Origin of the sequence: Pseudoalteromonas sp. XMcav2-N (genome assembly GCF_024124545.1) — a bacterium.
Classification (GTDB): domain Bacteria; phylum Pseudomonadota; class Gammaproteobacteria; order Enterobacterales; family Alteromonadaceae; genus Pseudoalteromonas.
On sequence record NZ_JAMXSF010000002.1, the window covers coordinates 346030 to 403700 of the forward strand.

Annotated in this window: 54 protein-coding genes (2 of these 54 only partly in view); 29 read left to right on the forward strand and 25 right to left on the reverse strand. The window is 45.7% G+C overall.

The features are described 5' to 3' along the window. From NH568_RS04290 to NH568_RS04325, 8 genes are all read right to left on the reverse strand, one after another. Positions 1–963, reverse strand: partial view of an anhydro-N-acetylmuramic acid kinase gene (locus tag NH568_RS04290; RefSeq protein ID WP_253044771.1) — the 5' portion only. Its footprint begins 204 nt before the window's first position; the window shows 963 of its 1167 coding nt (coding positions 1–963); its start codon is at positions 961–963; the stop codon falls past the left edge of the window. A gap of 3 nt (positions 964–966) precedes the next feature. Beyond that, positions 967–1389: a hypothetical protein gene (locus NH568_RS04295; RefSeq protein WP_253044775.1), complete on the reverse strand. Its 423-nt coding sequence runs from the start codon at positions 1387–1389 to the stop codon at positions 967–969. A gap of 37 nt (positions 1390–1426) precedes the next feature. Continuing rightward, on the reverse strand, positions 1427–2188 hold the full coding sequence (locus tag NH568_RS04300) for a transporter substrate-binding domain-containing protein (RefSeq protein WP_366040745.1): 762 nt from the start codon (positions 2186–2188) through the stop codon (positions 1427–1429). Positions 2189–2332: 144 nt separating this feature from the next. Further along, entirely contained in the window at positions 2333–4798 is a 2466-nt protein-coding gene (locus NH568_RS04305) for a glycosyl hydrolase family 18 protein (protein WP_253044777.1), read from the reverse strand. Between the two features lie 81 nt (positions 4799–4879). Further along, entirely contained in the window at positions 4880–6316 is a 1437-nt protein-coding gene (locus NH568_RS04310; RefSeq protein ID WP_253044783.1) for a lytic polysaccharide monooxygenase, read from the reverse strand. A gap of 52 nt (positions 6317–6368) precedes the next feature. Further along, positions 6369–9494, reverse strand: coding sequence for a glycosyl hydrolase family 18 protein (locus NH568_RS04315; protein WP_253044787.1), 3126 nt, complete (start codon positions 9492–9494; stop codon positions 6369–6371). Between the two features lie 503 nt (positions 9495–9997). After that, positions 9998–10966 (reverse strand): ATP-binding protein, encoded by a 969-nt coding sequence (locus tag NH568_RS04320; protein ID WP_253044791.1) that lies wholly within the window; start codon positions 10964–10966, stop codon positions 9998–10000. Between the two features lie 98 nt (positions 10967–11064). Continuing rightward, a complete protein-coding gene (locus NH568_RS04325) occupies positions 11065–11607 on the reverse strand; it encodes a heme NO-binding domain-containing protein (protein ID WP_253044795.1) in 543 nt (180 codons plus the stop codon). A 109-nt stretch (positions 11608–11716) separates the two neighbouring features. Here NH568_RS04325 and NH568_RS04330 point away from each other — a divergent pair, with 109 nt between their 5' ends. Further along, a complete protein-coding gene (locus NH568_RS04330) occupies positions 11717–13051 on the forward strand; it encodes an HD domain-containing phosphohydrolase (protein WP_253044797.1) in 1335 nt (444 codons plus the stop codon). Here NH568_RS04330 and NH568_RS04335 read toward each other — a convergent pair. Beyond that, entirely contained in the window at positions 13048–14598 is a 1551-nt protein-coding gene (locus tag NH568_RS04335; RefSeq protein WP_253044799.1) for a PAS domain-containing methyl-accepting chemotaxis protein, read from the reverse strand. The genes NH568_RS04330 and NH568_RS04335 overlap by 4 nt on opposite strands. A 218-nt stretch (positions 14599–14816) precedes the next feature. Here NH568_RS04335 and hemH point away from each other — a divergent pair, with 218 nt between their 5' ends. Then, positions 14817–15839, forward strand: coding sequence for a ferrochelatase (gene hemH, locus NH568_RS04340; protein WP_253044802.1), 1023 nt, complete (start codon positions 14817–14819; stop codon positions 15837–15839). Between the two features lie 31 nt (positions 15840–15870). Here hemH and NH568_RS04345 read toward each other — a convergent pair whose 3' ends face one another. Together NH568_RS04345 and NH568_RS04350 are read right to left on the reverse strand one after the other, a co-directional pair. Next, positions 15871–18441, reverse strand: a complete 2571-nt coding sequence (locus NH568_RS04345; RefSeq protein ID WP_253044805.1) for a GGDEF domain-containing phosphodiesterase — start codon at positions 18439–18441, stop codon at positions 15871–15873. A gap of 271 nt (positions 18442–18712) precedes the next feature. Beyond that, positions 18713–20317 carry a sensor domain-containing diguanylate cyclase gene (locus NH568_RS04350; protein WP_253044809.1) on the reverse strand — a complete coding sequence of 535 codons (1605 nt, stop codon included), beginning with the start codon at positions 20315–20317 and terminating at the stop codon, positions 18713–18715. 306 nt (positions 20318–20623) lie between these two features. Between NH568_RS04350 and NH568_RS04355 the strand changes: the two genes are divergently transcribed. Continuing rightward, a complete protein-coding gene (locus NH568_RS04355; RefSeq protein ID WP_171045226.1) occupies positions 20624–20821 on the forward strand; it encodes a hypothetical protein in 198 nt (65 codons plus the stop codon). An 80-nt stretch (positions 20822–20901) separates the two neighbouring features. Then, a complete protein-coding gene (locus NH568_RS04360) occupies positions 20902–21357 on the forward strand; it encodes a nuclear transport factor 2 family protein (protein WP_253044811.1) in 456 nt (151 codons plus the stop codon). Here NH568_RS04360 and NH568_RS04365 read toward each other — a convergent pair whose 3' ends face one another. Continuing rightward, positions 21358–21939 carry a MarR family transcriptional regulator gene (locus tag NH568_RS04365; protein WP_253044814.1) on the reverse strand — a complete coding sequence of 194 codons (582 nt, stop codon included), beginning with the start codon at positions 21937–21939 and terminating at the stop codon, positions 21358–21360. Positions 21940–22019: 80 nt separating this feature from the next. On the opposite strand from NH568_RS04365, the gene NH568_RS04370 reads away from it, so the two are divergent. The 4 genes from NH568_RS04370 (at position 22020) to NH568_RS04385 (ending at position 25781) form a co-directional block, all read left to right on the forward strand. Further along, positions 22020–22610, forward strand: a complete 591-nt coding sequence (locus NH568_RS04370) for a carboxymuconolactone decarboxylase family protein (protein ID WP_253044817.1) — start codon at positions 22020–22022, stop codon at positions 22608–22610. A 167-nt stretch (positions 22611–22777) separates the two neighbouring features. After that, positions 22778–23323 carry a GbsR/MarR family transcriptional regulator gene (locus NH568_RS04375; protein ID WP_046005214.1) on the forward strand — a complete coding sequence of 182 codons (546 nt, stop codon included), beginning with the start codon at positions 22778–22780 and terminating at the stop codon, positions 23321–23323. 123 nt (positions 23324–23446) lie between these two features. Next, complete coding sequence (locus tag NH568_RS04380) at positions 23447–24790, forward strand: cytochrome ubiquinol oxidase subunit I (protein WP_253044819.1); 1344 nt, start codon at positions 23447–23449, stop codon at positions 24788–24790. Then, a complete protein-coding gene (locus tag NH568_RS04385) occupies positions 24783–25781 on the forward strand; it encodes a cytochrome d ubiquinol oxidase subunit II (RefSeq protein WP_253044821.1) in 999 nt (332 codons plus the stop codon). Before NH568_RS04380 ends, NH568_RS04385 begins: the two co-directional genes overlap by 8 nt. Before the next feature lie 75 nt (positions 25782–25856). Here NH568_RS04385 and NH568_RS04390 read toward each other — a convergent pair whose 3' ends face one another. Both NH568_RS04390 and NH568_RS04395 read right to left on the reverse strand, forming a co-directional pair. Next, a complete protein-coding gene (locus NH568_RS04390; protein ID WP_253044824.1) occupies positions 25857–26876 on the reverse strand; it encodes a lytic murein transglycosylase in 1020 nt (339 codons plus the stop codon). Continuing rightward, complete coding sequence (locus NH568_RS04395) at positions 26869–27150, reverse strand: YcgL domain-containing protein (RefSeq protein ID WP_054016620.1); 282 nt, start codon at positions 27148–27150, stop codon at positions 26869–26871. Before NH568_RS04395 ends, NH568_RS04390 begins: the two co-directional genes overlap by 8 nt. A 143-nt stretch (positions 27151–27293) precedes the next feature. Between NH568_RS04395 and minC the strand changes: the two genes are divergently transcribed. From minC to minE, 3 genes are read left to right on the forward strand one after another with little or no spacing between them, the layout of a single operon-like run. Further along, on the forward strand, positions 27294–27995 hold the full coding sequence (gene minC, locus NH568_RS04400) for a septum site-determining protein MinC (protein WP_253044826.1): 702 nt from the start codon (positions 27294–27296) through the stop codon (positions 27993–27995). Between the two features lie 5 nt (positions 27996–28000). Next, a complete protein-coding gene (gene minD, locus NH568_RS04405) occupies positions 28001–28810 on the forward strand; it encodes a septum site-determining protein MinD (protein ID WP_253044828.1) in 810 nt (269 codons plus the stop codon). 1 nt (position 28811) lies between these two features. Continuing rightward, complete coding sequence (minE, locus tag NH568_RS04410; protein WP_010381216.1) at positions 28812–29075, forward strand: cell division topological specificity factor MinE; 264 nt, start codon at positions 28812–28814, stop codon at positions 29073–29075. Positions 29076–29126: 51 nt separating this feature from the next. On the opposite strand, the gene rnd is transcribed toward minE, so the two are convergent. From rnd to NH568_RS04425, 3 genes are all read right to left on the reverse strand, one after another. Beyond that, positions 29127–30257 (reverse strand): ribonuclease D, encoded by a 1131-nt coding sequence (rnd, locus tag NH568_RS04415; RefSeq protein WP_253044831.1) that lies wholly within the window; start codon positions 30255–30257, stop codon positions 29127–29129. Between the two features lie 40 nt (positions 30258–30297). Next, positions 30298–31947, reverse strand: a complete 1650-nt coding sequence (gene fadD / locus NH568_RS04420; protein ID WP_253044834.1) for a long-chain-fatty-acid--CoA ligase FadD — start codon at positions 31945–31947, stop codon at positions 30298–30300. 122 nt (positions 31948–32069) lie between these two features. Further along, on the reverse strand, positions 32070–32954 hold the full coding sequence (locus NH568_RS04425; protein ID WP_253044838.1) for an alpha/beta hydrolase: 885 nt from the start codon (positions 32952–32954) through the stop codon (positions 32070–32072). A 136-nt stretch (positions 32955–33090) separates the two neighbouring features. Here NH568_RS04425 and NH568_RS04430 point away from each other — a divergent pair, with 136 nt between their 5' ends. After that, the gene (locus tag NH568_RS04430) at positions 33091–34392 is read left to right on the forward strand and encodes an alkaline phosphatase (protein WP_253044841.1); all 1302 of its coding nucleotides are present in this window, start codon (positions 33091–33093) and stop codon (positions 34390–34392) included. Positions 34393–34432: 40 nt separating this feature from the next. Here NH568_RS04430 and NH568_RS04435 read toward each other — a convergent pair whose 3' ends face one another. The 6 genes from NH568_RS04435 to NH568_RS04460 all read right to left on the reverse strand — a co-directional run bounded on the left by NH568_RS04435 (position 34433) and on the right by NH568_RS04460 (position 40493). Further along, positions 34433–36475 (reverse strand): EAL domain-containing protein, encoded by a 2043-nt coding sequence (locus NH568_RS04435; protein WP_253044845.1) that lies wholly within the window; start codon positions 36473–36475, stop codon positions 34433–34435. Positions 36476–36639: 164 nt separating this feature from the next. Then, positions 36640–36927, reverse strand: a complete 288-nt coding sequence (locus NH568_RS04440; protein ID WP_253044848.1) for a hypothetical protein — start codon at positions 36925–36927, stop codon at positions 36640–36642. A gap of 48 nt (positions 36928–36975) precedes the next feature. Beyond that, positions 36976–37662: a tRNA (adenosine(37)-N6)-threonylcarbamoyltransferase complex dimerization subunit type 1 TsaB gene (gene tsaB, locus NH568_RS04445; protein WP_253044850.1), complete on the reverse strand. Its 687-nt coding sequence runs from the start codon at positions 37660–37662 to the stop codon at positions 36976–36978. Then, complete coding sequence (locus NH568_RS04450) at positions 37652–39580, reverse strand: ATP-dependent DNA helicase (RefSeq protein WP_253044945.1); 1929 nt, start codon at positions 39578–39580, stop codon at positions 37652–37654. The genes tsaB and NH568_RS04450 overlap by 11 nt, the downstream gene beginning before the upstream one ends. A 345-nt stretch (positions 39581–39925) precedes the next feature. Beyond that, positions 39926–40219, reverse strand: coding sequence for a hypothetical protein (locus NH568_RS04455; RefSeq protein WP_253044853.1), 294 nt, complete (start codon positions 40217–40219; stop codon positions 39926–39928). Between the two features lie 70 nt (positions 40220–40289). Further along, positions 40290–40493, reverse strand: a complete 204-nt coding sequence (locus NH568_RS04460) for a DUF1289 domain-containing protein (RefSeq protein ID WP_253044855.1) — start codon at positions 40491–40493, stop codon at positions 40290–40292. Positions 40494–40706: 213 nt separating this feature from the next. Here NH568_RS04460 and NH568_RS23940 point away from each other — a divergent pair, with 213 nt between their 5' ends. Beyond that, complete coding sequence (locus NH568_RS23940) at positions 40707–40832, forward strand: hypothetical protein (protein ID WP_290444113.1); 126 nt, start codon at positions 40707–40709, stop codon at positions 40830–40832. After that, the gene (locus tag NH568_RS04465; protein ID WP_349287979.1) at positions 40819–41217 is read left to right on the forward strand and encodes a 2OG-Fe(II) oxygenase; all 399 of its coding nucleotides are present in this window, start codon (positions 40819–40821) and stop codon (positions 41215–41217) included. Before NH568_RS23940 ends, NH568_RS04465 begins: the two co-directional genes overlap by 14 nt. A 47-nt stretch (positions 41218–41264) precedes the next feature. Here the strand turns inward: NH568_RS04465 and NH568_RS04470 are convergent, their stop codons facing one another. Continuing rightward, the gene (locus NH568_RS04470) at positions 41265–41492 is read right to left on the reverse strand and encodes a hypothetical protein (protein ID WP_253044857.1); all 228 of its coding nucleotides are present in this window, start codon (positions 41490–41492) and stop codon (positions 41265–41267) included. Positions 41493–41840: 348 nt separating this feature from the next. Between NH568_RS04470 and hisG the strand changes: the two genes are divergently transcribed. From hisG to NH568_RS04520, 10 genes are all read left to right on the forward strand, one after another. After that, positions 41841–42740 carry an ATP phosphoribosyltransferase gene (hisG, locus tag NH568_RS04475; protein WP_253044860.1) on the forward strand — a complete coding sequence of 300 codons (900 nt, stop codon included), beginning with the start codon at positions 41841–41843 and terminating at the stop codon, positions 42738–42740. A 6-nt stretch (positions 42741–42746) separates the two neighbouring features. After that, positions 42747–44039: a histidinol dehydrogenase gene (gene hisD / locus NH568_RS04480; protein WP_253044862.1), complete on the forward strand. Its 1293-nt coding sequence runs from the start codon at positions 42747–42749 to the stop codon at positions 44037–44039. Continuing rightward, positions 44036–45100 (forward strand): histidinol-phosphate transaminase, encoded by a 1065-nt coding sequence (hisC, locus tag NH568_RS04485; RefSeq protein WP_253044865.1) that lies wholly within the window; start codon positions 44036–44038, stop codon positions 45098–45100. The genes hisD and hisC overlap by 4 nt, the downstream gene beginning before the upstream one ends. Continuing rightward, positions 45097–46158: a bifunctional histidinol-phosphatase/imidazoleglycerol-phosphate dehydratase HisB gene (hisB, locus tag NH568_RS04490; protein ID WP_253044868.1), complete on the forward strand. Its 1062-nt coding sequence runs from the start codon at positions 45097–45099 to the stop codon at positions 46156–46158. The genes hisC and hisB overlap by 4 nt, the downstream gene beginning before the upstream one ends. Continuing rightward, positions 46155–46745, forward strand: coding sequence for an imidazole glycerol phosphate synthase subunit HisH (gene hisH / locus NH568_RS04495; RefSeq protein WP_253044871.1), 591 nt, complete (start codon positions 46155–46157; stop codon positions 46743–46745). The genes hisB and hisH overlap by 4 nt, the downstream gene beginning before the upstream one ends. A gap of 10 nt (positions 46746–46755) precedes the next feature. Next, positions 46756–47490 (forward strand): 1-(5-phosphoribosyl)-5-[(5-phosphoribosylamino)methylideneamino]imidazole-4-carboxamide isomerase, encoded by a 735-nt coding sequence (gene hisA / locus NH568_RS04500; RefSeq protein WP_253044949.1) that lies wholly within the window; start codon positions 46756–46758, stop codon positions 47488–47490. Continuing rightward, positions 47472–48245, forward strand: coding sequence for an imidazole glycerol phosphate synthase subunit HisF (hisF, locus tag NH568_RS04505; RefSeq protein WP_253044874.1), 774 nt, complete (start codon positions 47472–47474; stop codon positions 48243–48245). Before hisA ends, hisF begins: the two co-directional genes overlap by 19 nt. Continuing rightward, positions 48242–48853 (forward strand): bifunctional phosphoribosyl-AMP cyclohydrolase/phosphoribosyl-ATP diphosphatase HisIE, encoded by a 612-nt coding sequence (gene hisIE, locus NH568_RS04510; RefSeq protein WP_253044878.1) that lies wholly within the window; start codon positions 48242–48244, stop codon positions 48851–48853. The genes hisF and hisIE overlap by 4 nt, the downstream gene beginning before the upstream one ends. A gap of 101 nt (positions 48854–48954) precedes the next feature. Continuing rightward, on the forward strand, positions 48955–49443 hold the full coding sequence (locus NH568_RS04515; protein ID WP_253044880.1) for a hypothetical protein: 489 nt from the start codon (positions 48955–48957) through the stop codon (positions 49441–49443). Positions 49444–49657: 214 nt separating this feature from the next. Further along, entirely contained in the window at positions 49658–50209 is a 552-nt protein-coding gene (locus NH568_RS04520) for a YkvA family protein (RefSeq protein WP_054016644.1), read from the forward strand. A 51-nt stretch (positions 50210–50260) separates the two neighbouring features. On the opposite strand, the gene NH568_RS04525 is transcribed toward NH568_RS04520, so the two are convergent. Then, positions 50261–52048 (reverse strand): M61 family peptidase, encoded by a 1788-nt coding sequence (locus tag NH568_RS04525; protein ID WP_253044882.1) that lies wholly within the window; start codon positions 52046–52048, stop codon positions 50261–50263. A gap of 181 nt (positions 52049–52229) precedes the next feature. Between NH568_RS04525 and NH568_RS04530 the strand changes: the two genes are divergently transcribed. The 5 genes from NH568_RS04530 to NH568_RS04550 all read left to right on the forward strand — a co-directional run. Then, positions 52230–53762, forward strand: coding sequence for a GGDEF domain-containing protein (locus NH568_RS04530; RefSeq protein ID WP_253044885.1), 1533 nt, complete (start codon positions 52230–52232; stop codon positions 53760–53762). Positions 53763–53776: 14 nt separating this feature from the next. Continuing rightward, positions 53777–55120 (forward strand): nucleotide 5'-monophosphate nucleosidase PpnN, encoded by a 1344-nt coding sequence (ppnN, locus tag NH568_RS04535; protein WP_253044889.1) that lies wholly within the window; start codon positions 53777–53779, stop codon positions 55118–55120. 64 nt (positions 55121–55184) lie between these two features. Beyond that, positions 55185–55964, forward strand: a complete 780-nt coding sequence (gene xni / locus NH568_RS04540; protein WP_253044893.1) for a flap endonuclease Xni — start codon at positions 55185–55187, stop codon at positions 55962–55964. 57 nt (positions 55965–56021) lie between these two features. Then, on the forward strand, positions 56022–56405 hold the full coding sequence (locus NH568_RS04545; RefSeq protein WP_138543332.1) for a DUF3192 domain-containing protein: 384 nt from the start codon (positions 56022–56024) through the stop codon (positions 56403–56405). After that, on the forward strand, positions 56405–57671 hold the 5' portion of the coding sequence (locus NH568_RS04550; protein WP_253044898.1) for a hypothetical protein. It continues 419 nt past the right edge of the window; 1267 of the gene's 1686 nt are visible here — the first part of the coding sequence; it begins with the start codon at positions 56405–56407; the stop codon falls past the right edge of the window. The genes NH568_RS04545 and NH568_RS04550 overlap by 1 nt, the downstream gene beginning before the upstream one ends.

Consider the following 57671-nt stretch of genomic DNA (forward strand, 5'->3'; position numbering starts at 1 on the left):
TAACTCAGTAGGGCCACTTAACCCTAGACGGTTAATCTGCTCGAGAACACACCAGGCCGTTAACTCATTCAGCGTTGCCAATACATCGTAATGAGACAAAACTGAACCAAGACACATTAACTTGTCTTCCAGCATCGCCAAACTGAACACTTCTGGCCCAGTTGTTTTCGGTGTAGCGTAGTGAAAAAATGGAACAGACTTGAGTGAGTCTAAGAGATCGTTCGATACTTTTCCGCGTGCTGCCAGTGTCCCGGCTTCGTCATAAGGTACATTAAAATACCGCTGGCAGTATGCATCCATCAGGGTGTTGCCGGGGCCAATGTCAGTGCATTGAACATCATCTACTTTTCCGCCTGCCGGAAGCACAGTAAAATTTGCTATACCGCCTAAATTAAGCAAAATACGGTGTAAGTTTGATTTTTGATATAACAAATAGTCACCATATTGTGCAAGAGGAGCGCCCTCCCCCCCCTTAGCAATGTGCTTCTGCCTGAAATCGGAGATTGTTATGATCTGGGTCCGCACTGCGACGTGATCGCCGTCCCCAAGTTGTAAAGTGCCGTTTCCAAACCCAGTATGTGAATGCTGATGCTGCGGGCAATGGTAAACGGTTTGCCCATGGCTCGCTATCAGGTCTATATCTTGTGGTTTAAGCTGCCAATGCGTCAGCGTTTGATTGATAATTTTCGCATGGTATAGACCGCTCCAAGGATTCAGTAGCGTTAAATATTCAAAGTCCACATTGTCTTGAGCAAAGACCTTACGCACTTTTTCTTTGAACTCATTATCGTAAGGCGCGGTTGTGAACTTAAGTAACTTACAACGCGTCTTTGTGCCTGAACCACTCACCTTGCACAAGGCCAGATCGAGTCCGTCTAACGAGGTGCCACTCATCAAGCCCAGAATAATACGAGAGGGCTTGTTCGCAATGGAACTCAGCTGATTTATTTGCTTAAGACCCATTGCCTAGTACCCGGAATTATTAGCTGTTACAACCGCCACAACGGGATAGTCATTCGCGCCGAGCTCTAGTGTGAAGTTACGCTTTTCATAACCTTCCAACATTACCTTGTGTGGCAAAGCACTGACTTGTTGCGCAGTACCGTCGGCATAAATGACCATGAGTTGCTCAGGCTCCAAAATTCGTCGCCCCGACGACAGGTTTTCAAGGTTTAATAGCACCGCCCTATAACCATCGTCGTTCGACATTGCCACACTGCGATTAACTTTAAAGTCGCTTTTAGCGGGTCTTATTCTATCGTTACGGTCGAATAAAAGAGTATCCAGCGTCATCTGCATGGTGTCAAAACGATATGGCTTTTGTTCTTTTGCTGCGACACATGCAGAAACGACCATCAGGGTAGCTATCGCCAACCTTACTTTTCGCATTATTTGTACTCCGTAAAAAACCGCAAGGCCAAAGGTTTTAGCCTCTGCCGGTTTCTATTCCATATTGGCTAACCAACTCTGCTATCTCTTCTCGCAACGAGTCAATCGCTGAGTTAATTTCTTCTATTTCTTGTTTATTAAAAGACTTACGACTTAACATGAAATGAATGGCATTATCATTCACTATATAAGGGTGAATTTTCATCTCGCTAAACCCGAGCTTCTCTATGTAATGATAACCGGAGAATTCATCTTCAATTAAAAAGTCGACTCGCCCACGATTCACCAGCTGCATGCGTTGACTAATACTGGGCACTTCAAGTAAGCGCTCTCTGTACCAGGCAATCTTAAGAATTTGTTCCAGCTCTCTGCCATAATAGGCACCCGGGTTAGCAACAAATGTGCTCTCCGCTGCAAATAGCTCTGTCAGGCTTCTTACATCGTTAAGATCTTTACTTCTTGTAAATAAGCGCATTCTTTCCCGCCGATAAGCCTGGCTAAAAAAGGCAAGCTCAGCTCTTTGAGTGTTAAAACTAGCAGAAGGAAGAATGTCTATAAATCCTTTGGACAGCTCTGTAATACCTCTTGCCGAAGAAGGTAACTGAACAAAATCTATACATAGCTTTGCCTTGCTGAAAACCCTTCGGGTTATGTCAATATCAAGACCATAGGGAACCGTCTCTCGGTACATCACATAAGGGGGCCAGCTCGTGCCCACGCCAACTTTGTAGCGTGTATCACATTGGGTGTTCGCAAACACCGTAACAGGAAGGAGAATTAACAGAAATAGTAAATGCACAACGTCTAGCAATCATTGATATTAGCTAGATTATGAAGTATATCGGCAAGAAAACAAAGGCGCGCTAGCACCTTTGTTCGTTATTGTTGGCCAGTCCCTTGGTCAATCAGAAGCAAAAACTTCCGCTTCTGACATCAACATACCTTAAAGAGCCTTCCACACCATCGCTTTTCCGGGCTCTTCACCGCGAGTCCACCACTTAGCTTCGTATAACTTGCCTTGATAGCTAACGCGATCACCACCGACATACACTTTACTGCGGTCCCAAGGATCAGCACCAACTGTAGAATCCGTGACATTAACATCGAATGAGACTGTCGTAGTTGCAACACCGTCGGACACGGCAACGGTCACCTGATAAGTGGTGTTCTGAGCAACTTCTGGCGCAGTAATCGTCGCACTGGCACCCTGGCCGCTTACACTCAAACCGTTGCTTGCTGTCCAGCTATAAGTTAACGCATCGCCGTTAGGGTCTGTAGCATTAACCTGTACCGATGTGCTGGTATTCTCGGCAAGCGTAACTGCGGAGATAGGCGTTACTACAGGGGCATCGTTACCAGTCGACGGTGCTTTAACCAGCACTTTAACATTGCGTGTTGTTGTGGCTTCACCATCCGACACTGCGATAGTTAAAGTGTACTCAGTGTCTTGTGTTACTACTGGCGCGGCAACACCCACTGTCGCACTGGTTGTATTCGTCAGGGTTAGCGCACTTGACGCACTCCAGGCGAACGTCAACGGTTGATTATCAGGATCAGACGCTGTTGCTGTTATATTGACTGAACCACCTGACTGAACGGTAACATTACTTTCAACAGATACAACAGGCGGCTTATTAACTGGTACACCACCAGTCAAACCATCATACATAGCGTTCAGAATATCGCCATTATCAGCATCGATTTCCCAGGCAAATAATCCACCTAGGTCGTACAGGTTTACATAACGTCCTTTTGCTTCAACAGAGCGAGCACTATCGAAAGTCAGTAATTTTCCGTTGCTGCGGTTCCAGACGTAAGCAGCTTCTGCCTGCTCGTCGTAGCCAACCTCAAACCCGTTCAGACCTGTGCCATTCGGTCCAACTAAATTAGCAGCAATGGCTTTGTAATCCATAATACCCGGCTCCCATACTCCTTCGGAAGTAGAGCCTGAATATTTACCATTACCAGGCGCTGTCATTGGATTGCCTGGAATTGTAGTGCTCTGATCCATCACACCTTCCCAGCCACGTCCATACATAGCTGCGCCCATGACGATTTTCTTCGAGTTTACGCCTTGCTGTAACAACAGTTGTACCGCGTTATGTGCCGTGTAAGCTGGACCTTTACGTGGTTCACCATTATCATCAACACCGGTACCATTGCACTCATCCTGACTCAGGTGTGAGCCACAGTACAAACCTGTCTGGTGGCCTGTTACATTGTTCCAGCCACCATAAAAGTCATAGGTCATCGCGAAGATGTAGTCCATATATTGCTGTGCAGCCTGATAATCTACGTCTTCAATTTTATCGTAGCCAGAACCAATGGCTGAAGTCAGCTCATATGTGCGGCCCGTTTCGGCTTCAAGCTCATCCAGCATCGCACGTAGCTCCGCCATCAGTGCAATATAAGCCGGACCATCATTGACCGGGTCACCCAAGTCAGGGTTTGGACCGTCACCACCCGGGAATTCCCAGTCGATGTCTACCCCGTCGTAGAACTTCCAGGTTTTTAAGAACTTTTTCATCGATGCGACAAATACATCACGATTTGCTTTGTTGGTGAATCCATGAAATGGGTCCGAGAGCGTCCAGCCACCAACTGATGGTAAGATTTTCAGATCCGGGTAGCGCTGTTTGAGCGCCATTAGCTGGGCATATGTACCACGAATTGGGTCATTTTGACTTACGCCTGGCAATGTTTTTTGAATTGCGGCCCATGGATCGTGAATCACCACTTCATAGTCAGGTGTTCCTGCACACGCCTTTTGCAATGCACGCCAGCTGTTGCCATTTTCAATTTCTTTCAGTGATTCATTGGCACCACAAATTGGAATAAAGCCGTATAGCAGGTGGCTTAGGTTCTGTGCCGGGATGTTAGTCACGTCAAAGTCGCGGCCATAAATGCCCCATTCTACAAAATAAGCACCTGTTACCTTGCCCGGGATGGTGCCGTTATTGCGGTTGTTAGGGTTAACATCCATAGGCAAAGGTTCTAAGTGACCACCGTCTGTGTCTGCTATCACGATCTCTTTGCCTGCACTTCTCGCACAGCCGGTACTATCGCACAGTTCAACATACAAAGTATGGCGACCGGACTGAGTGTAAGGGAAGGTGATTGTGCCGCTTTTTGTTCCAGCGTCCAATACTCCTTCATTGACTAGCTGATTATCGAAATACACTTTATAGCTGTCACCACCTGTGCCACTCCATGCATTCCATTTAATCTGAATGTCTACTTTGTCTTTAGCGGTTACCAGGTCTTTGTATGACCCATTGCCATCAAGTAAAACATCTACAAAAGAATAGACCTGAGGTTCCCAGCTCAAGCTAGGTGTTGAAGGGGCAGCCAGAACTGATCCGCTCATTAGTGCAAGGCCTATTGCCGTGCTGATCTGTTTAATCTTCATTACTTTCTCAACCTTATTTACATGTTATATCCAAACCCCGGAGGGTGATTTATTGGTACTGCTTAAAACTGACTCGTCTGGCTAAAGTGCTTTCCAGACCTGGGCTTTGCCGGGCTCTTCGCCACGGGTCCACCACTTGGCTTCATAATTTTTGCCCTTGTGCGAGACTTTATCCCCACCTACATAGGTGTCAGAGGCTTGCCACTTTGGATGAGTAGACACCGGAATATCTTTAACCGTCACGCTTAGGTCTCTGGATGTGGTTAGCTCACCATCAGAAACTGCAATTGAAACCGTATACTGAGCGTCTGCCGATACCTCTGCGCTTTGCAGTGTGACGGTTGCACCACCGCCGGTCATCGTAAGTCCGGATGGGACTGACCAGGTGTATGTCAGCTCAGTTTGCTCATCATCAAAGGCATGTACATGAACCTGAACTTGGCCATTTTCATCCATTACAATCGGATCGGGCTGATGAACCGTTGGCGGTGTATTCGGTGCTTTTGGCACGATTGTCAGGTTATAGGTAAAGGCAGTATCTGTTACGAACACTTCGTTACCCAGTAAGTTGGCTTCATCAAACACCACGTCACCGTTTGTTTGTTTCACACCAACCCGGACATCACTGGCATACGTAGTATTAAGCTGACCTGCCAAAACACTTGCCCAACTTGACTGATTTTGCTCTGTCACAGCTAAAGAATGTTTCACTATTTCCTGACCATTTTGGTCAAATACCCTTGCCCAGATCAGGTCTCCAACATTGGCTGACTGGCCTCTGGTGACAAAATAGCCAGCTGAGATCCAGTCATTTGGTTGTGTATCTGTCACGATATTTATGTCGCTACAGTTATAGAAACCCTCACCCACGACATCGTTTCTCTGCCAGCGAGTATAAAGAATCGCATTTCCGCTTCGGCCCTGAGGGATCTGAATGGTCATCTCATATATGCGTTTTCCGTCCGGGTCTTTAACAAAATCGACGTTGCCTACTTCAGTGATCAGATCCAGGCTGCCCCAGGTCATCACGTCTGTCGCAGGATTAAATCCCGGCTTGGTTAGATAAAATTTCCAGAAACTCGGATTATGTGGGGTTGTGGCATGAAATCGTATGGCCAGCTCCCCCGCAGCGTTTGGTCTGACTTGAGTCGTCTGCCAGTCCGCAGAAGGTAAGTTCATGCCGCGTTTTTCGTGCGAACCAGCTGCGCACAAGGTGCCATCAGGAATATTTTTTTCTACCGCCTGTTGGTTATTGTAATCGGGCGTATTGACTGCGAACTCATGCTCCTGAATAAACTGAACATAACCAGATTCCAGGTAAGCCGCTCGACAAGCCGCATTGGGAATATTGGAACCATCTTCTGGCCACCAATAGCCCCCCTGGTCTTCACAGATAGCCTGTCTTGCCATAGGAAAATCCATATAGCCATGACTGGCAGCCAGTTCGCTGTAACTCAAAGCGCTCAACACTAGTGCACCAATTGCAGTCTGTTTCGAAAAAGATGTATATGTCTTCATAACTTGCCTCTTTCATAGGGGCCGAAGCCCCTGATCCTAGTTAGCTAATTGGTTACAAACTGCAAACCTTGGTGTAATCAGAGCTTACTGATGGTTGCTTATTGCTCCACCACTTCGCTTTGTATACACCGTTGCCGTCGATGATGAGGTCTCCCTGGGCAGCATGGGTTCCCTTGGGAAACTCAGGGTAAACACTGATCTGTGAGATAGGCACGCCTTCACAACTGGTGATAGGTCCGCCGTTACCATCACCCGGTTTCGCGTCCGGCAGTTTCGGATACTCGAACTTAAATGCGTAACGCTTGCCATCTTTTTCAGCGACGAAATTAACCGGACCTGTAATTGGCATGTAGTACATCACTTGTGCATTTACGGTTTCACCTGGTGCGAATGACTTAGGAATATTTCCCCACTCATCTACCAGTGTGATTGAAAAGCGGTGGAATTCATTTTCAAATCCGCCGATATTGTTACCGGCTGCGTTTGAACGATTGACCTCAACCGCCATACCAAGTTTTTCCTGAGCATTCCAGTTAGACTTGAAGATTGCAGATGTTGCAACCGGCACATCAAAGGTGATCTTCGCGCCGGACAGGTCAATGGCTGAGTTATTGGTAAATGAGAACGTTGGCGCGATTGGATAGTTATCATCACCCAGCGGGAAGTCTTTTGCTGTAAAGCTGACGTCAACTGATTCCGCAGGTACCTGGAAGCTTACATCACCTGGGTGGATATCGTATGGCGCACCCGACTGATTAAACTTGTTATAGGCTAACGTTGTCAGGCTTGAACCCATAAAGTACTCACCCTTTGCCGCGTCGTAATCGAAATCCCCGGCCAGCTCCCAGAACATGATGCCGCCAAGCCCATTGTTGATGACATAATCGACCTTGGTCCCCATAGACTCTTCATCTTCAATCGACAAGAATACTTTCTTCTCGGCATTCCACAGCCAGGGGGCAACTGCCACAGAGTCATAATGACGGGCATAGGTACCAGTCAAGCGGTCTGCAGGATCTGTGTCCGGCGTCAGGCCATAATCGGCCAGATAGCTGGCAACAATACCTGATTGCAGGTTCTTAACATGCCACAATGGGTTAGAACCCGCTGGTACTTCAAGGCCTACGTCATTTTTGTCATGCCAAAGATTGTCAATACCTACGGCACCGTTACCACATTTATTCTTTTCACCTTTTCCGGTACCTGGTGGACAGTTCGCCTGGTCCGGGAATGCCGCCTGACCCCAAAGCCCGTTTGTACCACCTTGGACATTCTGGAAACCTCGGGTGTAGTAAGGAATACCGATATTGATACGACCACCGGACAAAGCGCCACGGAAATATTTAACAGCCCAGTCTGTATTCAGGTAACCAATACCTTCAAATTCAGCGGTACCATAGACATTCCATGCTTTGAGTTCAGAATCTTCACCTGTGTCAAACAAAGAAGCATTGTGGCCTACATGCTGGTTCCACGCCCCATGTAAGTCGTAAGACATGATGTTGACGTAATCCAGATATTTAGTGACCTGGAATGTCTCCATACCACGTAGCAAGTAGCCAGAAGAAGGTGACGCAATTGTTAGCATGTAGTGCTTACCATCTTGTTGGCCTGCTATATCAAGCTCTTCACGCAAGCGCTTCATCAGCACCTGATATGAGGCATTCAATCCTGCGCGTAATGCGTTTGAGATTGGGAAGTCATCCGGGTGGCCTGCATCGTTCATTGAAGTTGGGTATTCATAATCAATATCGACACCGTCAAAACCGTAAGTACGGATAAACTCCACAGCACTTGCCGCAAATGCGTCAATGCCGGCCTGATTCACACTGCCATCGGCATTAGTGGTCATGGTGTAAAAACCACCACTGTTGACACGCTTACCATCGCTGCCGAAATAGCCACCAGTTTCAGCCCAGCCGCCAACCGAGATCAGTGTTTTTACGTCAGGATATTGTTTTTTGTACTTGTTCAGCAGGTTAAAGTGACCTTTATATGGCAGTGCAGGATCCATTTCTGCGCCAGCCTCTCCAGGCCACTCCATATTCGTTGCCGGATTACCAGCAGCCGCCGGGTCGCCAATTGATACCTTGTTGTTTGCATCAACGTGCGCAAAGGCGTAGTTAATATGCGTTATTTTGTCCCATGGAATGTCATTAACCAGGTAGGATGGTTGGCCATTTGCGCCATTTCTCCAACTGGTAAAGTAGCCGATCACGCGACGAGGGTGGTCATTGCCCATTTTTTCTCGTCCGTTTACGTCGTAGATAGTACAGTAAGGCGTGTTCACGCCAGGAGTCTGGAACAAGCCCTCTGGTTTACAGTCATCACGCCCCCCCTGCCCCTGCTCAACAACTGTCAGTGTCTGAGACACACTTGACGTTGCCCCTTTGTCATCTGTAACCGCTAGGGTAAAGCTCACGGGACCAAGTTGCTGAGCGGTCCATGTGTGATCGGTCGCGGTGCCATTTGTAGTAACAACGTCCACACCATCTGCCGTAAACGTCAACTTAGTCACCTGACCGTCGACATCGCTTCCAGACAAGCCGAAGACAACCTGAGAGCCAACAACGAGTTCAGCTGGCTGGCTCTTTATTACTAACTGTGCTTCCGGAGCCTTATTGCCTGTATCAGCTGGCTTAACAAGGATTTGGCTAGTCAATACATTAGATGCAGCCCCCTTATCATCATACGCCGTTGCACTGATGCTGTGGCTACCAACACTGGCACTCCACAGCGCATCAAACATATCCGCAGTTCCGCTTACGTCAGTGGCAACCAAAGCACCATCGACAAAGAACTCAACCTTGTTTATGGTGCCATCGGAGTCGACTGCTTTCACTCTTATGGCAACGCTGTCATTTTCAGCGAACTCAGAACCAGCAACAGGCTGTAAGTTACTGGCGACAGGCGGCTTATTTTCGACAACGCTGTCACACTGGCCCAGCCAAGTCCATTCTTGCCAGTCGCCTGAATTGGTTGCGGGCTCAGAACGTGTCCACCAGTTAGCTTCATAAGCATTGTTATTCTGCTCGACTTGCTGACCGCCCGTGTATGCTTTACCTGATTCCCATGGGTTAAGCCCGGTACAATCATATGCGTTAGCCTGTGTTGAGCCGATCGCAATGGCGATTGCGCTGAGCTGCATTGCCATCTTGAATTTGTTTCTCGTTTTCATACTTTCTTCAACCTTTACCGTTTTATTGATTAACATTTTTAAAGTAAAGCTAACATAGAATTTGAGTACGTCAACGTAAGCATGGCTACTTTTTAATCTCACAAACGAAAAAAACAACCCTTTTTCATTACCAATTATTCAAATGAATGGACTTTTTCTCACATGGCCCTGCTCTTTGTTAAGTGAGTTAAATTCATATATGACAGTTCGTATACTCCCCTCTATTGCTATAAGAACAACCAGTTAAGTCAAAAAAAGAGACATGAAAAAGAAAAACTTATGGTTTCGGATAAGTTATATTAATCCGAATTGTATCCATAAAAAAATTTGACAACGGAATATCTTATACGTATTAGTTATATGCAAATCAGACAAGATCAGCATGTATACATCTAGTTAACGTAAAGGTTAACAGGTGGGTGGGTGATACAAATATACTCTTTTTAGGGACAAACTAACGTTAAAACAAAGGTGGCGTATAGGTTACGGGAACGAGGGCCTGTTTATTTGACATGGTTTACGGGGATAGCAACGGTCACTGTAGTACCCTCACCCTTTGTGCTTTCAACATTAATAGTGCCACTGTGTTCAGAAACGATGCCATATGCAACAGCCAATCCCATGCCCGTCCCCTGACCCACAGGTTTGGTCGTAAAGAATGGTTCGAAAATGTGCGCTATAGCGTCCTGAGCTATACCGGTACCGTTGTCTATCACTTCTATAATAATTTGGCTACCAACCTTTTTGACATGAAGCTCAATCGCAGGAGAAGCACACACGCCATCTGATTTAGCTTGCTCACAAGCATATTTAGCATTCATTAATAGATTAATGACGACTTGATTAAGCGCAGCCAGATTGCAATAGCTCATTGGAATGTCGGATTTCTTTACACTTAACTCTATATGTTTGAGCTGATTTGCAAGCAAGCCCAGAGCACTGTCGATGGCCTCAGTCATATCCGCCATGACAAATTCGTTGTTTTTAGGTCTGGCAAAATCAAGCAAGCTGGCAACTATAGTTGCAATGCGCTGGCAACCATCCTGACAATCATCGATTAAATCCTGGGCATCTTCGGCGAAAAAACACAGCTGATACTGAGACTCTAATTGCGCAAATGTTTCTTTGAACTGGTCTTCATCTAACGCATTCTTTGCAAACGACTGACTGACCTTGATTAAGTCAGAGACACCTTTTGCCACTTGTCCAAGGGTACCTATATTACCGTTTATATATGCAAGCGGATTATTGATCTCATGGGCGACGCCGGCAGACATTACACCCAGGGTGGCCATTTTCTCGCTCTGCAGTATCGCAGCGTGCTGCCGCTTTAATTGCGTCAGATTTGCTTCCAGCTCCTGATTTGCAAGGTACAAAGAGCGAGTTTTATCTTCCAGCAGGGTCTCTAGTTCGTCCCGAGCCTGCTTCTCTCTATGATATGCTTTATAGTACTCGTTGCTTTCGTTCGACATACTTACCCTCCGGATCACTGATAGAGCTATATACACATATCAGGCTCTCAGTCGCTTCTACTATATCAAACTCCCTGAGCCTTACTATTATCGTCTTATTAAGACAATATATTGACCACAAAACGACAGTGATCATCCCCTTCGTGCATGCAATTGGTGTGAGATATTTCAATTTGTTTGTTGTAATGATCCGCAGCCCCGTAAATGAGCCCCTCAGCACAAAAGCATAGTTTTCGGGGTGAACGATAATCAACGAGAATTTTACCTTCATCGATGACCTTAGCATCTATTTTGGGCAGGTTAGGTTCATCGTAGAGCTTTGCCACCTCTACGTGGATCACACTGTCTATGGCAAGAATTAACTTCTCAAAAGTATTCAACGGTTCAAGCACGGTGTGATGCTTAGCTGCCAATGAACCAAATAAAAACCGTCCAAATACGCCTAGCACATCTGCTAATGGTAAAGCCATTTTTTCCGCGACGCCATTTGCCAACGCAAACAGCTCTTCATCGGGATAGGATACAGCTGAGACATAACTGCGGTGTGCCGGACTATGCTCGTCTAATAACGCATTCCATTCAGCCATACCCAGATTTTCTACAACCAACTCCTCTAAACTACGAAATATTATGCCTTTCATTTTTTAATCCTTAGCTAACGTAATTTAACAGCAAACTCGCTGCAGCAATTGTTATAAAACAAAGTTTAGACTAATTTTTATATTATCTATTGCTTTAACTTAATGATATATGGCTGAACACGATCCCGAGCAAGTAACGATTGACCCACCCGAAGGCCCTATTCGGGTATTGTGCCTGGATGATGAGCCTAGCGTTCTAAAGGTGCTCAGAAGAACACTGGGTTATGCGGGCATGGAGGTCTCTTTGTTTGAGTGTGGCGAACAAGCGTTACAGGCACTTGCTGAGCATGACTTTGAGGTTATTATTTCAGACATGCGTATGCCTGAGATGGATGGCGTGGAGTTTCTGACAAAAGCCAGGCAAGCTTCTCCGCAATCACAACGCATATTATTGTCCGGCTATGCTGATATGGACTCTACTATCGCAGCCATTAATGAAGGCGGAATACACAATTTTCTTCAGAAACCCTGGCAAAATGAGGCGCTCATCCATGTTATTAAAGATGCAGCAGAAAAGTATCGTCTCAAACATTACAATACCGCGCTTCAAACTGCGATAAGCAATCAAAATGAACAGTTAAAAGCATTAAACGGAAACCTTGAAGAATTAGTCGAAAAGCGAACCGCTCAGATCCGCACCGTGCTTCGCCAATTAGAAACAGCCAACAAACGCGAGCAGGATGAACACAAGGCAACTGTAGAACTACTCTACAATTTCATCAATGCAAATCCCTACATTGATGCGGATATGGCTAAACAGATTGCCAATCTTAGTGGCTTAATCGCACAAAAGCTGGGTCTGGGCGATAACGTGGTACAACTGACAAAAATGGCCGGCTATCTTGCCCAGGTCGGGTTGCTTGCAATGGATCCAGTACTGTACGACAAACCGCTTGAGCAGCTCAGCTCTGAGCAACGAAAGCTGTTCTTTACACATCCAGCCACCGCACAACTAATGTTGATGCCAGCTCAGCACCTGAGCGATGTGGGTGAAGCGATATATCACCAGTTTGAAAAATATAATGGTCAGGGGATCCCGAAAGGGCTTAAAGGCAAACAAATTCCAATTGGCGCACAAATCCTCGCTGCAGCAAGAGATTATGTTGAAAATCTTCTAAAAAACCAGGGAGACAATGAGACCAGGCGTGGGCATGCACTTGAAATTATTAAAATGTATAGCGGATCGTTCTACCACCCAAAAGTAGTCTTAGCACTGGAACAAGCAATTCAAGCCAACACCTCAACAGCACACCAAGTTGGGTCAATGAACATCATTAATGCTCAAGCACTCAAACCGGGGATGGAACTTGGACTGGCTATCCATAGCCATAAAGGGATCATGCTGTTACCTAAGGGGCACATTTTCACGGAAGCAACTGTTGCCAAACTACAACAGTTAGAAACACAAAAACCTTCCCCATTTAGGATCCTGATTAAAGCCTAGCGCTTAAAACGTATCACCAGCTCGTACATGTCATTTGCCACTGTGGTTAGCTCCTCACTGATGACATGCATTTCATTAGAGCTGCTTACACTGGTATTCGCCAGCGTAGCAATATTAACAACTTGCTGGTTAATGTCCTCAGAAACAGCTGCCTGTTCTTCTACAGAAGTGGCAATTTGCATGCTACTGGCGCTGATTTTTTCTATCAATTGGTAAATGCCTTCCAGTTTCATAGAAGACTGAGAAAGCTGCTCTATCCCCTGGCGAGATTCATCCTCGCCTCGTTGCGCTATGAACTCGGCGTTTTGCGTACTCTGTGTCAACTGTTCGATTATTGCATGGATCTCTTTCGTTGATTCCTGGGTTCTTTGCGCCAGGTGGCGTACTTCATCTGCAACAACGGCAAAGCCCCGCCCCTGCTCCCCGGCCCTAGCCGCTTCTATTGCCGCGTTCAATGCAAGTAAATTAGTTTGCTCAGCGATTTGTTCAATTATCTGCGCAGCTTCTGCTATCTTGGAAGTTTGTTTGGCAACACCTAGCACCGAGTCTTTGATATCAACGACCGTTGCACCAAGATTCTCGATTGAAGCGCGGGTTTCTTCAGAGCTTCGTGCGCTTTCCTGTGCGAGAATAAGCACCCCTTTTGCATCTTCCGAGCTAGCCTGAACGCTATGCGACACTTCATTGATTGTAGTAGCCATTTCATTCATAGCAGTGGCAACTTGCTCGGTCTCAAGCTGTTGCTTAGTCAGGCACTCGGTAGTCTCAATACTCTTAGAGTTGCTAATTGTTGCACCACTGGCAACCCCTTTAGCGGCAAACTCGATACGAGTGATAATGGTGTCCAGATGCGCCCGCTCGCTAAGCAACTTGACGTGCAGTTGAGCCATCTTACCCGTCCAAGGTGAGTAAACCTGAGTTGCTATATCGTCACAAAAACTATGAGACATCACCTTATCAATTCGACTTAGCTGCTCGTTATCTCGATACGTGTTGTATGCAAATAATGCCAGTGTATTGACAACCAACCAGGCAAACCCGATTGCTTCGCCTGCAGACATATAGAGTAAAATCGCAATAACCACAGCTAACGACGACCAGATCGAACGCAGCTTAGGCAACTTAAATCCGTCACGTTGTCCCGACTTAACCCGTTTGTATAACGCTTCTGCCCGCTCAACAGATGCACGGTCCGGACAGCTACGAACGGATTCATAGCCTATAATTTTCCCGTCTTGCGTCATCGGCGTGACATACGCATTTACCCAGTAATGGTCGCCGTTTTTACAACGGTTCTTTACTAAGCCCATCCAGGGCTTACCCGCTTTAAGCTGATCCCACATCGTCTTAAATGCAAGTTCTGGCATATCTGGGTGGCGGACGAGATTATGAGGTTGTCCTATCAGTTCTTCTTTGGAATAGCCACTGACTTCAATAAAGTGTTCATTACAATCCAGTATCGTTCCTTTCAGGTCTGTCACTGAAATAAGCCGGGTGTCTGCGGAAAAACGCTTTTCCTGATTCGTGACGGGGTGGTTTAATCGCATTGTTAACTCGAATTCTATGCTGTAAATTGCTGGTGCGGAGCGAGAAAATACGACTAATGCGCTGTTTTTGCAACAACAAATCTATATTTTGCCGATTTTTTAAGACAAAATAACTAGATCCAATATGATGCCAAACGCGTATAAGCGAAAATCGTTTTTTCACTCTGGCCTTTTGTGTAGAATAGCAGGGCTAGAAAAACACACCAAAGGAGCCTTGAGTGCCAAAGCTTTCTGCAATAACTGATAATCCGCACGAGAACAGATTTAATGAAAAAATCGGTGTTCTGGTAACTAACCTGGGTAGCCCTGACGCACCGACAGCCCCTGCATTAAGAAATTACTTAAGAGAGTTTTTGTCAGATCCACGTATCGTCGAACTTCCCAGAGCACTTTGGTGGTTGATACTACATGGTGTGATTCTGAGGATCAGACCGAGCCGTTCAGCAAAAGCCTACTCAAGTATCTGGACAGAAAATGGGTCACCATTGGTTCAGATCACTCAAGATCAGTGTAATAAGCTAAGCGCATTATTAAAGGAACAACACTACGAACATGTCGAAGTTGTGATGGCGATGCGCTATGGCAATCCTTCTATAAAAAGTGGTCTTGAAGCACTCCGTGAAAAAGGGATCACTAATATTGTTATTTTTCCCCTCTACCCTCAATATTCGAGTGCAACGACAGGTTCAACATTTGATGCGGTAGCTAATGTACTCAAAACATGGCGCTGGGTACCAAGCCTGAGTTTTATAAACGGATATCACAAACAACCGAGTTACATTACGGCTTTAGCTAATTCGGTACAGGAACATATTGATAAGCATGGATTACCTGAGAAGCTGCTTTTTTCTTATCATGGCACACCTAAGCGGTTTTTAGATAGTGGGGACCCGTATCACTGCTTTTGCCACCAGACCACGCGTCTCGTTTGTGAGCAACTCAAGCTTGATAAAGACAGAATCATGACGACTTTCCAAAGCCGATTCGGACGTGAGGAATGGCTGCAGCCCTATACCGACGTCACACTCAAAGAACTGGCAACGAAAGGCGTTAAAGAAGTCGCTATACTGAGTCCTGCTTTTAGCGCAGATTGCCTTGAGACGCTCGAAGAGCTGGAAGAGGAAAACCGCGAGTACTTCCTGGAAGCGGGTGGTGAAACCTACCATTATATCTCGGCACTCAACGACAGAGATGATCATCTCTCCGCATTATTGGACGTACTAAAGCCGTACTTAAAGTAAATAAAAGGGGCCGTTTCAGGCCCCTTGTTCATTAATGTTGCTGTGACGATTTACTGATATACATCAGTTCATCGTTAAACACCTGACCGGAGTTAAACTCTTGTAATAACCTCAGGCAAGCAGATAATGGCTGAGCCGGGCTGTAGTAAAAGCCCTGTATATGATGACAACCCAGTTGTTCCAGCATAGTCAGTTGACTCTGAGACTCTACACCTTCAGCAATAACTTTAATACCCAGCTCTTCAGCCAGATTAAGCAAGCAGCTAATCATCACCTTTTTGTTTCTGTCTGCCATTAGACTATCTACAAACGACTTATCTATTTTCAAGTAGTCAACCTGATTTTCTATCAGGTGACTAAGAGAGGAGTAACCAGTACAAAAGTCATCAAGCGCGATTTTCACGCCCTGCTCTCTTAATTTAGAAAGTAGTTCCCAAGTGTAGCGGTTCGTCGCCATAGACTCAGTAACCTCAAGCGTGACTTTCTCAAATGGAACCCCGGCGTTGGAAATGGCTTCTGTAACGAGTTTGAATTGATCGTTGCTCGTCTTGAACTCATTAACCGATCGATTAATAGAAATACTGACATCGTCATACCCATGCAGATGTAATGCTTTGAGATCCTGACAGGCTTTTTCCAACACAAACTGCCCTATCATATGAATTAAGCCAAATTCCTCTGCAATGGGAATGAAGGTTCCGGGTGATACCATACCTTGTTCGTCATCGAACCACCGTACCAGCGCTTCAAACTTAACGATTTTTCTGCGCTGTACATCGACTATCGGCTGATAGTAAACAGTTAGTAAGTTTGCTTTCAGTGCCGCTTTAAGCTTGTCCTTGAGCTTGACCTTATTCAGATAAGCATTTTGGATAGCGGCATTATGTAAAGCAACATGCCCTCGATGAGTTTTCTTCGCACTCTCCAATGCATGTGCCGCGTTGCGAATAAATTTGGCAGCGGTAATTCTGCCTCTGTTTTCCAGTTGTGCTATCCCGGTACTTGCACTGAGTTCAACAGTCAAATCATTGAAAACATATGGTTGTTTAATCTTATCACTGAGCTTTTTGGCAACCTGCAAGGCGCTTTTTACGTCAGTGTTGTCAAGTAAAATAGCAAATTCATCGCCGCCGTAACGGGATATCGTATCATTCTCTCTGATGCCGTTTCTAAGCCTTTTTGCGACCGATACGAGGACTTTGTCGCCGATTTCCGGACCGTAGATATCATTTACTTCCTTGAAGTGATCAAGGCCAATAAACAACAAAGAGCAAGGTGTATGCAGACTGCGACTGGCAGATATTTTTTCTTCAACTATATCGATAAAACAGCGCCGATTCAGCAATGCGGTCAGGGGCTCATGGTTTGCATAAAAGGTCAGCTGCGCCTCATTGCGCTTCCACTCAGTAATGTCGCGGAAAATGGCAACATAATTCAGTATTTCGCCTTGTTCATCTTTCACCAGACTCAGCGTTAGCTCTTCGGGAAAAATCTGACCGTTTTTACGACGGTTAAATATTTCTCCTTTCCAGCAACCGGCACTCATCAAGCTGTTCCACATTTTATGATAAAAGTCGTTACTATGCTGACCTGAAGACAGTACTGATGGATCGCGTCCCATCAACTCATGACCGGTATAGCCCGTCAGGCGCTCAAATGCCCTGTTCACCATGATGATCTTGTTGTCCCCATCGGTGATCATGATGGCCTCTGTAGCATGCTCGAACACGACATTGGTTAGTTCCAGCTGCTTATTCAAAGAATAAATATAGGTAACATCTTGCACCGTGGCGCTAAATACACGTTCGTCGCGCTGCTCTTCACACTGTTCAACACGACCAATGATTCTGTATAGACCTCTTAAATTAGTGCGTTTTTTGTGAGTGACATTCACATCAATATAATCTAAATGTCCGGTCCTGAGCTTTTGGATAATCACTCTGAGTCGTTTTTGATCCGCTTCAGTTAAACAATCAGTAAAGTCGTCTAACGTTAGGGTTTCTTCTCTGTGTTGTAGTAAACGGCGCATTTCATGACTAAACACATGCTTGTCTCGGCTGATATTCCACGTCCAGGAACTCAGCTTTGCTATACGTTCACCTTTTGCCAATTGCTTTACCAGGATCTGCTGTGCTGCAATCTCTAGGTTATGATTGAGCTCAGCCCCGACTAGTAAGCTCAACTCTCTGAACCAATGGCGGTCCTCGTCACTCACCTCTACTTTTTCATCAAATAGACAGACCATAATCCCTATCGGCTTATGGTCGAGCGCACGTAATGTGACGCCCAAATAGCCATCAATATCAAATATTTTCAGGATTTCATCTTCCGCGTACATCTGCTGCAGGTTACAGCTAATGGAGCACACGCCCTGACTGGTTTTAGCATCGTTGCAGGGCGTTCCTTCAAGATCATAGATGATATCATTTGACCTTTTCCCATCGACAGAATAAGCAACCGTTTTAACACGCGTGTCCGCATCAATGAATTTGCCAATCAAGCAATGCGCCGGTTTGAACTTCTCATAGATCAAATCGAGCGCGAGCTCATAGCGCGCCTCGCTGCTGCACAAATTGTAAAAAGTACTGAATGAAAAAGTCATTTTTCGGCTAAGTTCTTATATTTTATTGTTTTCAATATCAACAGGTATTTTTATAAATTGCAATGATAGAATTAAAAGCAAGTCTTATTCTCGATACAGATCAATAAATCGAACTTTTTTCTGAGCATCGTCAATCCCTGTGCTTGTCGTGATCAGGTTAACGTAACAACTATAACATCTGACCAGTAATATGATATTATTCATATCACAACATAGTAGCAGGTTCAAACACTCCTTTATAAAACGGTACAATGTTTTTCACATGTGTACCTCAAACAGCATGTTGTGCAACATCATTATTCGCAGCATCGCCGTGGACCTTTGCCCGGCATATTCTGTTGCGGCCATTGCGCTTGGCCTGATAAAGCGCCTTGTCTGCCATTTCAAGCGTTTCCTCAATGCTTTTGCAATTCACAGGCCAACTGGCAACACCAATTGACACGGTGACCTGCCTTGGAATTGACATGGGGTGTTCGCTTATCGCAACGCGCAAACGCTCAGCGATACTATAAGCCCGTTTTTCATCAACAAATGGCATAAAAACCAGAAACTCTTCACCGCCACTTCGACAGACAAAGTCGTGACATCTGGCGTTTTTCTTCATAACACTCGCAAGTGCGCACAACACGTCGTCGCCGACGGCATGACCAAATTCGTCATTGATAGATTTAAAGTGATCCACATCCAAAGCAAGTACTGAAAACTGGTATTGCATTGTTTTTACATTTTCCAGCCAAAGCTGCATGGCAAAGCGGTTGTTGAGCTTGGTCAGCGGATCCATTTTTCTGTCTTGTTCCAGTTCTTTTATCTCCTGACCAAGCAGCTCAGAGCTATTAAGGATCGCCGACTTTAAATTTTCAGCCTCGAAATACCAGGCGGGCGTCTGATCAATACAGCGCAAATTACGTGGGCTCAAAGAGCTAACGTTTTGGGCCAACAAAGCAAGAGGCCTGGCAATGACAAACCCGGCGATTAATGTGACGCATAAGATTGCCAGCGCGAACGGTAATGTTGAATAAAGTACATCTTTGTGTGTCAAATTCAGTTGAGCAACGATACTGGTCAGCGCGCGTTGACTCACTATTCCCCAACCAGTGCTGGATACCGGAGCAAAACCAGCCAGCATATTAACATCCTGACTATTTAAGGTTTCTGTCGCGCCAGATTCGCCTCTTAGCACCTTGTTCACTGCAAGATTGCCGACGATTCGCTCGCCTACCCGGTTATTATCTCTGTGATAAATGAGACGTTTATCTTTATCTATTACATATACATATGAGTGCTCTGAGACATGGTGTGTGCCCAAAAGCTGGTTTAAGATGGTATCGCCCTGCAGATAAATACCTCCAGCGATAAAGCCAAGATATGCCCCGTCAGTTGCAAAAATTGGAAAGGTCGGACTCACCATAAGGTTACCCGCCGGCGACACAAATGGATCGAGAATATAAGGCGCTTGTAGTTCAATAGGCAGTGCTAATGACGAGTCTAAGGTAAGCCCCGTTAGCTCAAGGGTCGAAGGCTGAGCTGAGATGACTTTGCGCTGAGCATCTATGACAACCAAAGAGTCAAAACTATTGGTTTGAGCCAGTAACCGTGCTAATTCCGTGTCTATTGCTTTACGATCTTCAAAGTGATTTGCAATATGGCCAGCACTTACCCTCAACTGACTATTTAAGGACTGCAAAAACAACTCAGTGACTGCTGCGAGCTTTTCAGCATAAGCCTGATTCGAAGCCAAAGTATCTTTAATAAAAGCGCGCTCATGCACACGATAGCTTGCCATGAGTGCACTATAAACGGACAAAACAATCCCAGCACTTACCAGCAATAAGATAAGTTGCTTAAGGTCCAGCTTTTTACGTTCGGTTGCCTTCACTACATCCTCCCTCTATAAGCACAGTCGTTGCGACCTGTATCATTGTAAAATATTGCAGGATGAAGAACTTATTCTGGGTCAAATTCTCTGTGCCTAATTCATTCCCACCTACGATTTTAGAATCAAGGTGTTCGCACAGAGATAAGAAGGATAAAGCAAAGGATGAGACACGAACTAAAAAGCAACACTTTATAACCACACAAAATAATAAAAAGCGGAAATTACTATCACTTCTGAATAATGTGATTTATAATATGGTCGATATTTAGCCATGCCAGTTTTATCGAAATGAAAAAGAAAGCCAGAATGAACCCACTCGTTACACACTTTACTTTTGCAAGTATCGCGTTAGCAATGTTATGGATGTTCGTTCAGGATAAAGAGACCTTACTTGCAGGCAGTGCACTAGTGCTTGTCTACATAGCCTGTGCACTTGGATACCGCATGATTGCCGCTCGAGAGGCTTTTAGAAACGCAAGTAAACAAGCTCACAAAAAGCACTGAGGCAACTCACATTCCCGTCTTGGCCCCTGATTAATTTTGTGTAATCATCCACATACACTTAATTAACAGAGGCCATACACATGTATCGTCTGCTCCTGCCACTGCTATTTGCTGGCGGTTGTGCATCCTTTGACAACCCAACCGCAGAAAACACCTGCAAGACACTTGTATATGCGTACCCACAAATTCGCGATACAGGCACACCCACACAATATGCTAACCTGTTCACTGACGACGCCCGTTTTACAGTTGAGAAACTCAATATCGAATTAAATGGTAAAACGCAAATAGTCGAGCGATTTGATAAAGCACGTCACACCACGAATACCGTTCATATGATGACATCATCCAGTTTCTACCGTAACCATGACCAACTTGAGGCAGAATCACATTTCATCCTGCTACTTAAGGACAAGGCTCAGCCAGCCACGACAAAAGTCATCAACGGTCGTTATCTTGATACCTTTAGCTATGACTCAGCACGCTGTTTATTCGACAGCCGGAATGTTGTTATCGACCGCATAGGTGTGCTCTGATTAACCGTGTCTGCTACGTTTATGCCAACGTAGCATTTCTTTGTGGTCACGGGTCACCACTTGCCCTTGTGCTTCCATTTCAGTCACTTCATTTGCCAGTATTTCTTCTGCTGTGAGCTCAAGCTTCATCAACAGAGTCTCTAGTAACACCTTTTCGTCTTTGGTCATATGCGCTGTAAGCATGTCTTCCCTTTTACGTACGTGTGCTGTGACTTTGTCATAAATACTTTCTCCTTCTGCGGTTAGTACAACAGGTTTGCTTTTACCTGTTATTTCTTTTGACTGAACCAATCCAAGCTTCAATAAGACGTTTACCGCACGCGTGACCGAATAGGGATCAAGCCGGGATTGATAGCTGACTTCAGCAGCAGTAATTGGCCCATAAGATCCCACGTTAAGCAAAACACGCAGTTCCCTTGTATTAAGCTCAGTCAAAGAACGAATTACCGGATCACGATCGAGTGACAAGAGATTACTTACAACAGCAACCTGGAAGGGTACGTGAGCAGCCAAATCAAGCGCTTCGTCTTTAAGGTTTGTTACGGCCAAAGCACGTTTTCTGTTGGCAATGGCAATTTTCATTTCATTGTCACTGGACAATTTGTACCTCTACACATATAGTTGTTGCATATGCAACATATAAACATTAACAGGAAAACAGTATGCCTTTAGTTAACCCATTGTCACAAGAACATGATCAGGAAGTCGCAGAATTAGCAAAGTTTTTTAATGAAACACTTGGTTTTTGCCCCAACAGTGTGCTGACCATGCAAATTCGACCAGCCATTGCCCGTGCCTTCATCAACCTGAACAAGGCAGTCATGGAAAACCATGGCCGGGTTACATCAGAGCTTAAAAGACTGATAGGGTATATCACCAGTGCAAACACTGGCTGTCGATACTGCGAAGCACATACCATCCTAGCGGCGCAACGTTACGGTGGTACTGACGAAAGATTGGAGCAAATCTGGCAATTCCGTGAAAGCGAGGTGTACACAGAAGCTGAAAAAGCCGCATTTGAATTTGCCCTCGCCGCATCAAGTGTACCCAATGCTGTGGATGCACACATTGAAGCCGCAATGCAGGCGCACTGGAATGACGGCGAAATTGTCGAGATCCTTGGCGTGATCGCGTTATTTGGTTATTTGAATCGCTGGAATGACTCAATGGCGACCACGTTAGAGCCAGGCGCCATTGATGCAGGTCAAACGTTGCTGAATGAGCGCTGGGAAACGGGTAAACACGCTGAATAAAGGCGTAATATCCAAGATAAGAACATCCTTCAACCGATGGGAAAGTAAACATCTGTGCTTTCCCATTTTTTAATTTCTCTTGCCCTCTAAATTAGTTGAATATTTGGCTTGATCCAAATCAAAACGCACTATATATTAAAGTTTCAATAATTACTGAAACTTTAAAAATGCAGCTATCACCTAAAATCGAAAACTTCGTTCTCCATTGTGGAGAGATGGGAAGCCGCTGGGGCTTCAATCGCACCATTGGACAAATGGTTGGCCTGCTGGTCATTAACGAAAAGCCTTTAACGGCCAACGAGATTGCCGAAGCTCTCAAGATCTCTCGAGGCAATGTCAGCATGGGGATCAAGGAGCTGCAATCATGGCAACTGGTTAAGGTCCACCATATTCCCGGGGACAGAAAGGAATACTATTCGCCGAATGGCAGTATTTGGGATCTGGCAAACCGCGTTTTTGAAGAACGCCGTAAACGTGAAATTGACCCTACCCTGACCTTGTTGCGCGATCAAATTCTCGACAGCGCGAATTCACCAGAAGAAAAATACGCGCAAGAGCAAATGCAATCTATCCACGACTTACTGGAAACAGTCACCAAGTGGTCTGCTGAACTGCAACGGTTAACACCTGAGCAGTTGCAATCCTTAATGAAACTTGGCTCATCGGTCAGCAAGGTGATTGATTTGAAGGACAAGTTACTCAGAAAGTCCTAAAAGAGTCGCTTTTGAAAAGGATTTTTTCATTGTGCGCGGTTCGTGCCCGCGCACTACAGTCGTATCAGTAACCTTTTGCCTGACTCAGGCTCAGCTACGCTGATATAATATGCGAGGTGCGTCATGCTTGATACCCTACTGTTGTCGCGTATTCAATTTGCGGCAAATATAAGCTTTCATATTCTTTTTCCTACCATCACCATCGCTTTGGCCTGGTTTCTGGTGTTCTTCAAATTCCGTTACGACCGAACCGGCGAAGCGGTATGGCTTCGGGCATATCGGTTTTGGGTTAAGATATTTGCCCTTACTTTTGCACTCGGAGTAGTCAGTGGTATTACCATGTCTTTTCAGTTTGGTACCAACTGGCCCGGCTTTATGGAACGCGTCGGCAATATTGCCGGACCCTTACTGGGCTACGAAGTACTTACCGCCTTTTTTATGGAAGCCACCTTTTTAGGCATTATGCTGTTTGGCATGAAACGTGTCAGTCCACGCCTGCATACCTTTGCGACACTGATAGTAGCCATAGGCACCACATTATCGGCTTTTTGGATTTTGTCTTTAAACAGCTGGCTACAAACCCCGACTGGATACACGCTTGTCGATGGGGTGTTCTATCCCAAAGACTGGTTTGAGATCATCTTCAATCCGTCATTCGGTTATCGCTTTTTCCATATGTTACTGGCAAGCGGGCTCACCGCGTCTTTTCTGATGGCTGGAATAAGTGCTTATCGACTGCTTAAAGAGGACCATAAACACGCCCCTAGACTAACCTTGAAAGTATCGCTTACGGTCGCAGCCATGCTCGCCCCGATGCAAATGTTTGTCGGCGATCTGCATGGTCTGAACACCTTCGAGCACCAACCTCAAAAAGTGGCCGCGATGGAAGGTGTCTGGAAAACCGAACAAGGTGCGCCTTTGTTACTCTTTGCCATACCGGATGAGCAAAGCAGAACCAATCACTTTGAAATCGCCATTCCTAATTTGGCTAGCCTGATCCTGACACACGATGCACAAGGCGAAATCAAAGGGCTTAATGAATTTAAAGGGGAACATCCTCCGGTTAAACCTGTGTTTTTTGGTTTTAGGATCATGGTGGGTATAGGCGTTTTAATGATACTCGTCGCCTTAGTGACCCGTTATACCTTATGGAAGCACTCGATCCTCCCGACCTGGCAACTTAAAGCCTTAGTAGTCATGACATTTTCAGGATGGATTGCCACGCTGGCAGGCTGGTATGTCACTGAAATTGGCCGCCAGCCGTTTATGGTCAGTGGTCTGGTTAAAATTGAGGAGCTGGTTACAAACGTCCCCAGTGAACACGTCTTGCTGACCTTGATTGGTTACCTGACTTTATATGCAGTTTTGCTGGCAGCTTACATCAAAACGCTGTTCTACACCGCGCGCAATGCCGTTCAAGTTGAAGAGTATCAGACAACACCGGTTCAGGGAGGCCAATATGTTTAGCGCTGAATATCTTGCTTTACTTTATAGTGCGCTGATGGCACTGGCGATTATCGTTTACGCTGTACTGGACGGCTATGATCTGGGGGTCGGTATTTTGTTGCCGGGTAATAATAAACCCGCAGCGGATACCATGATAGCGTCAATTGGTCCTTTCTGGGATGCCAATGAAACCTGGCTGGTGCTGGCTGTTGGCCTTGCATTAATCGCGTTTCCTACCGCCCACTCGATTATCTTACAGGCGCTCTATTTGCCCATTGCGTTTATGTTGCTGGGATTAATTTTAAGAGGGGTCGCTTTTGATTTTCGCGCCAAAGCGAAAACTCGTTACCGGCAAACCTGGGATCGTTGTTTCAAGTTGGGCAGTCTGGTCACCGCCTTTACCCAAGGATATATGCTGGGCCTGTATGTGATGTCTTTTGAACACAGCCTGGCGAGTCACCTGTTTGCTACGCTCAGTGGTGTTGGCGTGATTGCGGCTTACACCTTAATAGGCGCAGGCTGGCTGATCATGAAGTGCGAAGGTGAAATACAAAGCGCTGCTATCCGCTGGTGTCGACTGAGTAACCTCATTGCTTTGCTGGGCGTACTGGCGGTTTCTGTGGTTAATCCGCTGATTAATGCTTACGTTCAGACACGCTGGTTTGGTACCGGGATAAGCCTGTTACTGCTGCCACTGCCATTAATCTGTATGGTGCTCTTTGTCATACAAGACAGAGTGTTAGTAAAACTCAATGATAACCCTAGCCATGGTTGCTGGTTACCTTTTGCCATCACAGTGATGATATTTTTACTGTGCTTCTTTGGCCTGGTATACAGCTTCTTCCCATATGTTGTACCAGGTACGCTCACCATATTCGAGGCTCTTGCCGATCCGTCTGCCCTCACCTTTATGCTCTACGGCGTAGTGCTGGTGGTGCCGGCTATCATTGGCTACACGTTGTTTTCTTATCGGGTTTTCTGGGGAAAAACTCAGGACCTGAGCTACTACTGATTTTCACTTGCATTAGCCCAACCAAAAAGGCAGCCCGCACGCTGCCTTTTTTATTGTTGCTTTCTATCTGAACGACTAGATTTTCGGATAGCCGATACGATCAGATAAATAACCTACACTGGTTGCGAAATAGTAGCTGCGGTTCCAGTTCATCAGCGCTTTGTAGTTGTTGTAAGCCAGATACATACGACCGTTCATATCATCGGGCATGACTAACGCAGCGCTAATATTTACCTTAGGTAAGTCGGTGCCGTCTGTACGTCTTACACCCAGGCTCTGCCACTCTTCGAGTGAGCGCTCAGAATCACGCCAGAACTCCAGCCATTGCTTGTGGTTTTTCGAACCGCGTTTGAGCACATACTGGCTCGGGAAGTCCTCTGGTAATTTTACCTGGCGACCCCAGGTCAGGTTATCGTTCCAGCCCACGCTTTTAAGGTAGTTTGCTATCGATGCTAATGCATCTTCTTTGCTGGTCCAGATATCCTTTTTACCATCATTGTTATAATCGACAGCATAAGAATTAAAAGAAGTTGGCATAAACTGTGATTGGCCCATGGCGCCGGCCCAGGAGCCTTTGAAGTTGTCAATATCGACATGGCCATCTTTGAGAATGTCCAATGCTGCCCACAACTGGCGTTTATAGAGCGCTTCACGACGACCATCAAACGCCAAAGTAACGAGTGAGCTGATCACTGGGTAGCCGCCCTGGACGCGACCAAAGCTACTTTCAAGTCCCCACAAGGCAACAATAAAGCGCCCCTGCACGCCAAAGTCTTGGCTGATTTTATCCAGCAGCTCTTTGTTTTCTTTGTACAGCTTTCTTGCTCGCTGAACTTTCCAGTCTGGTACGCGTTTAGGCAAATAAGTTTCCAGCGTCTCAACTATTTCAGGCTGGTTCTTATCCTGTTTAATCACTTTCTTTTTAAATTTGACCGTACTAAACGCCCTTTCAATCAGAGCCTGCTCATAGCCTCTTTCCAGGGCTTCAGCTTTTAGCACCTCTACGTAACTATCAAAACGCGCCTGATCATCTGCTTTAACGGTTTGCGATGCCAGACATAAAGATACTAATATTGCGGATAGTGTTTTAGTCACTTTTTACTCCGTTTTGTCTTTTTAATTCGTCCAGAAGATTTTCTTGTGGAGGCGGCAGCTGCAAATAAAACCCATCGTCGATTAATTTTTGCTTAACGTTACTTAAATCAGCAACCCCGAGTTTGGTGCGTTTTGCTAAATCCACAATGATTACGAATATAGGCGTACCAAAAGTCGCCATTAAAGGGTCAGGGACTTTGCTAAAATCGTCTCGTTTTTCAATAAAAAGATAAGTATCGGCTTTTTTACTACTTTTATATACTGCGGCTAGCATTATAACCCTATAAAATCTTGCTAATCTGAGAGCAGCACTATACCATGACCTATATAATATTTGGAAAGTTTTGCGACTCTCAAACGTACAGAGTACGGGGTCAGAACAATATTAATCAGAGTTCGCACTGGTATTGAGCGCTTATGTCTACACAGTCTTTTGAATTGAAGGGAAACCTGTTTACACTCTCAGTTTTACACCTCTTCGACGCCGACCTTGGCAATGTAAAGCAACAACTGAGTGATAAAATTTCCCAGGCTCCTAAGTTTTTTAAAGGAGCGCCTATCGTCATCAATCTTGCCGACGTCCAGGAACAGAGCATTGTCCTCAGCGATTTAAAACGCATTCTTGCAGAGCTGGCACTGAATCCGGTTGGTATATGTAATGGTACAGAACAGCATAATGCTGAGGCGAAAGAAATTGGCTTGTCCGTACTTAACTATACTAAAGACGTTAAGCCTGTGACTCAGGACAGTCCTGACACGCAGGTGGTAGAAAAAGAAGTCTATCTCGGCGCCCAGGTTATCAACAGCACAGTTCGATCCGGGCAACAAATTTATGCGAAGGATCGGGACCTCATTGTACTGGGGGCTGTCAGTCATGGGGCGGAGGTCATTGCCGATGGCAATATTCACATCTATGGCACGCTCAGAGGACGTGCTATTGCTGGTGCGCAAGGAAATCACGAGGCTAGCATTTACTGCCAAAAGCTTGAAGCAGAACTTGTTTCAGTAGGTGGCAGTTATTGGATCAGTGACTCTTTACAAGGAGAACACTGGGGCAAAGCCTGCCAGATTTCACAAAATAACGAATCATTAGAATTAACAGCATTGGTCAAAGGATAATTCAGATGGCAAAGATTATTGTCGTAACTTCAGGTAAAGGTGGTGTAGGTAAAACCACATCAAGTGCAGCGATCGGTACAGGTCTGGCACTTAAAGGATACAAAACAGCCATTATCGACTTTGATATTGGCCTGCGTAATTTAGATCTTATCATGGGCTGTGAACGTCGCGTAGTCTATGATTTTGTCAACGTCATTAATGGCGAAGCCAATTTGAATCAGGCACTGATAAAAGATAAGCGTGTTGAGAAGCTTTATATTTTGCCAGCTTCACAAACTCGAGACAAAGACGCTCTGACGAAAGAAGGCGTTGAGCGCGTATTAAGAGAGATGTCGGAAGACTTCGATTTCATCATCTGCGATTCACCTGCGGGCATTGAGGCCGGTGCAATGATGGCCTTATATTTCGCTGACGAAGCAATTGTTACAACGAATCCTGAAGTCTCCTCTGTACGTGACTCGGATCGCATTTTGGGTATTTTGCAAAGTAAATCAAAGCGTGCGGAAGATGGCCTTGATCCGGTCAAAGAGCATTTGTTGCTTACCCGTTATAACCCAGAGCGAGTCGAAAGTGGCGACATGTTATCGGTCGAAGACGTCCAGGAAATTTTGGCCATCGATCTGCTTGGCGTGATCCCTGAGTCTAAAGCGGTATTAAATGCGTCTAACTCAGGACAACCCGTTATTCTGGATACAGAGTCGGATGCAGGCCAGGCATATAGTGATGCCATCAATCGTTTGCTAGGCGAAATCGTCGACTTCAGGTTTTTAAGTGTTGAAAAGAAAGGACTGCTAAAGCGGATTTTTGGAGGTTAATGTGTCTTTACTTGATTATTTTCGATCCGAGAAAAAGTCCAGCGCATCGCTGGCTAAAGAGCGGCTACAAATAATCGTTGCCCATGAACGCTCAAAGCGAGGCACTCCCGATTATCTGCCACAATTAAAACAAGACATTCTCGAAGTGATCCGTAAGTATGTCAAGGTTGACTCAGATGCGGTCAATGTGCAGTTTGAGCAGAATGAAGATGATCTAGCTGTACTGGAACTCAATGTCACGTTGCCCGATGATGAGCAAAAATAACATCTAAACAGAAACGCCGCTTTATACGCGGCGTTTTTCTTTTTCAGCGACTCATATTTGCCATTTAGACAGTGCGTCTTTTAGCACGTCGTGGCGCCAGCCAAGAAACAAGTCTGGCTTCATAAAAGAATTCCTTTGCTCGGCGTCCAGCTTCCAGTTCCACCCGATAACCTGATTAATTTGCTTTTTAGATGCGAACACATCCAACGGAATATTCTTTTGTCTGGCGACTTCAGAAATTGTCTGTTTTATCTCCTTTGCTGCCCCCTTGTAGCCTGGATAATCAATCAGTCGCTGAACGCGCGCTGGCCATTCAGACTCTGCGACTGCTTTTCCTGCTTCAATACACGCCAATATTTCTTTGCCCGAGCGGTTCACTTCCATAGACTCAACACCAGGAATATTTCGCAGGCTGTTTAGAGAGCTCGGTCTGCGTTTCGCAATCTCTACCATATTGTGCTCTTTGAGTACGAAGTTAAGCGCAAGATTCTTTTTCTCAGCTTTGTTCTGCCGCCAGCTTGCAAGTTCACGAAGAACAGCCAGATCTCTGGACTTTAATTGCCAGACATTTTTAATATTGAGATACAGATAAGCATTTGGCGTTTTGAAAGCACGTTTATCCGCAATAAGCTGTGATTCCGAGATCACTATGTCACTCAGGCCTCTGTCAGCTATTTTACTGCTGATTTCTTCATAGCAAGGAAGCAAATAGAATACGTCTGCTGCGGCATATTCTAGTTGACTTGCCTGCAGCGGGCGTTTAAGCCAATCGGTTCTGGACATACTCTTATCGAGCTCAATATCGAGCATTGACTTAACCATATTGGCAAAGCCAACACAATTGCCTTCACCAAGTAACTGCAGTGCAAACTGAGTGTCAAATAAAGGGGTTGGCACAAAGCCCGCAAACTTTTGAAAGACTTCTATGTCTTCAGAGGGCGAATGCAACACTTTCACAATGCTTTCATCACGAAGTAAATGCCATAACCCTGAAAAATCAAGCTCGCTTAAAGGGTCAATCAGCGCCAGATGCTCGCCATCATAGACCTGGATTAAGGCAATCTCAGGATACAGGGTCCTGCGGCGCATAAACTCCGTGTCTATCGCCAGGACCTGACTGTCTGAGATTTTTCCTGTAAAGGCATCGAGCTCGGCTTGCTGCTGGATAAATTGATACTGCACATTTACTCCCTATAAAAAACCGGCTTTCGCCGGTTTCTTTTTACTTTAATGCCCTACGCAATATTTTGCCGACATTGGTCTTTGGTAATTCATCTCTGAATTCGACCAACTTAGGGACTTTATAATTGGTTAGCTTATCGCGACAATGACCTATTATATCTTTTTCTGTCAAAGATGGATCCTTTCGCACGACAAAAACTTTAACCTGTTCGCCACTGACCTCGTGTGGCACACCTACAGCAGCCACTTCCAGCACACCATCATGCATCGCGACCACTTCTTCTATTTCATTCGGAAACACGTTAAAACCAGACACTAAGATCATATCTTTCTTACGGTCAACGATATAGAAGAAGCCTTCTTCATCGTAGATGGCAATATCACCGGTTGCGAACCAACCGTCTTGCAAGCATTCAGCCGTTGCATCGGGACGATTATAGTAACCAGCCATAACTTGCGGGCCTTTCACACATAGCTCACCAGGCTCGCCCAGCGGTACTTCTTCTCCGCTGTCATTGATAACTTTAAGTTCAGTACTTGGTGCTGGTAAACCGATTGAGCCATTGTAGCCGTCAAGATCCCAGGGGCAAATGGTAACCAAAGGCGCGCATTCTGTCAGGCCATAGCCTTCCATCAGCTTGCTCTTAGTCACAGTCTGCCACCGCTCAGCAACCGGACGCTGTACCGCCATACCGCCACCAAGCGACATTTTTAAGGTAGAGAAATCTAGCTCTGAGAATCCAGGTGTGTTTAACAACCCGTTAAATAAAGTGTTGACACCCGTAATGGCCGTAAATGGATACTTTGAAAGCTCTTTGACAAAGCCAGGCATGTCGCGAGGGTTAGTGATCAGAATGTTGTGGCCACCGTATTTCATAAAGGTGAGGCAATTCGCAGTTAATGCGAAGATATGATAAAGCGGCAATGCTGTGATTACGACTTCACGCCCTTTATCAAGTACTTTATCAAGGCAACCTGATACCTGTTCAAGGTTTGCAACCATGTTTCCGTGAGTCAACATTGCCCCTTTAGACACACCCGTTGTGCCGCCTGTGTACTGAAGAAACGCGAGGTCGTTCAGCGTGATATCAGGTGCCTTATAGTGAGCTGGGTCTGCGCTCATTGCGTGCGCAAAAGGTAAAGCATCAGGAAGCGTATAGTCAGGGACCATTTTCTTTAGCTTTTTGACCACAAAGTTGACTAAATGCTTTTTGAACCCACCCAGCATATCTCCAATTTGTGTTACGACGATGTGCTTAACGCCCGTTGTAGGTAATGCCTTTTCAAGGGTATGCGCAAAGTTCGCCAGTATAAATATTGCTTTCGCTTCAGAATCATTAAGTTGATGTTCGAGCTCTCGCACCGTATACAGCGGATTTACGTTCACCACGGTACAACCGGCTCGTAGCACACCCAGAATTGTTACTGGTGTTTGTAACAGATTTGGCATCATAACCGCTACTTTATCCCCTTTACCTAGTTTAAGGGTATTTTGGATGTAACTGGCAACGGCCTTGGTCGCTTCATCAACTTGTTGGTAAGTCATTGTTTTGCCCATGTTACTATACGCTGGTAACTGGCCAAACTCTTTAAAACTGTTGTCGAATAATTCTAGCAGCGAGTTGTAGTGTTCTGGGTCGATTGTTTCCGGCATCCCTTCGGGGTAGCGCTTTAACCAGATTTTTTCCACTCTTAGCTCCTGTGTTCTCGTTATTTTTTATATTGAACTTACCTTAATATAATTAAGGTACATAAACAATTGAGTAAATACTCTAAAGCTGAGATGGTCCCACATTTGGCATAAATATACAATCAGGAAAGGTTCGGATGTTTAATATGCGTTAAGATCTTCTCTAACACTTGCTCCGGATTTTCCATATGACAGTGGTGCCCACCATCGACTTCAATACACGTAAACCTTTTAAAACAATCAGAAAATTGTGTCAAACTATGCTTCATCTGCGCAAAACCGGACGCCCCCATTACTGCTAAAGTAGGTGTTTCAATGCCTTGCAGCAAGTTTAACGCCTGAGCACGCGAAAAACGCGTTGTCGAGGGTAGTTTCAATTTTGGGTCTGTTGTTAACCGTGCCCCCTCCTCACACATGGCAATATTTCGCTCCATTAATATAGCAGCAATTTCTTCGCTGAAATCACTCACTTTCACCCTTGCCTTAATTATGGCCTGCTTGTCAGCAAAAAGTCGCCTTGGCGCATCAATGTTTTTATCTAATGAGTCTCGCGACGTAAATGCCTGTAGCAACTGTTGCCTGGCATTTTTATCACTTTGGTACAAAAGCCCTATACCATCGATCAAAGTCAACGACTCGACTTTTTCTTTATATAAGCTTGTAAACAAGCCCCCAACCAAGGCGCCCATTGAATGGCCGACAATATCACAACGCTCAATGTTCATATAACGAATAAAACTCAAGATATCATAAACATATTCAACAAAATAATAATGAGCGTCTGGGCCTCGCCAGTTTGATTGGCCGTGCCCTGGGAAATCTAAGGCTATAAACCTGAATTCTGCAAGCTGGTCACTTGGCAATTTCGACAACATAGGCACAAAGCTGTTACTATTATCCTGCCAGCCATGAAGCATCAATACCGTCCGCTTCCCCTTGCCCAGCTCCTGGTAAGCGAGCCCGGCAACTTTCCCTTGTTTTATCTTATTTTTATTAGCAATCAACATAAATTCATATTCTTATTGAACACTTTACATTAATATTCTACGTATTCTGGCTCGCGTGCAAAGCATTAATCACCCATCAACAGTGATTACCCTGGCACTGAGGCGAGCAGACACACGGGAAAATTAAGGACCTTCTATGATAAGAAAAATTAGCGCTCTTGCGCTCGCACTGGGTTGTACCTTGCCTAACACAGCCCTGGCAGCACCAAAAAACATCATTTACATGATTGGCGACGGCATGGGACCTGCGTTTACAACCGCCTATCGCTATATGCAAGACATTAAAGAAACCAAAGTTGTTGAACCCACTGTGTTTGACTCAATACTGGTCGGTATGGCACACACCTATCCGGATGATGATACCGTAGTCACGGACAGTGCTGCAGGCGCAACCGCACTCAGCACAGCGTCTAAAAGTTACAATGGCGCTATCGCTGTGGACACCCACAAACATGCGCTTAAGACGATGCTCGAAATGGCAAAAGAACAAGGTATGACGACGGCATTAGTAGCAACTTCACAGATAAACCACGCCACACCAGCGAGTTTTGCAGCACATAACGAGTCACGCCGCAACTATGACGAAATCGCCGATGACTACATAGACAACAAGGTTGCAGGCCAACTCCCTGTCGATTTAATGCTAGGTGGAGGTACAAAATACTTCATTCGTGACGACAGGAACCTGGTCAATGAGTTTAAGCAGGCAGGTTATCAATACGCAGACTCATTTAACAATTTGAATTCACTAAATCGCTTACCGGCGTTAGGGTTATTTGCAGAGGTAGCGTTTCCTCACGCCATAGATAGCGAACAGCCAAATCGCCTTACGACGATGACCGAAAAAACCCTTTCATTACTGCACAAACATAATGAACAAGGTTTTTTTGTCATGATCGAGGGCAGCCAGATTGACTGGTGTGGCCATGCCAATGATATTGCTTGTGCAATGAAAGAGATGGATGATTTCGCCGGCGCGATTTCTCTCGCGAAAACATATGTAGATGCTAACCCAGACACCTTACTGGTTGTCACTGCAGACCACTCAACCGGTGGCCTGACCCTCGGAAGTAATGGCGTTTATGAATGGAAGGCAGATGTTGTTGCGAAAGTTAAAGTCTCAGTTAAGGAATTGACCAATACCCTGTACGAAATGAAGCCTGAACTAATGGCTGGTTCCTGGACCGAGTTGACGGGCTTACCTTTTGACAAAGAGACCAAAAAGCACCTGGCAAGTGCACAAAAGGAGTCAAAAGAGGCGTTCTATAAGGCGACTAATAAACTGATCAATGGTGCCAGCTTTACCGGATGGACGACAAAGGGCCACACCGCCATTGATGTGCAAATCTTTGCCTACGGAGAAGGCCGCGATGCCTTTATCGGGTCATTGAACAATACCCAGATCGCAGATAAGCTCATCTCTTATATTACCAAATAACCCCTCTTTTTTGCGGGCCTGGACAACAGGCCCATTGTTATCAAACCACTTGCTCTGTTGTGTCCTTACACTGATCTTTTAACAGGCTCATTGCCTCATCAATAGGCATCGCCTTGTAGTATAAGAACCCCTGTACACAATCTACTTGTGATTGCTTAACCAATTTCTCTTCTTCTTTGGTCTCTACACCTTCTGCCACTAACCGAAACCCTAATTTGGCGATCATCTCAGACAGATTGGTATACAAAGACACAGACTTACTGTTATAACTCTCAGGTAATAAACTCCGGTCTAATTTAATGGTGTCTATATTAAGCTTTGACAACACTGAAAGACATGAATAACCTGTGCCGAAATCGTCCATTGCGCAGGCTATCTGATGTTCACGAAGTAAATTAACTACATCAACCGTTCGGTTGAAGTCTTCGATGTAACTTGATTCAAGCAACTCGACTTCAACTTGCCCAGGGTAATCCGCAAACGCCTTTACAATGCGCTTATAGCCGCCTGTTAGTAAATTCTGCGGAGAGATATTAAAGCTCACTTTTGGCCTGAACCCAGCCCGGGCGAATTGTTCCAGATCGACTTCCAGCTGGTCGATAACAAAATTATCTATGATATGTAGCAGTGCGTGATGCTCTAAGGTTGCAAGAAACCAGGGCCCCTGTACTCGACCATCCGAATCTTTCAGGCGCAAAAGCGCTTCAAAGCCCACAACATCTTTAGTATAGGGGTTTATTTTAGGCTGATAAAACAGCATCAGCTCGCCCCGATTCAGGGCATCGGTGACTTCTTTCAGACTATGAACATTGATCTGCTCCTCTCGTTGAGAGCGCGTATACGAGCTTTCTGCTCCGGCTTCTATCAACCTTCCGGTTGTAAACCGCTTGAGCAGCACATCAAGCGCCTTGCCGGACAAGTTATGATCACGATTAAATTTTAAAAATGGAAAATACAAACATGCATTCAACGCGATCAGCACCACTTGCAGCACAATGCCGCTGATACTCTGTGTCAGTAGCCAGCCGCTAACAAAAACAGGGGTGAACCAGGGAATATCCATTGCCGGGTTCAGTGAAATAAGTCCGGTTGAAATACAAGTATAAGCAATTAAGGCGTTGAGCAGCGGGCTAAGTAAAAAAGGAATGAGCAAGTAAGGATTAAACACAATTGGCAGCGCATAGAGCATAACCTCACTGATATTAAACAGGGCAAGTGGCGATGCTATCATGGCAATGCTTCGCTCATGGCGTGCACTTTTGAGTAGCAATGACGCTACGATCAGCCCCCAGATACAACCAGTTCCGCCAATAATCACAAAACAGGTATAAAAGTCATAACTCGAAAGCTGAGGTAACACCAAATAATCGGTCAGGTCACCGGAAACTAATAAGTGGTAAGTGTTGTCACCATGGACGCCGATAAACCACAGTAAATGTGAAAAAATCAACTGGGCAGAAATCTTTTCGAACACGTTCCAGGTCGGGTTAAGTAGTTTTAAAGTACTGTGTATCTGTCCGGAAAAATGGTCAAACACAGGGATCACCATTAAGATCAAAGCAGTGACCAGAATGTAAGGGATGATGAGATTAAGGTGTTTACGCAAAAAAAGACTAATCGAGCTAATCCCTACCAGCCTGAGCCAGCGAACCCGTTCAATATGGGCCAGTAAATAGCAGCAAAGCACAGGCATAAGTAGTGAATACAACATACCGTTTCTATGCACTATGGTCAGGCTCCCCTGGCTTATTTCAATGTATCCCGTTGTAGCCGTAAAACAGGCGAGTACCAACACTGGACCAGCAATGGTGTGGATTTTTAAGTTTTTTGACAGATAGTAACTAAAAGAGATTAATGTCAGTAAAGGAAATATCCCCCAAACCAGGGTATTGAAGTCGCCAAGAGCTTGATACTTAAGTTTGCTCAGGTCGTCTCCAAGCCACTGATTTAAAAGAGTGATTACTGAAGCAACGATAAAAAATGGGATAAGAGCAATGTAGCCTTCACGCAGGGACAAAACAATCGTATTTGAAGAAAGCCTGAGTGCAAACTGGTTAAATCTGTTCAGCAAACTCGTAACCATAAATTGTTCTTTTCTTTTAACATTACTCCAAAAACAGATTAAAACAAATGAATTGACTAAATTTTTGCTGAAAAATATTCATAGTAAATTTAGGGAGTTTACATAGCTGAACGTGATGTCAGTGATATTGTGAGTAACTATACCAGTCTAAAAGGCAGACCGCGTCAGGCATATATACTCACACCGAGCAAAGATTGAACTTCACTACGTCGGTCCTGGTTTTGAATTGCACTGTAGGATTGGATTGCAACACTGGTTTTGTAATTGGGTTGATCATAGATCACAGCGCGTTTGTCTTCATTGTACTGCTGCGCGAGTGCAACCCCAGCATCTGAAAACTTGAGCTTAGTCGTTGCTTGAACAGGAGACTGTGTTTCGCTGGCAGCAGGTTTTGTAACCGACTGCCTTAGCTGGTAAGTATCCTGATTTTGAACAAGCTGGTTGATTTTCATCAGTCTTTTTCACTCAAATACACAATGCACCAATTCAAGATTAGCCTGTTATTCGCGCCCAGGCAACTTCTTCCAGGTCACCGTATCTCTGACATACTGAGGCTGAGCATCTGCTGCATTCACAACCTGTCCTGCTTCAAACTGTTCAGCACCAGTGATCAGCATGTACTCTGCATGAGGCAACGTAATGTCTGTATTCAGGTCCAATGACAGCTTCTCAGCAACGTCTGAATATGTCTGCCAGCCGGTACCCACGGCCAATACGCCTTGATAGTCACCTTCTATGAGCTCAGGCTTAATCACAGTTTCTTCTGTGAGCGCTACGGCCTGATTATTCTCTCCTCTGGTGTAGTTACACAGATAAACTTCACCCATGCGGGCATCAATAGCCACCAGTACCTGTTGAGCAGTTGTCTGAGCAAACGCTTGCTGAGCCATCGCTTGCAGCGTCGAGACTCCCGCCAATTGTAAATTGCCCGAGTAAGCCAGCCCCTGGGCGACAGCAACCCCTATACGTACTCCGGTAAAACTACCGGGACCACGGCCAAACACAAGTCCATCCAAATCTTTTAGCTGGCAACCAGCGTCAGACAAAATCTGTTCTATCAGGGGCAGTATTTTCTGACTATGTTGCTGAGGACATTCTTCAAAATGACGATAGATCTTGTTGTTGTACGACAAAGCCAGGCTCAGTGCTTCTGTTGAAGCATCCAGGGCAAGCAAATTATATTTCATGCTGGTCAATATTCTCTAAAAATGACAATGCCTTATCCAGATCACGGGTCCGTGACATGGGTGGCAAACTTTTAATAAAGGTTTCACCGTATTTTCGCGTAACCAAGCGATTATCGCAAATAATTAGCACACCTTTGTCCTTTTTATCCCGGATCAGACGCCCAACCCCCTGTTTTAGAGCGATTACAGCAAGAGGCAACTGAATATCATCAAACGGCTCTTTGTCCTGCAGCTGTGCATCTTTCATCCGGGCTTGTAGCAGAGGATCGTCAGGTGAAGTAAAAGGGAGTTTATCTATCAGTACACAGCTCAATGTATCACCACGCACATCAACCCCTTCCCAAAATGAAGCCGTTCCCATAAGCACAGCATTGCCGTGGCGAACAAACTGCTCCAAAATTATGCGTTTAGAGGCTTGCCCTTGCATAAACACAGGATATTCTGTTGCAGTACTCAGTCCTTCGTACACCAGATGCATGACCCGGTAACTGGTAAAGAGTAAAAACGTTCGCCCTTTAGCGGCATTGATCACCTGCTTGGCAATTTTTACCAAGGCATGGGGCATCAGCTCGTCTTTACTTTCAGGAAGGTAGCGAGGCAGGCAGAGCATGGCCTGCGACTCATAGTCAAACGGGCTGTCGACAATAGCCAGGTGGTCAGGCTTAAGCCCCAGACTGGCATTAAAGTGCGCAAGGCTATTGTCCACCGACAAAGTTGCTGAGGTAAATACAAAGCTGGCTTCGCTCTTAGCCATCATGTCTTTAAACCGACTGGAGACATCCAAAGGCGTGATATGAATTGTCAAAAAGCGTCGGGTCGTTTCGAACCAATAGCTAAAGCCAGACAAACTAACGTCAAAGGCTCTATCAAGTTGCCCTTTAAAAGATAAGACTCGCTCCAGTGGATGTTCAATTTTGTCTGAACGGTCGAGACATAGCTTGAGTACCTGATACAAAAAATCCAGATTGCTGATCACTCTGTGCAATGCATCACAGATCACCTTGTCCTGTAGTTTTTCTCGCCAATCTCCTCGGGCTCCGTCGCTGCCAAACACCAGCCGCAGATCTGCAACACTGGTCTCTAACTTGTTCAGCGTTTTGCCTAGTTGCAGCATATCCGGTATATCACTGCGATAAACGAGTCTTAGATCGTTAATCAGCGCCTGCAACTGTTTAGTACTTATGGACTCTCCGAAGTAATCGGATGCAATTTCGCCTAGCTGGTGCGCCTCATCAAATATATAGGTATCTGCTGTTGGCATCAGCTCGGCAAAGCCTGATTCTTTCACCGACATATCGGCAAAAAACAAGTGGTGGTTGATCACCACCAGATCAGCCTCAGCAGCTTTCAACCTGGCCTTACGTATGTAACATTCTGCAAAATCAGGACAGTCCTTACCCAAACAGTTATCTGCTGTGGAATTAACATAAGGCAGCACTTTGGCGTCTTCTTCTATACCGACACAGTCCGCAAGGTCTCCGCTTTGGGTTTCTGTGGCAAACTTTGCCACCATCGCCAGCTGGTGCATGACATCAGGGTCGTCACTGGGCACATGTGCAACGTGTTCATTCAGGCGATAAGTACACAGGTAATTCGCCCGGCCCTTGAGTAAGGCAACTTTGCGACCCTTACCAAGCGCTTTGAGTAGCTCAGGTAAATCTCTGTGGTAAAGTTGCTCCTGAAGTGCTTTAGAGCCAGTTGAAATGATGACCTTTTTATTGTTCAGAAGTGCCGGAACCAGATAAGCAAATGTTTTACCTGTACCTGTACCTGCTTCAACCACACATTGTCCACCCTCTTTGACCACCTGATCTATGGCTTCAGCCATATCGATTTGAGGCTGTCTTGGCTGATAACCGTTAAAGTGACGAGCCAGGGGACCGTTTTCTGAAAAATACTGTGTGATAGACAAAATTATAAGCACTGCATGATAACTGGGCGGAGCAATTTTATGGTGGATAAGGGGTAAGCGCAAGTAGGCCTGGTTTTGTTTAGTGGTCAGTCAGAACCTTTAAGTCCTGTATTCTCTGGTGCACCGAGCGTGTTGTTTTATAACATTGTACTCGAGCCAAAAAATAAGTACCTGGCTTTGCAGTTCTGGTTCAATTAAACCCTGTCAAATTAGACACCAACTCATTTTATGGCCCAGGTGTTTTTGCTTATCAGACAAGATTAGAAGCACCAGATAGCTAACTAAATCAAGCTCGTGTTTATTTCTCGACGGCGACACTTCTAGACACCTTTAAAAACAGATTGATACCATTCATCGACTTTCAAATACCTTTTTATACCAATATGACTGTTGATTGTGCTTAAACCATACTCTGTTGCCTTTACTGAGAAACCCCTTTAACTGCTTCATATTGACGTTGTAACGATAAAACAAAGCAATGATCTCTCTTAATTCTTCATCATCAAGTGACTTATCTGTCTCAATGATTATCGAAAACCCTTGTCCAAAGACATCATTAACACAAGACAACGCATTTAACCGGTCGAAAAAACTCTGCTCATCCGCCGGAGACAAAAACTTAACGCTCTTTGCTTCTAACTTCATATATTTCTAATTTTTATGGCGCATGGATATTATGATGCGGTTGTTGTCAGCAGATACAACCAAGCACACATCAGCGCGCTCTTCTTTTCTCGCACGCTTCTAAAATCATTCTTTTTTGTTCATTGCTGGATGACTGCCAGTTCATGATTTCATTTAGCGTACGATAACAGCCAACACAGACATCATTATTATCAAGACAACAATGGCGTATACAGGGCGATGCCACCTGCACTGCTTCTTCTTGCGCAGATTCAGGCTCTTTGTTCACGCTCATCAATCAACTCCGCAATGATTTTTAAGACATTATACCCCATTAGACACTAGCTGAAACATTTTGCTTGCCAACAGATAAAAAATGACTATGATGCGCGCAGCAAAGCAGGCAGCAAGCCATAAAGCCCAGAGCCACGAGGTTAAGACTACTTCTTCTCTTTTGCTTTAATGACACACTTTTTGATGTTGATATGACTTAGTATAGGAAATCAGGTTGGCCGCTTTAGTTCATTTTCCTGCAGCGCACGGCGATTCGCCCACAGACGATACACTGTTTTCACTCATTGCTGATGATTTACTGAGCCAGGGTTATAGCATTCGCCCAGGTGCGCTGGCTTGACTGGACCAGCCGGTTACAGCAGTTTTTGAACCGTCGCCTATTTATGGGACTGTTTTCATTTGAAAGTCATTTTGCCCATTACGCCAGTGGCAGTTATTACAAACGCCATTACGACGCGTTCAGAGGTGAAACCAACCGCGTCCTCTCGCTGGTTACCTATCTGAATCCTGGGTGGGGACACAATGATGGCGGTGAAATGGTACTCTACCAGGATGACCATGACCTGGAAGGCATAAAAGTAGTCCCTTTGCATGGCACACTGGCCTTGTTTTTAAGTGAAGAGTTTCCTCATGAAGTACTCCCCGCCAAACGAGATAGATACTCTATTGCAGGTTGGTTTAGGGTTAATACCTCCATTGCAGGCAAAATAGACCCTCCAAGATAAAACCAGGCACTAAGCCCGGACAAAACACCTTGTCCGCGGCTTAGGTATTAGGCCCATGTATCTAAATGTTGTTCTTCGTCGTCGATCTCTCTATCATCTTCGTCTTTTTTGCGGGCATCTTCCTCATGATGTTTTTGTTGCGCCATCTCCAGTAAGTGCTTTTTACGCTTAATCCTTTCTGTTCGATTATCGAGCACTCCCGCAACTTTAAACGGCCCATCATGGCTAACCTGCAGTCTGACTATCGGCGCCAGAAACGGTTTAAATGCATCCATAACCCACCTCTTTTCGTGGTATTTCATGCCTTTATTATCGACAGTTATAATTTATTCTTTAATTTATGTAAAAAAGTTCTTGCGTGCAATTCCCCTCCTGTGTTTATCTATAAATACATTTTGAGCGCCTAAGGCGCGTCACGTTTTAGATAAACAATAAGAGAATCTGACATGCTTATTACACTGACAGCTATCCATCATCACCATCATACACCGGGATAACCTGTCAGGTATTTCGCTGGTGGGTTATTCCTTCAAGGAACCTCCGGCGAACTAGCACTCAACATAATTTATTTTCGCCCTGAGGTTCCCTCGGGGCTTTTAGTTTTTAAACTTAGGAAATAAATTATGAACACCAACAACCGTTTACGAATTGCAATTCAAAAATCAGGCCGACTGTCTAAAGACTGCCAGTCACTGCTAAAACAACTTGGGATCAAACTGAATCTACGTGAGCAGCGTCTGATCGCCCACTCTACTAATATGCCAATCGATGTCCTGAGAGTCCGTGATGACGATATCCCGGGTCTGGTAATGGATGGTGTGTGCGATTTGGGTATTGTTGGTGAAAATGTGCTGGTGGAAACTCAGGCTGAACGCCAGCGTAATCAACAACCCAGCGAAGTCACTCAACTTGCAAAACTCGACTTTGGTTATTGTCGCCTGGCATTAGCCTGGCCTCAGGAGCTTGGTGCCCAAGACAAGAGCTGGTTCAATGGCAAGCGCATAGCAACCACTTACCCGGAGATTTTGAAGAAGTACCTCGAACAAGAGCAGATCGATGCTAGTGTCGTTATGCTGACGGGCTCAGTAGAAGTAGCACCTCGTGCTGGCCTTGCCGATGCAATCTGCGATCTGGTATCAACCGGCGCAACACTCGAAGCAAACGGCCTGATGCAGGGCGACACCATTTTAGAATCCAATGCTTGCCTTATCCAAAATGCCAGCCTCAATGACGACGATAAGCTCTCACTTATCAATAAGTTGATGCCCCGTCTGCGTGGTGTTAAGCAGGCAAAAGAAAGCAAATACATTATGTTACACGCGCCAAAAGCGAAACTTGATGAGATCTGTGCGTTGTTGCCGGGGACAGGTCAACCAACCCTGCTTGCGCTAGCGGGAAGCGAAGAATATGTTGCTCTGCACATGGTCAGCAGTGAAACCCTGTTCTGGGAAACCATGGAAGAGCTCAAAGCACTCGGCGCAAACTCTATTCTAGTTATGCCAATCGAAAAAATGATGGAGTAACCACGCATGTTTATCTGGAATGAGGCGAACCGGGCTCAACAAAAGGCAGCACTTGAACGCCCTGCCGTAACTATCAGTGATGAGCTGGAAAAAGTGGTTGCAAAAATCATTGCTGAAGTCGAGCTTAACGGTGATGAAGCGTTGCTGGAATACGCCCGTAAGTTCGATAAACGTGCTCAGCCTCGGTTACTGGTATCCGCTGAAGAAATACAGGCCAGTGAAGGCGTTATTTCAGCGCAACTAAAACAGGCCATCGACCAGGCTTACAGTAATATTCACGCATTTCACGCACTACAAGTGCCTGTAGAAAAACGCCTCGAAACACAACCAGGTGTTATATGCGAGCTTAAGTATCAAGCCATTGAAGCGGTTGGTCTGTACGTTCCGGGCGGCAGTGCACCACTGCCATCTTCTGTACTTATGCAAGGGGTCTGTGCGCAACTGGCAGGGGCACAAACAGTTGTATTGTGCACGCCAGTTAACGGTGAACAAAGCATTGATCCTGCAATTTTATATGCGGCCAAAAAATGCGGCATTACCACGATCGTTGAAAGTGGTGGTGCCGGTGCAGTTGCGGCGATGGCACTGGGTACCCAGAGCGTGCCTAAAGTAGACAAAGTGTTTGGACCCGGCAATGCCTTTGTGACCATGGCAAAACAGCTACTGTCGCAATCGCTTCCGGGGTTTGCCATTGATATGCCAGCAGGCCCCTCAGAAGTCTTGGTCATTGCCGATGAACGCGCTAATCCGGCTTACGTAGCTGCTGATCTGCTGTCGCAAGCTGAACACGGCCCCGATTCTCAGGTGATTCTGCTGAGCAATAGTAAGCAGCTCATCATTGAAGTCCAGGGAGAGCTGGACAAGCAGTTGTTGCAACTAAGCCGAGCAGATATCGCCAAACAGGCGCTTGAAAATAGCACACTTATTCTGGTCGAAAATGTTGAGCAAGCATTTGCGGTTAGCGCCGTGTACGGACCTGAGCACCTGATATTACAGCTCGGTGAACCAGAGCCCTATCTGCCTTTAGTTAAAAATGCCGGCTCTGTGTTTGTTGGTGACTACACGCCAGAATCAGCGGGTGATTACGCGTCAGGTACTAACCATGTCTTACCAACCTATGGTTACAGTCGCTGCTATTCGAGTCTCAACCTGCTCGACTTCTATCGCACTTACACGCAACAGACGATCAGTAAAGGGGGTTTACAGTTGCTAAGCAAGGCCATTTTACCCCTGGCTGAGGCGGAAGGCCTGGATGCCCACGCCAATGCTGTCAAAATCAGGCTGGAGAACAACGCATGAGCCAAATTCAATTACCAGATAATATCGCCTCACTGAGCGCTTATAGTTCAGCAAAAAGCGAAAAGCTCACCGGCACAACCTGGCTTAATGCCAACGAAAGTCCTTATTCACGGCGTGTGAGCCTCAACTTTAAAGCACTTAACCGCTATCCGGATCCACAACCCGAAGCGGTAATCAACGCTTACGCCAGTTATTCGGGCCTTAACCCGGAACAGGTGTTGATGACGCGTGGCGCTGATGAAGGCATCGAGCTGTTAGTACGTACTTATTGTACACCCGGACAAGACAAAATCGCTTTGTTCCTGCCAACGTACGGCATGTACAAAGTAACGGCAGATACCCACAATGTCGGGATCACAGCACTTGAACAGAGCCTATTGCAACAAGGCAGCGCCGCAGAAATTGCAGTCGCTGTTGGCAACGCCAAGCTGGTATTTATCTGTAATCCCAATAACCCGACCGGCGCAACAATAAGTACAGATAAAATCGCAGCCATAGCAGCCGCCCTAAAAGGCAAAGCACTGGTCGTCGTCGATGAAGCTTATATTGAGTTTTGTGAACAACTCACCGCGGCGAGCCTGTTATCGGATTTCGATAACCTGGTAGTACTGCGCACCCTGTCAAAAGCCTTTGCCCTTGCCGGGCTCAGAACCGGGTTTACTTTGGCTTCACCCGACGTGCTTGCGCCAATCCGCAAGGTCATCGCCCCTTATCCGGTGTCAGCAGTAGTAGCACAAATCGCGCAGGAAGCGTTAACCCCGGATGCCATTACCCAGATGCGCCGTCAGGTAAGTATTCTCAATAAAGCTAAAGAAAAGCTCACTGAAGTACTTAGAGGATCCGAAAAAATTGCCAAAGTCATGATTGGCGAAGGCAACTTTATTACAGTCCAGGTGCGGCAGGTAAACGATATTAAACAGGCAATGCAATCAGGTCTTATCATGCGTCCCTTTACACTCTTCGGAGAGGATAATTGGTTACGCATTTCAATTGGTAGCGAGCAGGAATTAGAACAAGTCAGACGCTGGCTGACACAACCACAGGCAGAACAACAACAATGAGCACACCTTATTTATTCATCGATCGGGATGGTACGTTAATTGAAGAACCTATTTCGGACAAGCAGGTAGACAGCCTGGAAAAACTGGCTTTGTTGCCTAACGTGATCCCGGCTTTACTGTCGCTGCAGGCCGCCGGCTACAAGCTGGTCATGGTCTCAAATCAGGACGGACTGGGCACCGATAGCTTTCCAGAGGAAGACTTCGCCCTGCCCCACAATCAAATGATGGTGATCTTTACCAGTCAGGGGATCCGTTTTGAAGACGTGTTGATTTGCCCACACTTTGACGAAGACAATTGTCAGTGCCGAAAACCTAAAACGGGTTTACTGACCAATCTGATGCGCTCGGGTAAAGTTGATCTTGCAAACTCCTATGTGATTGGTGACAGACAAACCGATGTTGAACTGGCTAACAATCTATGTATTGAGGGTATTCTTTATAACGATAACTGGCGTGAAATTGTCACCCGCCTGACGACCCAAAACCGTCAGGCATCAGTACAACGTAATACCAAAGAAACGCAGATCAATCTGGCACTTAACCTGGATCAAAATAGCGTCGGGTCTATCAGCACAGGCCTTGGCTTTTTTGACCACATGCTGGATCAAATTCGCACTCACGCTAACATCGGCCTGACGATAGAAGCCAGTGGCGACCTGCACATTGATGAGCACCACCTGGTAGAAGACATTGGCATTGCCCTTGGCCAGGCACTGACACAGGCGCTCGGTACTAAGTCACAGATCGCCCGTTATGGCTTTGCGCTGCCAATGGATGAATGCAAAGCTGAGTGTCAGCTGGACTTATCTGGCCGGGCATCATTTGTGCTGAACGCCGACTTTAGTCGCGAAAAAGTGGGTGATCTGGATGTACAAATGGTTGAGCACTTCTTTAAGTCGCTGGCAGATAACGCCAACATCAGCCTGATCCTGTCGGTAAGCGAAGGTAACTGCCACCACCAGGTTGAAGGCTTGTTTAAAGTCTTTGCGCGAGCGCTGCGTATGGCCATCGCCAAAGATACCAGCCAGCAAACTGCGAGCTCTAAGGGGTGCTTATGATTGCCATCATTAACACGGGCTGTGCCAATATCAACTCGGTGCGCTTTGCCTTTGAACGTCTGGGTGTGAATCCAGAAGTGATCCGCGACCCGGCACAGCTAAAGCAATTTGACAGAGCGGTGTTACCCGGCGTCGGGCATGCCTCTGTGGCAATGAAACGCCTGCGCGACCTGGGTTGGGACAAGGCAATCGCGGAGTATCAGAATCCACTCATGGGCATTTGTCTTGGCATGCAGCTGCTGTGCGACGAAACCGAAGAAGGGAACGTTCAGTGTCTGGGCCAAATTCCCGGCAAAGTCAGCTATCTTAAAACCGGTCAGTTAACCAGTCCGCACATGGGCTGGAATACCTTATCTGTGTGTAAGGCACATCCCCTGACACAAGGGCTAAGCCCAGACGAACAGGTGTATTTTGTCCATAGCTTTGCCCACGCCAGCAACGCCAGCACACTGGTCGAAAGTGAATATGGCACGCGTTTTTCTGCCGTGGTTGCCAAAGACAACTATGCCGGTATGCAGTTTCACCCGGAGAAAAGCGCTAAAGTAGGTGCAACATTACTGAATAACTTCCTGAACTGGCAATTATAAGGACAAGATGATGATCATTCCTGCATTAGATGTATTACAAAACCAGATTGTACGCCTGTATCAGGGCAAGTATGACACCGCACAGTTCTACCCGTTCGAACTGGCAAGTCGCTTAAAAGCATATCAGGATTCGGGCGCCGCTAAATTACACCTGGTTGACCTGGAAGGCGCGCGCGATCCACAAAAGAAGCAATGGCAACAGATCCAGAAAGCCACAGCCGAGCTGACGGCCCCTTATCAGGTTGGTGGCGGGATCCGTCGTTATGAAGACGTGAAGCAATGGCTTAAAGCGGGTGCGCAACAAGTGGTGATTGGCTCCATGGCCGTAGATAGCAAAGAAGAAGTTGCCGCATGGATTGAAGAGTTTGGTGCCGAGCGCTTTGTCATCGCACTGGATGTAAAACGCAGCGCATCAGGTTGGGCAGTTGCCACCCATGGCTGGCTCGAGGAGTCTCAGTTAAGCCTGTTCGAACTCATTGATTTTTACCTGACGCTGGGCGTGTATGATTTCTTATGCACGGACATCAGTAAAGATGGCACCATGACAGGCCCCTCTTTCGCACTCTACCAGGAAATCGTCGCGCACAGTCCAGGCGTTCGGGTTCAGGCTTCGGGTGGCGTAAGCAGTTTAGATGATATTCGTCAGTTGATTGAACTGGGCGTAAGTGGAATTATTCTGGGTAAGTCGTTACTGGATGGCGCATTTACTGTTGAGGAGGCAATCGCATGTTATCAAAGCGCATAATCCCCTGCCTCGATGTCAAAAATGGTCAGGTTGTTAAAGGCGTTAAGTTTAAACAACACGAAATCGTTGGCGAGATCCTTGAGCTTGCCGCGCTTTACAGTCAGGCCGGGGCCGATGAACTGGTGTTCTATGAGATCAGTGCCAGCGTTGAGAAACGCTTGCTGGATGTCAACTGGGTCAGGGACATAGCCCGCCATATTGATATTCCTTTTTGCGTCGCCGGTGGCATTAAGTCAGTGGCAGATGCCGCAAAGGTGCTAGAGCAAGGTGCGGATAAAATTTCCATTAACAGCCCGGCAATCGCGCGGCCCGAACTCATTAAAGAGCTGCACGATGAATTTGGCAAACAATGCGTGGTCGTTGGTATAGACAGCTTTTTTGATGCCAACACCGGCGAATACCTGGTGTACCAGCTAACCGGCGACCCTAACAGTGCGAGCCAGACACGCTATAAAACCAGTGAATGGGTACAGCGTGTTCAGGATCTTGGAGCCGGGGAAATTGTTCTCAACTGCATGAACCAGGATGGCGTACGAAAAGGCTATGACATTGAACAGCTTAGCAACATTCGCAAACAATGTGACGTACCACTGATTGCTTCTGGCGGCGCGGGCGTTATGCAGGACTTTGTTGATGTATTTCAGCAAGCCGACGTCGATGGCGCGCTGGCAGCCAGTGTCTTTCACAAACAGCTCATTGAAATTGATGCACTTAAACAATATTTAGCGGCTAACAAGGTGCCTTGCAGATTATGAAACTCACTCCGGACAACCTCACAACTCTAGATTTTGATAAAATGGCGCTGATCCCCGCCATCGTTCAGGACGCACAAAGCGGTGTTATCCTGATGCAGGGCTTTATGGATCAGGCTGCACTCAACGCAACCTTTGAAAAAGGCCTTGTCACGTTCTACTCTCGCTCAAAACAGCGGCTGTGGACCAAAGGTGAAGAATCAGGAAACGTCCTGAGACTAGTCTCAGCTTATACTGATTGTGACCGCGACAGTTTGTTACTGCTGGCGGACCCAGCTGGGCCTACCTGCCATCTTGGTACACAAAGCTGTTTTGGCGATGCCCGTCCGGCCATTTCCTTTTTGTCACAGCTTGAGCAGGTGATCTGTGAGCGTAAAGACGCAGACCCTGAACAAAGCTATACCGCCTCTTTATTCGCAAAAGACCTTAGCCGTAGCTGTCAAAAAGTAGGAGAAGAAGGCGTAGAGGTGGCACTTGCAGCGATGAAACGAGACCAGAACGAATTATGTAATGAGTCTGCTGACTTGTTGTACCACCTGATTGTACTGCTTCAGCGCAGCGGTTTATCTCTGGAGCAAGTAACACAAACGCTTAGTCAGCGTCATAAATAAGCTCCGTTGCGCTTTTTTATCTATAGTTTATTAAAGCCTGTGCCTGTTGAACTACCCTGTCTGGTTCAACAGGCGATTACCTTAAGATAAAGGACGTGACCATGCCATCTCGCATAATTTCTACCTCTGCAGTCTTATTGTTGCTTGCAGCATGCCAGCAACTTCCACAAGACACGCAACAACGCGTTGATACAATGAGTGACTGTGACAAAGTACTTGCTCTTACACAGGGCGTGCAAAACGGTTTTGAGCAGTTAAAAGGGGCAAAAGTGAGTTCATCACTGATGAGTGCGTGGCAGCCCAAAGCGCATTTGCTTAAGAACAGTTGCCAAATTAATCAATATAGTAATGGCCGTATAGCCTATGAGTGCACAAAGTCTCTGAGCTCAAAAGCTGAAACCAACAAAGAGTTTCAGTCAGTAAAAAACCAGTTAAACAGGTGTCTGGGATCATCTTGGCAAAGCAACGAAATTACCACCAACAAGATACGTTATACCAGCTTAAGCAACAAAGGCAGTATTAATCTCAACCAGGGTAAAGGCTTGGACCGCCAGTTACCCTGGGTGATCACTTTAGAAGTAACGGAATAAAACAGTCGGAGCCTGATGGCTATCATATGCCCAGACTTTGTCTAATTTGACAACAAACACGCCGCATTCTTTAATAAATCTTTGATCCGCTCTTAATTATTAGTACCTAAAGTGGCATAGTGTTGTTAGCAGTTAAGGTGAGTTTGACAACCTGCTTGTAACCGCCTAACTTCAGACATCACAATAAAAAATTAAAATCCTCAGGGAGAATCCAGTGTCAATTGAAATCAACTTTGAATTATCCGATGCCGATCTGGCTCATTTTCGTAGCATGATGAATGCGACTATCGAAAAAAGCCAAGGCTTAAGCGACGAAGAGATCATCAGCAAAGCCAAAGAGCTGGTCAACAACATGGAGAAGTCTAACTTACCTGAGTTTGTACGCACCCGCATGATGTCACTTGCAGCGCTTATCGATGCGGTACAAGATGAAGAATGGCAAATGCCCGAAGATGAAAAGCGCGAAATCATGTTATCTCTTGCCTACTTCAGTGAGCCAGAAGACATTGTACCTGATAACGTTCCTGTGCTTGGTTACATTGATGATGCCATCATGATTGAGCTGGTGTTGCAGGAATTGTCTCTGGATTTAAGTGCTTATCGTCAGTTCTGCGGCTTCCGCGCAACTGAAGAAGCGCGCCGTGGTGATGCCGCAAAAGTTGACCGCGAAAGCTGGTTAGCTGGTACGCGCTCTCAGATCCGCTCTTCTATGCGCCGCAATCGCTCAAGCACCAAGAAATCACGCTTCTTTTCGCGAATTATGTAATTTAATCGATTTTAAAAAAGGGAGCCTCCGCTCCCTTTTTTTGTGTCGTGCTTATTGGCTTGTTTGCCCCGCATTAGGATGCGGCACACCCATCCAGGCGCGATACAACATCTGTTGACGCTGCGTAGGCTGCGGCAGTGCTGTGACCTGTTTTGGTTTTGATTGTACTTCGCTCAGTGTCATTTCTGCAGACATCAGTTTATCGCGACGAATAAAGTCAACAACCACCTTTTGCCCAGGCTCAAACAGTGCCATTGTTTTGTCCAATGTATTTCTCACCTGATGCTTGTTAAGTGCCACCAGTTTATCGCCACTTGTTAATCCTGCCTGCCACGCATTGCCGTTGCGTGCCACATGACTTAACTCAAGCAACTCGCCGTTTGATTTTGCCTGACCGTCAAAACCGGCAATAGTCTGACTACCTGCAGGATATTGATAAGCCAGTCCCACTTTTTCAATCAAGGTATCTACATCCAATATAAACGGCGTGTCAATGTTCTTCTCCCACCACTGGGTGTAATCTTTGCCACTGATTTCATTCAGGATCTTTAGCACGTCCTGACTGTTAAACGACTCTGGCAGGCTATGACGTTGTGCCAATATGCTATGAACATCGCGATAACTTACCTTACCATCACTGTCATCCAGCAGCTTAATATCCAGCATCATGGAAACTATAGCCCCCTCTGAGTAGATATTGGTACTGAAATTTTTACCGTGATCGCCGCCCTGATTAATCCATTTATCAAAGCTGGTTTGCGCAACACTTTGTATTTCTCTACCCGGTGTTTTCAGATGGCGATTAAGTCGCTTAGTTAACCCTTTATAATACTCTTCATGAGTAATGATCCCTGCACTAAGCAACAGAAAGTCTTCGAGGTAGCTGGTAGAGCCCTCCGACAACCAAAGCAAGTCAGTGTAATTTGGGTTGACATAGTCATAGGGCACAAGTCCGGCCGGACGGTAATTTTTTACGTTCCAGGTATGGATAAATTCATGGGCTGCAGTTGAAATAAACCCGATATAATCATCACGCTTGGCAAAGGCATCTCTGTGGCGTTGAATAATGGTTGAGTTCAGATGTTCCGTAGCGCCCCTGGCGCCGCTGGTCGCGTGAACCATGAAAACATAGCGCTCATAAGGATAATCCTGCCAGATTAGACTGCCCGTTTGCACGAGCTTCTTCAGGTCGCTGAGCATCAGGTCAACGTCATAGTTACCTTCACCCCAGATCACCAATTCATAGTCCCGGTCATCAACACGAAACGAGTGCAGTTGATTAATCCCCGACTCGATTGGAGAATCTACCAGAACATCAAAGTTAGCCGCAGAAAAGCGATGTTTGTTCCCCGCGAATTCCATACCTGAGACGGAACGCCACTGCTCAGGTACCTTCATTTGAACCAGAACCGGCTCGTTACGAAATGATTCGCTGAACATGAAAAAGCCCGAGGCATCAACAAAAGCATGGCTATCATCAATATGCCTCGCTCTGAGGCCGAGTTCATTTGCATATACCTGATAGTTCACTGTCACCTCAGTAGGACTATCAAGATGAACACGCCAGGTGCTTTTATCTACTTTGTGCCACTCAAGTTCTTGCCCATTCGCATCGGCCGCATCGAATGCGCGAATCCCATTTGCAAGATCAAGAATTTCATAACGTCCGGTTCGCCAGTCAGCGAGTTTGATATCCATGTGCGCCTGGGCACTCTTTGGAAAGGTAATTTCAACTTCGCCAAGGTGGTGTTCTGGTTCTGTAATAGTCAGGGTATATTCAACATCTGCAAACGCAGGGAAAGCACTCAAAGCAATGAGCAGGGAACAGGTTTTTTTCATAGAGTAACAGTAAAATAGCAAATATAGGGCTAAGCTAACAAAAAAGTCTGAGCCAATACCACCAAATACGACGAGTCAACGGCCAAAATAGGCAGATCTACGACTTAAAATCTTCCACATTAATCAGTAATTTGATGTAGACTTGCTAATGAGTAGGTTAAAATAAGAATGTTAGGTTTCTGTGACTGATAATACTGCGCGATTAGAGAAAAAACTATCACAAGCAATTGAAGCAAGAAAAGCGCTGGAAGAAGCGAGAAAACAGCAGGTAGATACTCTGTCTGAATTTGCTGCAAAGCTCACCCTTGGTTGTAAAGGACAAGATGTGTCTTTAGACAATCTGTTGGCTAAGTATCGTAGTGCACTTGCAAAGGGGATGGACTTCGAGCACCTTGCTCCCTTGATCGACAATACCAGTGTTCAATTAAAACAGCTAGATAGCACTAACTCTGCCAATCACCGCAATCTTGTAACACATATTCAAAGTGCGGGTAAGCAGCTGCAAAAGCTACGTGGGGTGCCAGAAGATACCCGTCGCAAGTTACGCAACTTGCTCGACAACGAACTGGGTGACATCGATGCTATCCCAGAGTTTGTTCCTTTACTTGATAAGCTTTTACAATTTTATCTTCAGGTCTTTGATGCCAAATACGACATTGACACTTCGACACAACAAAACAACCCAGAGTTAGCAACTGAATTACTTGGGTTGACCAATGAACTTGTTTTTGAAGATGATGTAGCTGACGAAGTAAAAGCCATCAAGCACAGCATTTCGACCGATTCAGATATAGACTCCTTGCTGGAGAATGCGATTGCTGTTATTCGAATTTTTGCTAAGTCGATCGCACGTGAAAGGCAATCAGCTCAAGGTTTTTTGGTATCTTTAAACCAAACTCTGGAAGAATTACATAAATCTATCTTAGATACCACGAGTCATTCCAAGTCCATCAACAAAGAGCTCAATGCGTTAAATGAACGTATTGAATCAAAAATCAAACGGCTAACGGAAAACACTCAAAAAGCCTCCTCAATTGCCGAACTTAAGGGGCTAGTCGACGATGAGCTTGCTCAGATAAGCAAGGACTTAGTGGAGCGTGAAAACATCGAGCGCCGGGACAAAGAAGCCTTGCTCGAGAGCTTTGATACGATTAATAGTCGTATCAATGTACTTGAGAACAAAGTCAATACCTACAAAAAGCGGCTTAATGAGCAAAGATTTAAAAGTCTTCTGGACGGCTTAACCAAACTGCCTAACCGATCGGCCTTTGATGATAGATACAGCCAGGAATTTCATTTGTTTGAGATACAGGGCAATGACGTTACTTTAGTCGTTGTTGATGTAGACCACTTTAAATCTATCAATGATAAATATGGTCACAGTGCAGGAGATAAAACACTTCAGGTGATTGCGCGTGCACTGAAAAAATCTATCCGTAAATCTGATTTTATTGCACGATACGGCGGCGAAGAGTTCGTCATTCTTATGCCTGGTATGCCAATTGAAGCAGCCTATGCACCGCTGGAAAAAATTCGTACGACGGTTAAATCAATTCCATTTCGCTTCAAAGACAAAGAAGTGAGGATCACTATCTCATTAGGGGCAACACAGCTAAAAGAAGGCGATTCCAAATTGACGGCCTTTGATCGTGCCGACGAAGCCCTGTATGAAGCTAAAAACAGCGGCAGAGATAAACTTTGCTTACGTGATTAACAAGGAGACTGCCTATGCATGTACAGTTGAACCCAACAGGTGTACTTAATCTACTCTCTAAACTAGAAGTCGATCTGCTTCAACAGTCCTCAACGATTGAGCGATATCGGCTATTCAGAAATTGTGTTTTAGCAGTACTTAATGTAGGCAGTCATACAGACTCTAGCTACGAGATTTACAACAAATATCAGGACTTTAATATTAAGCTCATTGCTCGTGAGCGTGGTATAAAAATAGAGCTGACAAACCCTCCAGAATCCGCTTTCGTCGATGGTCAAATCATTGCCGGGATCCATGAGCACATTTTTTCCGTGATCAGAGATATTTTGTTCATCTGTCAGCGCCACGAGGAACAGATTAAAGATCCCAGAGCTATTACGCACATGGTCTTTGATATGTTGCGTAATGCCGATGCACTCGAAGTTAACACCGACCCCAATATGGTTGTCTGCTGGGGTGGTCACTCTATCAATGAAGAAGAGTATAAATATACAAAAGAAGTAGGTTACCAACTTGGACTCAGAGGCCTGAATATCTGCACCGGGTGCGGCCCGGGCGCGATGAAAGGCCCTATGAAAGGCGCGACTATTGGCCATGCTAAGCAGCGGATAACGAGTAACCGCTACCTTGGATTGACTGAACCCAGCATTATTGCTGCCGAGCCGCCAAATCCGATAGTCAATGAGCTAGTGATCCTGCCTGACATAGAAAAGCGCCTGGAAGCGTTTGTCAGAACTGCACACGCCATCATCATTTTTCCTGGCGGTGCAGGCACAGCTGAAGAGCTGCTCTATCTGCTCGGGATCTTACTCCACCCGGATAACGCCAAGCAGCAGCTGCCTGTTATATTAACCGGCCCAAGCTCGGCAAAGGCCTACTTCGACGAGCTCTGTGATTTTGTAGAGAAAACACTGGGCAAAGAAGCCCTGAGTAAATTTGAAGTGCTGGTTGACCAACCTGAGCAAGTTGCACAGAGGTTACGCAGGGGTATGGAGCAGGTCAGAGAATATCGTAAAGTTCAAGGCGATGCCTATTACTTTAACTGGACACTGAAAATCGAAGATCAGTTCCAGCAACCATTTGAACCGACTCACGAGAATATGGCAGCCCTGGATTTACACTTAGCGCAGCCTAAGCAAGATCTGGCTGCCAACCTGCGCAGAGCGTTTTCTGGTATAGTAGCAGGTAATGTAAAGGAACAAGGTATCACTGCCATCAAACAGAAAGGGCCTTATACCCTCAGCGGTGACGCTTCTTTAATGAGCGATATGGACAAGCTGCTACACGCTTTTGTTGCACAAGGCAGAATGAAATTACCCGGCAGCACTTATGTGCCCTGCTATGAAATAAAATCATGACACTTGGGTAAGGTGCTGCCTTACCCCCTATTTTAAACCTCTAAGAAATCCCCCTAATTCACACATGGCAAAACTACTTCTTATTGATGCACTTAACCTTATTCGGCGAATCTACGCAATTGATGTTGATCAACACGGGGTGAGTGAACAGCAAGTCATGCAATCATGTAAAGCTCGTGTCAGCAATGCCTGCACAAAACTGCTTCGACGCGTTGAACCAACCCATGCTATTGCCGTTTTTGATGGCGAGCGCAGCTGGCGTTATCATTATTACGCAAATTATAAGCACAGCAGAAAACCTATGCCTGAGTCACTCAAGCAAAACCTCTCCCTGATTGCCGAAGGGTTTAAAACGTGCGGTATTACCACATTTTTCCCGGAGCAAGATGAGGCTGATGATGTTATTGCCACGCTGGCAAGCAAGGCAAGCCACAACCAGGTGCCCTCAGTGATCGTGTCAACGGACAAAGGGTTTTTGCCTCTGTGTTCAGACAAAGTGGCCGTTTACAACTATTTTTCGCAATCCTATATGAGTCATCAGCAAATTTTGGAAAAGTTTTCAGTACCCTACCATGCACTCACAGAATTATGGGCGTTAATGGGTGATAAAACCAATGATATCCCAGGTGTTAAAGGTGTAGGAAAAAAAACCGCCATTGACCTGATAACAGAGTTCGGTGATGTTGAACAAGCCTTAAATGAATCAAGCCTCTCGTCGACTACCCGACGCAAGCTAGAGGCGGGTCTGGATGACTTTATTTTGAGTAAAACACTCGTTTCACTACAAACTGACATCAATCTTGGCTTTAATTTAAGTCAACTCAGAGTGATTGAGCGCAAATAACTTGTTCCGGTCAAGCGCTTCCGTTACGCTAGCTTTGGGAGTTTTTGGTGTATTTCAATGATTAAAAAGGTTTTACAATACGTTTTTCTTGGTCTTGCCGTATACGGTGTCATTGTGTATCTGGTCATTAATTTCTATAAAGATGACCCTCAGGCCATGATCTGGCAAGACAGAGAAGCCTTCAATAAACGTTATATCAGCAAGCTCAAACCCGACATGGTAGTCGAACTGGATGAGGTGTTAGAAACGCTTGGCAGCCCGGACCTGACCTATGTTAAGTCTGAGGGTGACCGCGTGCTGCAGATCGTCTTTTACAGAACACAGCTGGTCAAACCGGATGGGATCACCACGCAAGATGAATGTACCGGATTACTGTTTGAAAATGGCCAGCTTACACTTTGGGGAGCTGGCGCAATTGTTGCGTACGACAAGGCTTTCTAATGACTGTCAATGAGGATATCGCAAGGCAGCTGCATAAACTCCTGACTCAATCTGAGTCCGTATTGTCCTTGTACTACGATAAGGCTAGTTGGCCTAAAATTGATGTCACGCTTGCACAGCTCGCTGAACAATACACCCGCTTGTACCGCCAAGCTCCGAATGCCCTGCATGCCCATCTACACTTTGTAGCCACTCCTTACAGGCATTCAACTAACGTGCTGGTTAAGCAGTCGATATTGCTGTGCATGCTTGGCTATGCCCATGGTTATGCAGAGCAAATGATCCATGAACTGTTGGTTGCAAGCTTTGCCAGTGTATTGTGCGCCAGTCGCGAATATGACAAAGTCGCAGCTGATAAGTCCTTATCAAGCGTCGAATCGAAAAAACTCAGACTGCGCCATCAACTGGCAGTTAAAGTACTAAGTGCCGGACAACTACAGTCGCCTCAGGTAACCCGGATCCTCGCAAGGTTATCTGGCTATGAGCTGTCTATCAGTCGCAAACGCGCCACACCTTTGTATGACAATGTGACATTACTGGTCGCTATTGCGACTCAGATTTCAGTCGCATTAATGAAAAAGGATCATCGAACTTCTCTGCCAGCCGTTATTAAGCAACTGTATCTGAATAATACCCATACTTTTTTGCAAATCAGTTTGCAACTGCTTGCCAGGCAGCTTGATGCCTACCCAGCAGGGGCAGTGCAACAACACCCTGATCATCAGGCACTGTTACTTAGCGAGGAAGAAAACCATGCAATTCTTGCGATTATGCAATCAGGGAAAATCACTCGCCTGATCAAAACACAAAGACGTTATCGGCAGTGCTACCGTGTACTAAAAGTGTCAGATTCACAGCTGTTATATCGTGTATGGTCACGTATCCCGCCCATGTCGCTGGCAACATCTTCGGATCAGATGACCGAAGCCTTGCATGTAGTCGAACAGCTTGGAGGCGCAAACTTTGGTAGCTTCAGAGCCATAGAAAAAACGATAGCACCATTCCCAGAAATTGAAACAGCCTTGTCACAAGCGGCAAGACTCTACAACAGAGAAGCACAAAAAGGCGCAAACCTGCGACATTGCCTCACTATGGTTGGCCTGGACGCTGCAGCGTTACTCTGCCAGCGGGTATTGGTTGAGCAATTAATAGTGCAACTTAAGCACCCTTTTGCAAAGGATATTTGGCATAAATATCAATTATTTGCTCAGGTATTGGCCGCACTTGTACAGCAAAATTATGGCCATCACTATGAACACATACTCT

Excerpts from the sequence above, each read along its gene's own strand:
- NH568_RS04460 (WP_253044855.1), bottom strand. The coding sequence starts at position 40,493 with ATGAGCGTGAACAAAGAGCCTGAATCTGCGCAAGAAGAAGCAGTGCAG.
- tsaB (WP_253044850.1), bottom strand. The coding sequence starts at position 37,662 with ATGAAATATAATTTGCTTGCCCTGGATGCTTCAACAGAAGCACTGAGC.
- NH568_RS04355 (WP_171045226.1), top strand. The coding sequence starts at position 20,624 with ATGAACCCACTCGTTACACACTTTACTTTTGCAAGTATCGCGTTAGCA.
- NH568_RS04345 (WP_253044805.1), bottom strand. The coding sequence starts at position 18,441 with ATGACTTTTTCATTCAGTACTTTTTACAATTTGTGCAGCAGCGAGGCG.
- NH568_RS04425 (WP_253044838.1), bottom strand. The coding sequence starts at position 32,954 with ATGTTGATTGCTAATAAAAATAAGATAAAACAAGGGAAAGTTGCCGGG.
- xni (WP_253044893.1), top strand. The coding sequence starts at position 55,185 with ATGGCAAAACTACTTCTTATTGATGCACTTAACCTTATTCGGCGAATC.
- NH568_RS04470 (WP_253044857.1), bottom strand. The coding sequence starts at position 41,492 with ATGGATGCATTTAAACCGTTTCTGGCGCCGATAGTCAGACTGCAGGTT.
- NH568_RS04545 (WP_138543332.1), top strand. The coding sequence starts at position 56,022 with ATGATTAAAAAGGTTTTACAATACGTTTTTCTTGGTCTTGCCGTATAC.
- hisB (WP_253044868.1), top strand. The coding sequence starts at position 45,097 with ATGAGCACACCTTATTTATTCATCGATCGGGATGGTACGTTAATTGAA.
- NH568_RS04525 (WP_253044882.1), bottom strand. The coding sequence starts at position 52,048 with ATGAAAAAAACCTGTTCCCTGCTCATTGCTTTGAGTGCTTTCCCTGCG.
- NH568_RS04360 (WP_253044811.1), top strand. The coding sequence starts at position 20,902 with ATGTATCGTCTGCTCCTGCCACTGCTATTTGCTGGCGGTTGTGCATCC.
- NH568_RS04440 (WP_253044848.1), bottom strand. The coding sequence starts at position 36,927 with ATGAAAATCAACCAGCTTGTTCAAAATCAGGATACTTACCAGCTAAGG.
- NH568_RS04315 (WP_253044787.1), bottom strand. The coding sequence starts at position 9,494 with ATGAAAACGAGAAACAAATTCAAGATGGCAATGCAGCTCAGCGCAATC.
- hisA (WP_253044949.1), top strand. The coding sequence starts at position 46,756 with ATGATCATTCCTGCATTAGATGTATTACAAAACCAGATTGTACGCCTG.
- hisH (WP_253044871.1), top strand. The coding sequence starts at position 46,155 with ATGATTGCCATCATTAACACGGGCTGTGCCAATATCAACTCGGTGCGC.
- NH568_RS04305 (WP_253044777.1), bottom strand. The coding sequence starts at position 4,798 with ATGAAGATTAAACAGATCAGCACGGCAATAGGCCTTGCACTAATGAGC.
- ppnN (WP_253044889.1), top strand. The coding sequence starts at position 53,777 with ATGCATGTACAGTTGAACCCAACAGGTGTACTTAATCTACTCTCTAAA.
- hisC (WP_253044865.1), top strand. The coding sequence starts at position 44,036 with ATGAGCCAAATTCAATTACCAGATAATATCGCCTCACTGAGCGCTTAT.
- hisIE (WP_253044878.1), top strand. The coding sequence starts at position 48,242 with ATGAAACTCACTCCGGACAACCTCACAACTCTAGATTTTGATAAAATG.
- NH568_RS04365 (WP_253044814.1), bottom strand. The coding sequence starts at position 21,939 with ATGAAAATTGCCATTGCCAACAGAAAACGTGCTTTGGCCGTAACAAAC.
- hisF (WP_253044874.1), top strand. The coding sequence starts at position 47,472 with ATGTTATCAAAGCGCATAATCCCCTGCCTCGATGTCAAAAATGGTCAG.
- minD (WP_253044828.1), top strand. The coding sequence starts at position 28,001 with ATGGCAAAGATTATTGTCGTAACTTCAGGTAAAGGTGGTGTAGGTAAA.
- NH568_RS04325 (WP_253044795.1), bottom strand. The coding sequence starts at position 11,607 with ATGAAAGGCATAATATTTCGTAGTTTAGAGGAGTTGGTTGTAGAAAAT.
- NH568_RS04395 (WP_054016620.1), bottom strand. The coding sequence starts at position 27,150 with ATGCTAGCCGCAGTATATAAAAGTAGTAAAAAAGCCGATACTTATCTT.
- NH568_RS04370 (WP_253044817.1), top strand. The coding sequence starts at position 22,020 with ATGCCTTTAGTTAACCCATTGTCACAAGAACATGATCAGGAAGTCGCA.
- hisG (WP_253044860.1), top strand. The coding sequence starts at position 41,841 with ATGAACACCAACAACCGTTTACGAATTGCAATTCAAAAATCAGGCCGA.
- NH568_RS04310 (WP_253044783.1), bottom strand. The coding sequence starts at position 6,316 with ATGAAGACATATACATCTTTTTCGAAACAGACTGCAATTGGTGCACTA.
- NH568_RS04515 (WP_253044880.1), top strand. The coding sequence starts at position 48,955 with ATGCCATCTCGCATAATTTCTACCTCTGCAGTCTTATTGTTGCTTGCA.
- NH568_RS04295 (WP_253044775.1), bottom strand. The coding sequence starts at position 1,389 with ATGCGAAAAGTAAGGTTGGCGATAGCTACCCTGATGGTCGTTTCTGCA.
- NH568_RS04320 (WP_253044791.1), bottom strand. The coding sequence starts at position 10,966 with ATGTCGAACGAAAGCAACGAGTACTATAAAGCATATCATAGAGAGAAG.
- NH568_RS04430 (WP_253044841.1), top strand. The coding sequence starts at position 33,091 with ATGATAAGAAAAATTAGCGCTCTTGCGCTCGCACTGGGTTGTACCTTG.
- NH568_RS04335 (WP_253044799.1), bottom strand. The coding sequence starts at position 14,598 with ATGCGATTAAACCACCCCGTCACGAATCAGGAAAAGCGTTTTTCCGCA.
- hisD (WP_253044862.1), top strand. The coding sequence starts at position 42,747 with ATGTTTATCTGGAATGAGGCGAACCGGGCTCAACAAAAGGCAGCACTT.
- minC (WP_253044826.1), top strand. The coding sequence starts at position 27,294 with ATGTCTACACAGTCTTTTGAATTGAAGGGAAACCTGTTTACACTCTCA.
- NH568_RS04385 (WP_253044821.1), top strand. The coding sequence starts at position 24,783 with ATGTTTAGCGCTGAATATCTTGCTTTACTTTATAGTGCGCTGATGGCA.
- NH568_RS04435 (WP_253044845.1), bottom strand. The coding sequence starts at position 36,475 with ATGGTTACGAGTTTGCTGAACAGATTTAACCAGTTTGCACTCAGGCTT.
- NH568_RS04455 (WP_253044853.1), bottom strand. The coding sequence starts at position 40,219 with ATGAAGTTAGAAGCAAAGAGCGTTAAGTTTTTGTCTCCGGCGGATGAG.
- NH568_RS04375 (WP_046005214.1), top strand. The coding sequence starts at position 22,778 with ATGCAGCTATCACCTAAAATCGAAAACTTCGTTCTCCATTGTGGAGAG.
- NH568_RS04380 (WP_253044819.1), top strand. The coding sequence starts at position 23,447 with ATGCTTGATACCCTACTGTTGTCGCGTATTCAATTTGCGGCAAATATA.
- NH568_RS04330 (WP_253044797.1), top strand. The coding sequence starts at position 11,717 with ATGGCTGAACACGATCCCGAGCAAGTAACGATTGACCCACCCGAAGGC.